Source organism: Luedemannella flava (genome assembly GCF_039528515.1).
In the GTDB taxonomy this organism is placed as follows: domain Bacteria; phylum Actinomycetota; class Actinomycetes; order Mycobacteriales; family Micromonosporaceae; genus Luedemannella; species Luedemannella flava.
Genome location: NZ_BAAALT010000039.1, coordinates 1 through 54862, shown reverse-complemented (window position 1 = coordinate 54862; position 54862 = coordinate 1). Strand labels below are relative to the sequence as shown.

60 protein-coding genes, 1 tRNA gene and 1 pseudogene (1 of these 62 cut by a window edge) are annotated in these 54862 nt (G+C 68.6%); 19 read left to right on the top strand and 43 right to left on the bottom strand.

Going from position 1 to position 54862, the window contains the following annotated elements; all coding sequences use genetic code 11:
- On the top strand, positions 1-880 hold the 3' portion of the coding sequence (locus ABD211_RS08365) for a GNAT family N-acetyltransferase (RefSeq protein ID WP_344128008.1). Its footprint begins 32 nt before the window's first position; the window shows 880 of its 912 coding nt (coding positions 33-912); its start codon lies beyond the left edge, outside the window; it ends in the stop codon at positions 878-880.
- Between the two features lie 66 nt (positions 881-946).
- Here the strand turns inward: ABD211_RS08365 and ABD211_RS08360 are convergent, their stop codons facing one another.
- Positions 947-2383, bottom strand: coding sequence for a xylulokinase (locus tag ABD211_RS08360; protein WP_344128005.1), 1437 nt, complete (start codon positions 2381-2383; stop codon positions 947-949).
- On the bottom strand, positions 2380-3567 hold the full coding sequence (gene xylA / locus ABD211_RS08355) for a xylose isomerase (protein ID WP_344128003.1): 1188 nt from the start codon (positions 3565-3567) through the stop codon (positions 2380-2382). The genes ABD211_RS08360 and xylA overlap by 4 nt, the downstream gene beginning before the upstream one ends.
- Positions 3568-3637: 70 nt before the next feature.
- Here xylA and ABD211_RS08350 point away from each other — a divergent pair, with 70 nt between their 5' ends.
- The gene (locus tag ABD211_RS08350; protein ID WP_344128001.1) at positions 3638-4864 is read left to right on the top strand and encodes an ROK family transcriptional regulator; all 1227 of its coding nucleotides are present in this window, start codon (positions 3638-3640) and stop codon (positions 4862-4864) included.
- Here ABD211_RS08350 and ABD211_RS08345 read toward each other — a convergent pair.
- On the bottom strand, positions 4861-5265 hold the full coding sequence (locus ABD211_RS08345; protein WP_344127999.1) for a hypothetical protein: 405 nt from the start codon (positions 5263-5265) through the stop codon (positions 4861-4863). The two genes, ABD211_RS08350 and ABD211_RS08345, sit on opposite strands and share 4 nt — an antisense overlap.
- A gap of 2 nt (positions 5266-5267) precedes the next feature.
- On the bottom strand, positions 5268-5621 hold the full coding sequence (locus tag ABD211_RS08340; protein WP_344127997.1) for a hypothetical protein: 354 nt from the start codon (positions 5619-5621) through the stop codon (positions 5268-5270).
- A 103-nt stretch (positions 5622-5724) separates the two neighbouring features.
- Between ABD211_RS08340 and ABD211_RS08335 the strand changes: the two genes are divergently transcribed.
- Positions 5725-6141: an Ig-like domain-containing protein gene (locus tag ABD211_RS08335; RefSeq protein WP_344127995.1), complete on the top strand. Its 417-nt coding sequence runs from the start codon at positions 5725-5727 to the stop codon at positions 6139-6141.
- On the opposite strand, the gene ABD211_RS08330 is transcribed toward ABD211_RS08335, so the two are convergent.
- The 7 genes from ABD211_RS08330 to ABD211_RS08300 are packed head-to-tail and all read right to left on the bottom strand — an operon-like array spanning position 6125 to position 13172.
- Complete coding sequence (locus tag ABD211_RS08330) at positions 6125-6634, bottom strand: hypothetical protein (protein ID WP_344127993.1); 510 nt, start codon at positions 6632-6634, stop codon at positions 6125-6127. The two genes, ABD211_RS08335 and ABD211_RS08330, sit on opposite strands and share 17 nt — an antisense overlap.
- Positions 6635-6647: 13 nt before the next feature.
- Entirely contained in the window at positions 6648-7856 is a 1209-nt protein-coding gene (locus ABD211_RS08325) for an ABC transporter permease (RefSeq protein WP_344127991.1), read from the bottom strand.
- Positions 7844-8569 (bottom strand): ABC transporter ATP-binding protein, encoded by a 726-nt coding sequence (locus ABD211_RS08320; protein ID WP_344128127.1) that lies wholly within the window; start codon positions 8567-8569, stop codon positions 7844-7846. Before ABD211_RS08320 ends, ABD211_RS08325 begins: the two co-directional genes overlap by 13 nt.
- A complete protein-coding gene (locus ABD211_RS08315; RefSeq protein ID WP_344127989.1) occupies positions 8569-9720 on the bottom strand; it encodes an efflux RND transporter periplasmic adaptor subunit in 1152 nt (383 codons plus the stop codon). Before ABD211_RS08315 ends, ABD211_RS08320 begins: the two co-directional genes overlap by 1 nt.
- A 41-nt stretch (positions 9721-9761) precedes the next feature.
- Positions 9762-11354, bottom strand: coding sequence for a sensor histidine kinase (locus ABD211_RS08310; protein ID WP_344127987.1), 1593 nt, complete (start codon positions 11352-11354; stop codon positions 9762-9764).
- Positions 11355-11356: 2 nt separating this feature from the next.
- Positions 11357-12118, bottom strand: coding sequence for a response regulator transcription factor (locus ABD211_RS08305; protein WP_344127985.1), 762 nt, complete (start codon positions 12116-12118; stop codon positions 11357-11359).
- Between the two features lie 52 nt (positions 12119-12170).
- Positions 12171-13172 (bottom strand): efflux RND transporter periplasmic adaptor subunit, encoded by a 1002-nt coding sequence (locus tag ABD211_RS08300; RefSeq protein ID WP_344127983.1) that lies wholly within the window; start codon positions 13170-13172, stop codon positions 12171-12173.
- Positions 13173-13460: 288 nt separating this feature from the next.
- Between ABD211_RS08300 and ABD211_RS08295 the strand changes: the two genes are divergently transcribed.
- The 3 genes from ABD211_RS08295 (at position 13461) to ABD211_RS08285 (ending at position 16290) form a co-directional block, all read left to right on the top strand.
- The gene (locus ABD211_RS08295) at positions 13461-14051 is read left to right on the top strand and encodes a hypothetical protein (RefSeq protein ID WP_344127981.1); all 591 of its coding nucleotides are present in this window, start codon (positions 13461-13463) and stop codon (positions 14049-14051) included.
- 103 nt (positions 14052-14154) lie between these two features.
- The gene (locus ABD211_RS08290; protein WP_344127978.1) at positions 14155-15411 is read left to right on the top strand and encodes a PKD domain containing protein; all 1257 of its coding nucleotides are present in this window, start codon (positions 14155-14157) and stop codon (positions 15409-15411) included.
- Between the two features lie 108 nt (positions 15412-15519).
- On the top strand, positions 15520-16290 hold the full coding sequence (locus ABD211_RS08285; RefSeq protein ID WP_344127975.1) for a VOC family protein: 771 nt from the start codon (positions 15520-15522) through the stop codon (positions 16288-16290).
- Positions 16291-16302: 12 nt separating this feature from the next.
- On the opposite strand, the gene ABD211_RS08280 is transcribed toward ABD211_RS08285, so the two are convergent.
- Genes ABD211_RS08280 through ABD211_RS08265 form a run of 4 tightly spaced genes read right to left on the bottom strand, consistent with a single transcriptional unit; the run spans position 16303 to position 18832 of the window.
- Positions 16303-16680 carry a hypothetical protein gene (locus ABD211_RS08280; RefSeq protein ID WP_344127972.1) on the bottom strand — a complete coding sequence of 126 codons (378 nt, stop codon included), beginning with the start codon at positions 16678-16680 and terminating at the stop codon, positions 16303-16305.
- 57 nt (positions 16681-16737) lie between these two features.
- Complete coding sequence (locus ABD211_RS08275; RefSeq protein WP_344127969.1) at positions 16738-17301, bottom strand: type 1 glutamine amidotransferase domain-containing protein; 564 nt, start codon at positions 17299-17301, stop codon at positions 16738-16740.
- Between the two features lie 3 nt (positions 17302-17304).
- Positions 17305-17538: a DUF6343 family protein gene (locus ABD211_RS08270; protein ID WP_344127966.1), complete on the bottom strand. Its 234-nt coding sequence runs from the start codon at positions 17536-17538 to the stop codon at positions 17305-17307.
- A gap of 31 nt (positions 17539-17569) precedes the next feature.
- The gene (locus ABD211_RS08265; protein ID WP_344127963.1) at positions 17570-18832 is read right to left on the bottom strand and encodes an ROK family transcriptional regulator; all 1263 of its coding nucleotides are present in this window, start codon (positions 18830-18832) and stop codon (positions 17570-17572) included.
- A 387-nt stretch (positions 18833-19219) separates the two neighbouring features.
- Here ABD211_RS08265 and ABD211_RS08260 point away from each other — a divergent pair, with 387 nt between their 5' ends.
- Positions 19220-19633, top strand: coding sequence for a family 1 glycosylhydrolase (locus ABD211_RS08260; protein WP_344128125.1), 414 nt, complete (start codon positions 19220-19222; stop codon positions 19631-19633).
- A 222-nt stretch (positions 19634-19855) separates the two neighbouring features.
- On the opposite strand, the gene ABD211_RS08255 is transcribed toward ABD211_RS08260, so the two are convergent.
- A complete protein-coding gene (locus ABD211_RS08255; protein WP_425560377.1) occupies positions 19856-20083 on the bottom strand; it encodes a family 1 glycosylhydrolase in 228 nt (75 codons plus the stop codon).
- Positions 20084-20332: 249 nt separating this feature from the next.
- Here ABD211_RS08255 and ABD211_RS08250 point away from each other — a divergent pair, with 249 nt between their 5' ends.
- Together ABD211_RS08250 and ABD211_RS08245 are read left to right on the top strand one after the other, a co-directional pair.
- On the top strand, positions 20333-21448 hold the full coding sequence (locus ABD211_RS08250) for a winged helix DNA-binding domain-containing protein (protein ID WP_344127961.1): 1116 nt from the start codon (positions 20333-20335) through the stop codon (positions 21446-21448).
- Between the two features lie 9 nt (positions 21449-21457).
- Positions 21458-22117, top strand: coding sequence for an MOSC domain-containing protein (locus tag ABD211_RS08245; RefSeq protein WP_344127959.1), 660 nt, complete (start codon positions 21458-21460; stop codon positions 22115-22117).
- Between the two features lie 15 nt (positions 22118-22132).
- On the opposite strand, the gene ABD211_RS08240 is transcribed toward ABD211_RS08245, so the two are convergent.
- Positions 22133-24238, bottom strand: a complete 2106-nt coding sequence (locus ABD211_RS08240) for a protein kinase domain-containing protein (RefSeq protein ID WP_344127956.1) — start codon at positions 24236-24238, stop codon at positions 22133-22135.
- Between the two features lie 105 nt (positions 24239-24343).
- Between ABD211_RS08240 and ABD211_RS08235 the strand changes: the two genes are divergently transcribed.
- A tRNA-Arg gene (locus ABD211_RS08235) sits at positions 24344-24419 on the top strand.
- A 631-nt stretch (positions 24420-25050) separates the two neighbouring features.
- On the opposite strand, the pseudogene ABD211_RS33860 reads toward ABD211_RS08235, so the two are convergent.
- The 12 genes and pseudogenes from ABD211_RS33860 to ABD211_RS08185 all read right to left on the bottom strand — a co-directional run.
- Positions 25051-26112 (bottom strand): annotated as a pseudogene (locus ABD211_RS33860) (recombinase family protein); the annotation flags it as partial.
- 17 nt (positions 26113-26129) lie between these two features.
- Positions 26130-26687 carry an ImmA/IrrE family metallo-endopeptidase gene (locus tag ABD211_RS08225; RefSeq protein ID WP_344127952.1) on the bottom strand — a complete coding sequence of 186 codons (558 nt, stop codon included), beginning with the start codon at positions 26685-26687 and terminating at the stop codon, positions 26130-26132.
- A complete protein-coding gene (locus ABD211_RS33855) occupies positions 26659-27054 on the bottom strand; it encodes a helix-turn-helix domain-containing protein (protein WP_425560376.1) in 396 nt (131 codons plus the stop codon). The genes ABD211_RS08225 and ABD211_RS33855 overlap by 29 nt, the downstream gene beginning before the upstream one ends.
- A gap of 192 nt (positions 27055-27246) precedes the next feature.
- A complete protein-coding gene (locus tag ABD211_RS08220) occupies positions 27247-27570 on the bottom strand; it encodes a hypothetical protein (RefSeq protein WP_344127950.1) in 324 nt (107 codons plus the stop codon).
- Positions 27571-27665: 95 nt separating this feature from the next.
- Positions 27666-28673, bottom strand: a complete 1008-nt coding sequence (locus ABD211_RS08215; protein ID WP_344127948.1) for a DNA-methyltransferase — start codon at positions 28671-28673, stop codon at positions 27666-27668.
- Positions 28670-29425: a replication-relaxation family protein gene (locus ABD211_RS08210; protein ID WP_344127946.1), complete on the bottom strand. Its 756-nt coding sequence runs from the start codon at positions 29423-29425 to the stop codon at positions 28670-28672. Before ABD211_RS08210 ends, ABD211_RS08215 begins: the two co-directional genes overlap by 4 nt.
- Before the next feature lie 160 nt (positions 29426-29585).
- Positions 29586-31853 carry a type IV secretory system conjugative DNA transfer family protein gene (locus ABD211_RS08205; protein WP_344127944.1) on the bottom strand — a complete coding sequence of 756 codons (2268 nt, stop codon included), beginning with the start codon at positions 31851-31853 and terminating at the stop codon, positions 29586-29588.
- A 330-nt stretch (positions 31854-32183) separates the two neighbouring features.
- Positions 32184-32900, bottom strand: coding sequence for a DUF2637 domain-containing protein (locus ABD211_RS33850; protein ID WP_425560375.1), 717 nt, complete (start codon positions 32898-32900; stop codon positions 32184-32186).
- A 120-nt stretch (positions 32901-33020) separates the two neighbouring features.
- On the bottom strand, positions 33021-33161 hold the full coding sequence (locus tag ABD211_RS08200; protein ID WP_344127942.1) for a hypothetical protein: 141 nt from the start codon (positions 33159-33161) through the stop codon (positions 33021-33023).
- Positions 33162-33238: 77 nt separating this feature from the next.
- On the bottom strand, positions 33239-33421 hold the full coding sequence (locus tag ABD211_RS08195; protein WP_344127940.1) for a hypothetical protein: 183 nt from the start codon (positions 33419-33421) through the stop codon (positions 33239-33241).
- A 130-nt stretch (positions 33422-33551) separates the two neighbouring features.
- Complete coding sequence (locus ABD211_RS08190) at positions 33552-33785, bottom strand: hypothetical protein (protein WP_344127939.1); 234 nt, start codon at positions 33783-33785, stop codon at positions 33552-33554.
- A 130-nt stretch (positions 33786-33915) separates the two neighbouring features.
- On the bottom strand, positions 33916-34050 hold the full coding sequence (locus ABD211_RS08185; RefSeq protein ID WP_344127937.1) for a hypothetical protein: 135 nt from the start codon (positions 34048-34050) through the stop codon (positions 33916-33918).
- Between the two features lie 1728 nt (positions 34051-35778).
- Here ABD211_RS08185 and ABD211_RS08180 point away from each other — a divergent pair.
- Genes ABD211_RS08180 through ABD211_RS08170 form a run of 3 tightly spaced genes read left to right on the top strand, consistent with a single transcriptional unit; the run spans position 35779 to position 38154 of the window.
- Positions 35779-36633 (top strand): helix-turn-helix domain-containing protein, encoded by an 855-nt coding sequence (locus ABD211_RS08180; protein ID WP_344127935.1) that lies wholly within the window; start codon positions 35779-35781, stop codon positions 36631-36633.
- Between the two features lie 49 nt (positions 36634-36682).
- A complete protein-coding gene (locus ABD211_RS08175) occupies positions 36683-36898 on the top strand; it encodes a DUF397 domain-containing protein (protein WP_344127933.1) in 216 nt (71 codons plus the stop codon).
- A gap of 2 nt (positions 36899-36900) precedes the next feature.
- Positions 36901-38154: an MFS transporter gene (locus ABD211_RS08170; protein WP_344127931.1), complete on the top strand. Its 1254-nt coding sequence runs from the start codon at positions 36901-36903 to the stop codon at positions 38152-38154.
- A 1036-nt stretch (positions 38155-39190) separates the two neighbouring features.
- Here the strand turns inward: ABD211_RS08170 and ABD211_RS08165 are convergent.
- The 4 genes from ABD211_RS08165 to ABD211_RS08150 all read right to left on the bottom strand — a co-directional run bounded on the left by ABD211_RS08165 (position 39191) and on the right by ABD211_RS08150 (position 44119).
- The gene (locus ABD211_RS08165; RefSeq protein WP_344127929.1) at positions 39191-41176 is read right to left on the bottom strand and encodes an AAA family ATPase; all 1986 of its coding nucleotides are present in this window, start codon (positions 41174-41176) and stop codon (positions 39191-39193) included.
- On the bottom strand, positions 41173-41781 hold the full coding sequence (locus ABD211_RS08160) for a hypothetical protein (RefSeq protein ID WP_344127927.1): 609 nt from the start codon (positions 41779-41781) through the stop codon (positions 41173-41175). Before ABD211_RS08160 ends, ABD211_RS08165 begins: the two co-directional genes overlap by 4 nt.
- Entirely contained in the window at positions 41778-43019 is a 1242-nt protein-coding gene (locus ABD211_RS08155; protein WP_344127925.1) for a DUF4297 domain-containing protein, read from the bottom strand. Before ABD211_RS08155 ends, ABD211_RS08160 begins: the two co-directional genes overlap by 4 nt.
- 212 nt (positions 43020-43231) lie before the next feature.
- Positions 43232-44119, bottom strand: a complete 888-nt coding sequence (locus ABD211_RS08150) for a hypothetical protein (RefSeq protein WP_344127922.1) — start codon at positions 44117-44119, stop codon at positions 43232-43234.
- A gap of 57 nt (positions 44120-44176) precedes the next feature.
- On the opposite strand from ABD211_RS08150, the gene ABD211_RS08145 reads away from it, so the two are divergent.
- Complete coding sequence (locus ABD211_RS08145; RefSeq protein WP_344127920.1) at positions 44177-44323, top strand: hypothetical protein; 147 nt, start codon at positions 44177-44179, stop codon at positions 44321-44323.
- A 225-nt stretch (positions 44324-44548) separates the two neighbouring features.
- On the opposite strand, the gene ABD211_RS08140 is transcribed toward ABD211_RS08145, so the two are convergent.
- Positions 44549-45163, bottom strand: coding sequence for a hypothetical protein (locus tag ABD211_RS08140; RefSeq protein ID WP_344127918.1), 615 nt, complete (start codon positions 45161-45163; stop codon positions 44549-44551).
- A 9-nt stretch (positions 45164-45172) separates the two neighbouring features.
- Positions 45173-45481, bottom strand: coding sequence for a site-specific integrase (locus ABD211_RS08135; protein ID WP_344127916.1), 309 nt, complete (start codon positions 45479-45481; stop codon positions 45173-45175).
- 487 nt (positions 45482-45968) lie between these two features.
- On the opposite strand from ABD211_RS08135, the gene ABD211_RS08130 reads away from it, so the two are divergent.
- Positions 45969-46325, top strand: coding sequence for an ArsR/SmtB family transcription factor (locus tag ABD211_RS08130; protein ID WP_344127914.1), 357 nt, complete (start codon positions 45969-45971; stop codon positions 46323-46325).
- A 26-nt stretch (positions 46326-46351) separates the two neighbouring features.
- On the top strand, positions 46352-48022 hold the full coding sequence (locus ABD211_RS08125; protein WP_425560374.1) for a SulP family inorganic anion transporter: 1671 nt from the start codon (positions 46352-46354) through the stop codon (positions 48020-48022).
- A gap of 182 nt (positions 48023-48204) precedes the next feature.
- Here ABD211_RS08125 and ABD211_RS08120 read toward each other — a convergent pair whose 3' ends face one another.
- Positions 48205-48777, bottom strand: a complete 573-nt coding sequence (locus ABD211_RS08120; RefSeq protein WP_344127910.1) for a dihydrofolate reductase family protein — start codon at positions 48775-48777, stop codon at positions 48205-48207.
- 73 nt (positions 48778-48850) lie between these two features.
- Between ABD211_RS08120 and ABD211_RS08115 the strand changes: the two genes are divergently transcribed.
- The 3 genes from ABD211_RS08115 (at position 48851) to ABD211_RS08105 (ending at position 50256) form a co-directional block, all read left to right on the top strand.
- Positions 48851-49699, top strand: a complete 849-nt coding sequence (locus ABD211_RS08115) for a helix-turn-helix domain-containing protein (protein WP_344127908.1) — start codon at positions 48851-48853, stop codon at positions 49697-49699.
- Complete coding sequence (locus ABD211_RS08110) at positions 49700-49924, top strand: DUF397 domain-containing protein (RefSeq protein ID WP_344127906.1); 225 nt, start codon at positions 49700-49702, stop codon at positions 49922-49924. It abuts the gene before it with no gap.
- 158 nt (positions 49925-50082) lie between these two features.
- Positions 50083-50256 (top strand): hypothetical protein, encoded by a 174-nt coding sequence (locus tag ABD211_RS08105; RefSeq protein ID WP_344127904.1) that lies wholly within the window; start codon positions 50083-50085, stop codon positions 50254-50256.
- Here ABD211_RS08105 and ABD211_RS08100 read toward each other — a convergent pair.
- The 7 genes from ABD211_RS08100 to ABD211_RS08070 all read right to left on the bottom strand — a co-directional run.
- Entirely contained in the window at positions 50249-50869 is a 621-nt protein-coding gene (locus ABD211_RS08100) for a vitamin K epoxide reductase family protein (protein WP_344127902.1), read from the bottom strand. The two genes, ABD211_RS08105 and ABD211_RS08100, sit on opposite strands and share 8 nt — an antisense overlap.
- Complete coding sequence (locus tag ABD211_RS08095) at positions 50869-51594, bottom strand: DsbA family protein (RefSeq protein ID WP_344127900.1); 726 nt, start codon at positions 51592-51594, stop codon at positions 50869-50871. The genes ABD211_RS08100 and ABD211_RS08095 overlap by 1 nt, the downstream gene beginning before the upstream one ends.
- A 153-nt stretch (positions 51595-51747) precedes the next feature.
- Complete coding sequence (locus ABD211_RS08090; protein ID WP_344127898.1) at positions 51748-52962, bottom strand: hypothetical protein; 1215 nt, start codon at positions 52960-52962, stop codon at positions 51748-51750.
- A 96-nt stretch (positions 52963-53058) separates the two neighbouring features.
- A complete protein-coding gene (locus ABD211_RS08085) occupies positions 53059-53658 on the bottom strand; it encodes a GTP-binding protein (protein WP_344127896.1) in 600 nt (199 codons plus the stop codon).
- A complete protein-coding gene (locus ABD211_RS08080) occupies positions 53642-54031 on the bottom strand; it encodes a DUF742 domain-containing protein (RefSeq protein ID WP_425560373.1) in 390 nt (129 codons plus the stop codon). Before ABD211_RS08080 ends, ABD211_RS08085 begins: the two co-directional genes overlap by 17 nt.
- Positions 54028-54453: a roadblock/LC7 domain-containing protein gene (locus tag ABD211_RS08075; protein ID WP_344127894.1), complete on the bottom strand. Its 426-nt coding sequence runs from the start codon at positions 54451-54453 to the stop codon at positions 54028-54030. The genes ABD211_RS08080 and ABD211_RS08075 overlap by 4 nt, the downstream gene beginning before the upstream one ends.
- The coding region (locus ABD211_RS08070; RefSeq protein ID WP_344127892.1) for a hypothetical protein at positions 54450-54862 on the bottom strand (413 nt) is incomplete at its 5' end. The genes ABD211_RS08070 and ABD211_RS08075, both read right to left, overlap by 4 nt.

Here is a 54862-nt window from a genome sequence, read left to right as displayed (position 1 = left end):
GGCAGGGGACGAGGTTGCCGCGAGGGCGGACGAGTTCGCGTCGCTGTACCGGCGCGTCTACGGCGAGCCGCCGTACAACGAGACCGAGGAACAGGCCGCCGAGTTCGAGCAGAATCTCATCGGGAACACCACCCGGTCCGGCTTCGCGCTCATCGTCGCCGAACCGGCCGGCCGCACCGACCACATCATCGGCTTCGCGTTCGGGTTCACGTTTCCCGTGGACCGGTGGTGGCGCCACGCCGGCGAGGAACCCGACCTGGTCAGCGGCGCGGAGAAGTTCGCTGTCATGGAGTTGGTGGTGCACCCGGACGAGCGGCGTCAGGGCATCGCGGGCACGCTGATGCGCGACCTCCTACGCGGGCGACCCGAACCCTTCGCGACCCTGTTCGCGAACCCCGCCGCGCCGGCACGCGACGTCTACCGGTCGTGGGGCTGGAAGCAGGTGGCCGTCGCGGACACCCCGCACATGGGGCCCATGGACGTACTCATCAAGCGGCTGACGCCGGCGCGGAGCTGGCGGCGGGCGGTATGGGAGTGCCTGGGGGGCCTCGGGCACGGGATCGTCGGTCAGTTGCTGGCCTTCTGGCTCTTCGCCTACGTGGGCCTGTTCACCGGACGCGCCGACGTGTCGGATCAGCTGGCGGCGGGGCTGATGGCGGCGATTCTCGTCGCGGCGGTGCCCACCGTCGCCGTACCGGTCGTGGCGTTGCGAATCCTGCGCCGGCGTCCCGTGCGCGCGGGCGGGCTCCTCGTCGGCTGGGTGCTGGGCACGGTTGTCATCGCGCAGCTGTTCGGGGTGGTGACCCCGCTGCTGAACGAACTGCCGGCAACGTGCCCGTGCGAACCGGCCATCGAGCAGCTCGGCTCCTGGGGTGGTTGAAAGCGTGAACCGGGCTGGCACCGCTGGGTGCCAGCCCGGTTCACCATCCCTGAGAGGAGAGGATGTCTACAGGCGGTTGAGCGTGAGGTCGCGCGCCTCGGCGTAGCGGGCGCGGACCGACGGGGTCGGATCGGCCTCGAAGCGCTCGGGCTCCAGGGACGACCACGTCGGGGCCTCGTCGCCGCCGAGCGCCACCCAGGCCGCCTGGCGGGCGGCGCCGTCGGCGACGTACTCGCCGGGCGGCGGGACGAGCACGGTGCAACCGAACACCGACGGGGCGATGCGGCGCACCGCCTCCGACCGGGCCCCGCCGCCGACCAGGATCACCCGGTTCACCACGGCACCCTGGGCGACCAGGGCGTCGAGGCAGTCGGCGAGCGCGCAGAGCATGCCCTCGACGGCCGCGCGGGCGACCAGGGCAGGCGTCATCGTCGACAGGGTCAGCCCGTGCAACGACCCGGTCGCGTCCGGCTTGTTCGGCGTGCGCTCGCCCTCCAGGTAGGGGACGAGCGTCAGGCCGTCGGCCCCGGCGGGGGCCGACAACGCGAGCGATGACAGCTCGTCGAGCGACACGTTCAGCAGGGTGGCCGCGCTGTTGAGCACCCGGGCCGCGTTGAGCGTGCAGACCAGGGGCAGGAAGCGACCCGTCGCGTCGGCGAAGCCGGCCACCGTGCCGGTCGCGTCGGCGGCCGGCACCTCGGCGACCGTGAAGACGGTGCCGGACGTGCCGATGGAGACGATCACGTCGCCCGGACGGGCGCCCACGCCGAGCGCGGCCGCCGCGTTGTCGCCCGTACCCACGCCCAGGGAGAAGCCCGACGGGGCGTGGGCGGCGGTCTCGGCGGGACCGAGCACGCGGGGTGTGCCCGCGTCCTTGCCGAGGGCGAGTTTGAGCAGGTCGGGACGGTAATCGCCAGTGCGGGGCGACCAGTAGCCCGTGCCGCTCGCGTCGCCCCGGTCGGTCGTCACCGCGAACGGGTCCGTCGAGCCGGAGAGCTTCCACGTGAGCCAGTCGTGCGGCAGGCAGACGACCTCGGTGCGCTCCGCCGATGCCGGCTCGTTCGCCGCCAACCAGCGCAGCTTGGTGACGGTGAACGAGGCGACCGGCACGCTGCCGACGGCGTCGGCCCAGGCGGCGGCCCCCACAGAGCCGCCGCCCAGGTCGGCGATCAGGTCGGCGGCGGCACCCGCCGACCGGGTGTCGTTCCAGAGGAGAGCGGGCCGCACCACGGAACCTGATCCGTCAAGACACACCATGCCGTGCTGTTGCGCGCCGACGCTGACGGCGGCCACATCGTCCAGGCCGCCGGCCGCGTCGATCGCGTCGTTCAGAGCCGACCACCAGAAGGCGGGGTCGACCTCCGTGCCGTCCGGGTGGGTGGCGCGGCCCTCACGGACCAGCGCCCCCGTCTCCGCGTCCCGGACGACGACCTTGCAGCTCTGGGTCGACGAGTCGACTCCCGCTACCAGCCGGCCGTAAGGCCGCCCAGCGTTGTCGTTCATCGCGCTCCCAACAAATGTTCGATGCCGAGCTGGTTGAGGCGGACGAAGTGGCTGCCCCGGGCGCCGGCGGCGTCGATGTCGAAGTCCTCGAACGACGACCGGTCGTTGAGCAGATCCTGGTAGGTCTCGCCCTCGGCCAGGGTCGACTCGCGCGTGCCGGCGACCCGGGCGGCGGCCAGGGCCTCGGCCACCTCGGGGTCGGCCCGGTACGCCGCCGCGCGCTCCTTGAGCAGCAGGTACGTGCGCATGTTGGCGGCCGCCGACGCCCACACGCCGTCGAAGTTCTCGGTGCGGGACGGCTTGTAGTCGAAGTGGCGCGGGCCGTCGTAGGCGCGGGCACCGTCGACGCCGCCGAACTCCAGCAGGTCGACCAGGAAGAACGCGTTGATCAGGTCGCCGTGACCAAAAACAAGATCCTGGTCGTACTTGATGCCGCGCTGGCCGTTGAGGTCGATGTGGAAGAGCTTGCCGTGCCACAGGGCCTGCGCGATGCCGTGCACGAAGTTTAGGCCGGCCATCTGCTCGTGGCCCACCTCGGGGTTGAGGCCGACCATCTCCGAGTGGTCCAGCGACTCGATGAACGCGAGCGCGTGGCCGACGGTCGGCAGCAGGATGTCGCCGCGGGGCTCGTTCGGCTTGGGCTCCAGGGCGAAGCGGATGCCGTAGCCGCGGTCGATGACGTACTGCGCCAGGGTGTCGACGCCCTCGCGGTAACGGTCCAGGGCGGCGCGGACGTCCTTCACCCCGTCGTACTCGGAGCCCTCGCGGCCGCCCCACATGACGTAGGTCTCGGCGCCCAACTCCGCGGCCAGGTCGATGTTGCGCATGACCTTGCGCAGCGCGTACCGCCGGATGTCGCGGTCGTTGTTGGTGAAGCCGCCGTCCTTGAAGACGGGCTGCTCGAACAGGTTCGTGGTGGCCATCGGGACGACCAGGCCGGTCTCGTCGAGCGCCTTGCGGAACCGGGCGATGTGGCCGTCGCGGGTGGCGTCGTCGGAGCCGAACGGGATGAGGTCGTCGTCGTGGAACGTCAGGCCGTACGCGCCGAGCTCGGCGAGCTTGTGCGCGATCTCCACCGGGTCGAGGGCGGCGCGGGTGGCGGCCCCGAACGGGTCGCGGGCCTGCCAGCCGACGGTCCAGAGGCCGAAGGTGAATTTGTCCGCCTTGGTGGGCTGCGTAGTCATTATGTCTGCCTCCGGGACGCCGTTTGTATAGTGGTTGAACTTATTAACGTCGGTGTGACATTGTCAAGGGGTGACAGTCCGGACCACGGCCGTGGATTCCCCCGTCCGCCAGCACAGCCTCCGCGAGCACAACCTCGCGCTCGTGCTGCGCCGTGTCGCGACCAACCCGCGCCCGCTCTCCCGCGCCGACGTCGCCGCCGCGACCGGCCTGACCAGGGCGACCGTCTCGACGCTCGTGGACGACCTCGTCGCCGGCGGCCTGCTCGCCGAACTCGAACCCGTGCCCCGCGCCGGCGTCGGCCGGCCGGCCACCGGCCTCGCGCTCAGCCCGCACGGGCCGTGCGGGCTCGGCTTGGAGATCAACGTCGACTACCTCGCGGCCTGCGTCACGGACCTGTCCGGCACGGTCCGCCACCAGATCGTCCGCCACGTGGATCAACGCGACCGGCCGGCCGGCGACGCGCTCGCGGCCGTCGCTGAGCTGGCAGCCGAGGCGGCCGACGTCGCCGCCGCCGAGGGCCTGCCGGTCGCCGGCGCCGCCCTCGCCGTCCCCGGACTGGTCCGCCAGAACCCGCACGGCGGCGGCCACGTGCACGTGGCGCCGAACCTCGGCTGGCGCGACGTGCCCGTCCCGGCCGCCCTCGGCGCGCTGACCCTGCGGGTCGAGAACGAGGCCAACCTCGCGGCGCTCGGCGAACTCCAGGCTGGCGAGCAGGACCCGGACGTGTCGCCGAGCTTCATCTACGTCTCCGGCGAGGTCGGCATCGGCGCCGGCATCGTGCTCGACGGCCAGCTCTACCGGGGCGCGCACGGCTGGAGCGGCGAGTTCGGCCACCTGACGATCGACGCGAACGGCCCGCGCTGCCACTGCGGCGCGCGCGGCTGCCTTGAGCAGTACGCCGGCCAGGACGCCATCCTGCGCGCCGCCGGCGTCGCGGGAGAGGACGCCGTCCCTGCCGGGCTCGAGCGCATCCAGCGCCTGGCCCAGGCCGCCGACCCGGCCATGCTGGCGGCGCTGGGCGCGGCCGGCGCGGCGCTCGGCATCGCCCTGGCCGGGGCCGTCAACCTGCTCGACGTCGACGCGGTGGTGCTCGGCGGCAGCTACGCGCCGCTGGCACCGTGGCTGCGCGCGGCCGTCGAGGAGGAGCTGACCACCCGCGTGATCACGGCCGGCTGGTCGCCGGCCGAGGTGCGCGCTTCGGCGCTGGGGCCGGAGGCGACGGTCGTCGGCGCGGCCGGATCCGTCGTCCGTGACGTCCTCGCCCATCCCGCCGCCTGGCTGGCGACCCTTTCTTAAGGCCGTCGCAACCAGATCAGTCCGAGTACGGGCAGGACGAGGGGGACGAAGCCGTAGCCCTGGCCGTAGACCGACCAGACCGTGGCGTCCGGGAAGGCCGCCCGGTCGAGGAGGCTGAGCGTGCCGATGGTCAGCACGCCGGCCAGCTCCACGGCGCAGCAGACCAGGGCCAGCCGGCGCCCGAACCGGTTGCCCAGCGCCAGCCCGACCGTCGCGACCAGGTAGATCACGGCGGCGAGGGCCGACAGCGCGTACGCCACCGGGGCCTCGTCGAACCTCGTGGCGATCTGCACGCCGGCCCGCGCCCCGGCCGCCAGCGCGAACAGGCCGTAGATGCCGATGAGCACCCGACCCGGGCCGGCGTTCGTGGTCGGCTGGCGCGTCTCCTGGCCGAGTACCACGGTCAGCCCCAGACCTGTTGGAGCCGCAGCATGAGGACGGCCACGACCGCCCCGGCGACCGACATGATCACGGCACCCCAGCGGGTCTGCTCCATGTACGCGAGCACGGTCGCGGCGGGCAGGAGCAGCACGACGGTCAGCAGGTAGCCGATGAACGTGGCCTGCTCGACGGCGCGCTCCCCGCCGATCATCCGGCTGGCGGCGATCACCGCCTGGACGAGGATCGCGACCTCGATCACGGCGGCGAGCGCCAGCTGGCCGCGGTTGATCCAGCGCTCCCGCAGCGCGGCGGTGAGCGCCCAGACGGCGAGGACGAGCGAACCGACGAGGATGCCGGTGGCCAGGGCGGGGGTCACGGCGAGAGCCTACCGGCGCGCCGCGACGCCGTCCGCCAAGGGTAATTCGTCCGGTTAGCTGCACTCCAGGACATTTCCCCTGGTCAAGCGGAGTATTGGCGCTATGCGCCACCGTTGGGCAACCACCACGATCGCGGCCGGATCGCCCGTGGCCGCCCTCGCCGTGCCGAACCCGGGCGAGGCCGACGGCCCACTCGTGATCCTCGGCGATTTACCCCGCACCGAGGGCACCGCCGTGGTCCGCGACGGCCGCGTCCTGTTCACGCCGGCCGCCGGGTTCGAGGGACCCGTCACGTTCAGCTACTTCGTGTGCGCAGCCGACCTCGAGCCGCAGGCGTGCTCCGCTGCGGACGTCAACGTCGCGGTCTACTACGAACCGGGTCGGCTGCTCCCGACGGTCAGCTCGGAGTCCCGGCAGACGCTCACCGGCCGGCCCGTCACCGGGAACCTCGTGTGCAGCGCCGACGAGATCGCCTGCGCCGAGGCCCCGGTACGCGTACAGGTCACTTCTGGGCGGTGACAGTGGTCGCGGTCACGGTGCCGTCGGCGCCGGTCTGGCCCTGGACGGTCACCGTGGCGCCCGTCCTGATGCTCTTGAGCGTGCTCGACTGGCTCACCGACACCTTGGTGGAGTCGCTGGTCTTCACGGTCACCGTCTCGCCCGAGGACGTGGTGATGTAGATCGTCGTACCGTCGACGAGCTTCACCGTGCCGGTCGTCGCGGCGCCGGCGCGGGTGCCGGTGCCGCCCTGAGCGGTGCCGCCACCGCCGAAGCCGCCGGCCGGGAAGTAGCCGCCCCGGCCGTTCGTCCCGGTGGGGAGCGCGCTGCCGGTCGTACCCCCGGAGTTCTTCTGGACGAGCGAGCCGGCGATGAAGCCGCCGATGACCAGGAGCAGTCCGGCCAGCACGAAGGTGATCTTGTTGATCCGTTGCTTGGGGGCCCTGGCCGCGAGCTCGCGCTCCAGATCGTCGTCCAGCGGATCGGTCAGCTCGGTGGTCGTGGGCTCGGACATCGGGTTCTGCTCCCTATTCATAGCGAAGTGCCTCGATCGGACGCAACGACGCGGCGCGCGACGCCGGGTAGCTGCCGAAGAACAGGCCGATGGCGACGGAGACGCCGAGGGCCAGGGCGATCGAGCTGGGCACGATCACGGGCTTGATGCCGACGATGGTGAACTGGCTGCCGATCAGCGCGGCGGCCACGCCGGCGAGGCCGCCGAACAGGCTCAGCACGGTCGCCTCCACGAGGAACTGGGTGAGCACCGTGCGCCTGGGCGCGCCGAGGGCCTTGCGGATGCCGATCTCGCGGGTCCGCTCGGTGACCGTGACCATCATGATGTTGGTGATGCCGATGCCGCCGACCAGCAGGCTGATGCCGGCCACCGCGCCGAGCAGAACCGTGAACGTCTCCGCCGTCGACGTGCGCGCCTCCAGCAGCTGAGCCTGGCTGCGGATGGTGTACGGCGCGGTCGCGCCGGCCGCGACGTGCAGCTTCTCGTTGAGGATCGTGGTGATCTGAGTCTGGGCCGTGGCCACCGTTTCCGCACTGGTCGCCTGCACCAGCAGCTGGCTCAATGATCCGTAGCCGGTCAGGGTCTCCTGCACGGCGCTGACCGGCGCGATGGCGATGTTGTTCGGGTCGTTGAAGCCGGTGCTGCCCTTCTCGGCGAGAACGCCGACCACCGTGAACAGCGTGCCCCCGACCGTGATCCGCTGGCCCACCGGGTCGAGGCCGGTGAACAGCGCGTCCGCCGCCAGGGATCCCAGCACCACGACCTTGCGCCCCTGCGCCACGTCGTCCTGGGTGAACATCGCGCCCTTGGCGACCGTGAAGTTCGACACCGCCGCGTAGGCCGGGTAGGTCCCGACGAACTGTTGGATGGACTGGTCGATCCCCGCGAACGTCGCGGTCTGGGAACTCGACACGACCGGCGACACCGACGCGATGTCGGGCGCGGCCGACTTGTCGTTCAGCGCGTCGACCAGGTCGAACGTGAACGCCGTGTGCCGGGTGCTCGACGACTCCTGGCGGACCCCGCCGCTGGAGATGGTGAGCGTGTTCGTGCCGAGCCCTTCGATCTGCTGCTGTACCGCGCGGGCCGAGCCGGTGCCGACCGCGACGAGCAGGATCACCGCCGCCACGCCGATGAGCATGCCGAGGACGGTCAGCCCGGAGCGCAGCTTGTTCGCGGTCACGCCCCGTACGGCGAACCTCAATGTCTCTAGGACGCCCATGCCGTCGCCTCCCGTTCCCGTTGGCGGACATCGGTGACGACGCGGCCGTCGACGAGGCGGATCAGGCGCCGGGCATGCTCCGCGACGTCCGGCTCGTGCGTGATGATGACGATCGTGCGGCCGGTCCGGTTGAGCTGGTCCAGGACGGCGAGGACGTCCATCGTGGACTGGCTGTCCAGGTTGCCGGTCGGCTCGTCGGCGAGGACGAGCGCCGGGGACGTGACGAGCGCCCGGGCCACCGCGACCCGCTGCTGCTGGCCGCCGGAGAGCTGGTTGGGCTCGTGGCCGGCCCGGTCGGCGAGGCCCACCATCGCCAGGGCCTCCTGCGCACGCCGGCGCCGCGCCGCTCCCTTCACGCCGGCGTACGCGAGTGGCAGCTCGACGTTGGCCAGCGCGGTGGTACGCGGGATCAGGTTGAACGACTGGAACACGAAACCGATCCGCCGGTTGCGCACCAGGGCGAGCTGACGGTCGGACAGTGTGCTGACGTCCACCCCGTCGAGCAGGTACCGGCCCGAGGTCGGCACGTCGAGGCAGCCGAGGATGTTCATGAGCGTGGACTTGCCGGACCCGGACGAGCCCATGATCGCCACGTAGTCGCCCCGGGCGACCGTGAGGCTCACCCCGCGCAACGCGTGGACGGCCGTGTCGCCCTCGCCGTACGTCTTGACGACGTCCCGCACATCGAGCACCGGGCGGGCGTGCCGGGCCATCACCGACCGCCTCCGCCGCCGGGACCGCCGCCGCCGAACCCGCCGGGTGGACCGCCGCCGAACCCGCCGCCACCGCGTTCCCCGGTGCCGCCCGATGTCGTCTGGCTGGCCACGACGACCTGCTCACCCACGGTGACGCCGGACCTGATCTCGGTGTAGGAGTCGCCCTCCACGCCCACCTCGACCGGCCGCAGTTCCGTCGCCCCGTTGCTGGAGACGGTGACGAGCCGCTGGCTGCCCACCGTACGGACGGAGCTGGCGGGCACCCGGACCACGTTCGCCGCCTCGGCGATGGCCACGGTCGCGGTGACGGTCTGGCCGATGCGCGCCCCGGCCGGCACCGAGTCCAGACCGATGATCACGGCGTACTCGTTGACGTTGTTGGCGGTGGTGGCCGTCGGCGCGACGGTCCTGATCTTCCCGGTGACCTGGGTGTCGGCCAGCGCGCTCCAGACCACGCGGACCGTCTGCCCGGGCTTGAGCTTCGTGGCGTCCGTCTCGGCGAAGCTCGCCGACACCTGCAGGTTCCGGACGTCGGCGATGGTCACGAACCCGCCCGACGACTCGGAACCGCCGCCCTGACCGCCCCCGCCGGAGGACCCGCCCGACGAGCCGCCCAGCGTGCCGTTGACCGCGGTCACCGTGCCGGCCATCGGGGCCTTGAGCACGGTGCCGGCCACCGTCCGTGCCGCCTCGTCGACCGTCGCCTGCGCCGCCGTCACGTCGGCGTTGGCGTTGGCGATCGTGGTGTCGTCGGGCGTCGTCGCGTTCTGCGCCCGGTACAGCGCCGCCTGGGCCGCGTCGAGGTTGTCCTCAGCGGTGGCGAGCGACGCCTTGGCCGCCGCCGCGTCGATCTTCGCGAGGACCTGGCCCTTCCTGACGACGTCGCCCACCTTCACCGAGATGGACGTGACCGTCCCGGAGGTGCCGAAGTTCGCCGTGGCGGTCGCGGAGCTGGCCACCGAGCCGGTCGCCGTCGCCGTCGCCGTCACACTGCCTTCCGTCGCCGTCACCAGGCGGGTCCCGCTGGTCGTCGCCGTCGGCGTCGCCGCGGGCGCCGCCACCGTCCGATAGGCCCAGAAGCCCCCGCCGAGGACCGCCAACGCCAGTACGGCGTTGGTGAGGATTACGGGTCGTTGCCACAAACGCATGGCGAGGATCCTGGCCGGCCCCGTTCAGAGCGAACCTGTGTTTACCTCGAAGGAAGCTGTGAATCCACGAACTGCGCGGCCAGGTCACCGTCGAGGGGCAGGTCCGGCTCGGCCGGCAGCAGGACGCGGAACCGCGCGCCCGCGCCCGGCGCGGTGCGAAGCTCCACACGGCCGTTGTGGGCCTTCACGATGGCGGCGACGATCGACAGGCCAAGGCCCGCGCCGCCATGCACGCGGGACCGGCTGTGCTCGGTCCGGTAGAGCCGCTCGAACACCCGGGTGGCGTCCTCGGTAGGCATGCCGGGGCCGGTGTCGTGCACCTCGATCACGGCGACGGGCGCGTCGTCGGGCAGCGGGTCGCCGACCGCGGCGGTCGGGGGATCGCCGGCCATCGCGGGCGTGAGCCGGCCCACGCCGACCTCGACGCGCGCGGTGTCCGGGGTGTGCTGCAACGCGTTGCTCACCAGGTTCGTCACGACCTGACGGATGCGCGCCTCGTCGCCGAGAACCGTCACCGGCTCGAGGACGCCCCCGACCCCGTCCAGGTAGACGAACCGGGTCGGCACCCGGACGTGCGCGTCGCGCACCGCGTCGGCGGCCACGCCGAGCAGGTCGACGGGGGCCCGGTCGAGCGGGCGTTCCTCGTCGAGGCGGGCGAGCAGCAGCAGGTCGTTGACGAGCAGGCGCATACGCCCCACCTCGCCCTCGATGCGGCCCATCGCCTCGTCCAGCTCGGGACCGGGGTGCACGCCGCCGCGCCGGTACAGCTCGGCGAAGCCCTGGATCGAGGTGAGGGGCGTGCGCAGTTCGTGCGAGGCGTCGGCGAGGAACTGGCGCAGCTTGCGCTCCGACTCGGTGCGCGCCTCGACCTCCTCCTCGATGCGGCCGAGCATGGTGTTGAGCGCGGTGCCCAACCGGCCCGACTCGGTGTGCGGGTCGGCGTCGTCGACGCGGCGCGACAGGTTCCCTGCCGCGATCTCGGCGGCGGCGTGCTCCATGCGGGTGAGCGGGCGCAGCCCGATCCGCACCACGGCCGCGGCCGCCGCGCCGATGAGCAGCAGCATGAAACCCGTCACGGCCGCGTAGATGAGGATCAGGGTGTCCTGGATCGTCTGGATCTCGTCCAACGACGCCACGCCCACCACGTAGCCGTCGACGTTCTGGAACTCGGCCACGGAGACCCGGTAGTCGCCCACGGTGAACGGCTGACCGCCCGCGTGCTCGACCAGCTCGTCGAAGTCGCCGAGATCGGGCGGGGCGGGCTGGTTGGGATCGCCCGGGATCGACCTGCCCTGGGCATCCCTGGTGAGCCGGTCGCCCTGATCGTCGTAGAAATACACGTTGTACTCGGCACCGAACGCGCCCGAGTACGGCCGCCGGTTCTGTTGCTGCTGCTCCTCCGGCGGCGGGCCGCCACCCCACCCGCCCGGCTTGCCGACCATTTCCGCCAGGCTGTGCACCCGCTCGTTGAGCTGGTGGTCCAGGCGTTCGAGGAGATAGTTGCGCAGCAGGACCACGCCGAAGGCGTTGGCCACGATGAGCGCGACGGCCGCGAGGGTGGCGACCGCGACGACCATGCGGGTACGCAGGGTCCAGGTGCGCCAGGACCGGAACCGGGGCCGTCGGTGTCTCATGGTCAGCCGTCGGTGCGCGGGAGCCGCAGCGCGTACCCCACCCCGCGGACGGTGTGGATCAGCGGCGGCTCGATCTTGTCGATCTTGCGACGCAGGTAGTACACGTACGACTCGACGATCCGGCCGTCGCCGCCGAAGTCGTAGCTCCACACCCGGTCGAGGATCTGCGCCTTGCTGACCACCCGGCCCGCGTTGGTCATCAGGTACCGCAGCAGGTTGAACTCGGTCGGGGACAGGTCGATGAGCTGCCCGCCCCGGCGCACCTCGTGCGCGTCCTCGTCAAGCTCCAGGTCGGCGTAGCGGAGCACGCCCGGGTCGTCCGCGTCGGCCTCCGGCTCGGTGCGGCTGCGCCGCAGGATCGCCCGGATCCGGAGCACGACCTCCTCCAGGCTGAACGGCTTGGTGACGTAGTCGTCGCCGCCGACGGTCAGCCCCGAGATGCGGTCCTCGACCGCGTCGCGCGCGGTCAGGAACAGCACCGGCACGCGGCGGCCCGAGGAGCGCAGCCGGTGCGCCACCTCGAAGCCGTCGAAGTCGGGCAACATCACATCGAGTACGACCAGGTCGGGCTCGAACTCCTCGGCCGCGATCAGCGCCTCGCGGCCCGCGTTCGCGACGCGCACGTCGAAGTCGGTCAGCCGCAGCGTCGCCGAGAGCAACGCGCAGATGTTGGGTTCGTCGTCGACGACCAGGATCTTCGCCACTCGTCCACCTGTCCCGAGCCCGTACGTCGGGCCTGCCTGTACCGCGCCTCGACCTGCCATGACCCCATGTCTAGCCCGGTGACCTCGGAGAATCCTGAAAGCCGGCGGCCGGTCAGCCGGGCAGCACGACCGTCTCGCCGGCCCGCAGGCCGGAGGTGATCTCCGTGTACTGGTCGCCGTGAAGACCCACCTCCACCGTACGGACGGTGGAGCCCCCGCCGGCAGTGACTGTCACCGTCCCGGAGGTGCCGTCGATGCCGGTCACGGCGCCGGACGGCACGTAGAGGACGCCGGTGGCGCTCGCGGTGGTGACGGTGACGTCGGCGCTCTGCCCGATGAGCAGATCGGACGGCACGTCCGTAAAGGTGATCCGGACGCCGTACGTGACCAGGCGGGACGAGACCGTGCCGACCGGGTCCACCTGGGACACCGTGCCCGGCACCGGGTCGCTCGCCCGGCCGGCGAGCGCGACGGTGGCCGCCTGGCCGACCTTGAGCCGCGCCACGGCGGCCTCGGAGAACGAGGCGGTCACGGCGAGGTCGCTCTTTCCGGCCAGCACGATGAACGCGCCGCCCGCGCTGACCTCGCTGCCGACCGCGCCCGAGATCGAGATGATCTTCCCGGCGATCGGCGCCCTGATCGTGGTTCCGGCCAGCGCGCGCTGCGCGTTGGCCAGCGTCAACTCGGCGTTGTTGAGCCGCTCCTGGGCCGCGAAGACCGCGTCGGCCGACGAGCCGCTGCCGCCCCCCTGCCGCGACCCGGACGAGTCCGACGTGCCGGTCCCGCCGCCCGGACTGGGGGCGCCGCTTCCGGACGTACCCCCGGCGGTTGGTGTTGCCGCGGCGGCGGCCGCGGCCTCGGCGGTCGCCAGGGCCTCCTCGGCGGCGTCGACGCTGTCCTGGGCGGAGTCGACGGCGTCCGTCGCGTCCCCGGCGTCGAGGCGCGCGAGCACCGCGCCCTTCGCGACCGTGTCGCCCGCGGCGACCTTGAGGGACCTGACGGTGCCACTGGCGCCGAAGCTGAGCGTGCGCGCGCCGACGGCGTTGACGTTGCCGGCGGCGGACACGGTGAGGGTCACGTCGCCGGTGCTGACGGTCGCGGTGCGCGGGGTCATCGCGGCGGCNGACGGCGGTGACGCCGGCCGCGGCGAGCGCGGCGACGGCCACGCCACCGATGATCAGCCGGGGCCGGGAGCGCATGGTGCTGGACATCATGGGTGGGCAGTGTGCTAGCCCGGCCTCCCTGTTCGCTGGGCCGAACCTCGGAGCGCGCTCAAAGCACAGGTCGGCACCTGAAGAGATTCCAAGCTCGCTACGAGGTTCGCCTGACCGGGCGTCGAGGCGGTCGCGGTGTGCTGTCAGCGGCCCGCGGGCCGCGCGGCGCACGACATGGAGGCAGGGCTTTGAGGTACGGATGGCGGACCGCCGGTTCGGTGCTGGCCGTGATCGGCGTGGCGACGCTGGTCACCGCTTGTGGCGGCGGCGACGGGACAACCACGAGCTCCGGTGACGGTCAGGGCGGTTTCGCTGCCTATCAGTCCTGCCTGGCGCAGCACGGCGTGACACTGCCCTCCCGGGGGCAGGGCCAGCCCCGGCCCTCCGGTGACCGCTCCCCCGGCGGTTCTCCGGAGGGCGGGGGTGCCCCGCCCAGCGGCGCCCCGCGCGGTGGGCCCGGCGGCTTCATGCCCGAGGGCGTCGACCGGGAGACCTGGCGGAAGGCCCGGGAGGCCTGCGCTTCCGTGCTGCCCAGTGACGGTCCGGGCGGCGGGCCGGGCGGCTTCGGCGGGGGCAGCAACTCGGCCCTCGCGGCGTACCGCAACTGCCTGTCCGAGCACGGCGTGACCATGTCGGCAGGACCGGGCCAGCTCAACACCGCGGACCCGAATGTGGCGGAGGCGGAGAAGGCGTGCGCCGCGTTGCGGCCGACCGCTCGCCCGAATGGCGGAAACGGCGGTGGTGGTGACGGCGTGGCGCCGACGCCTGCCGCCAGCTGAGCGCAAGCTGAAAAGCGAATAGGTAATTTCTGTCGCTTATCTCCCGAATCGCGCCGGGGCACTTGATCGTTGTGCCGGGTGCATCAACCTTTTGGGAGAACCTGTGCGTCGATATCTTGCCGTTCTTATCGCCCTGTCCGTCGCGTTCGTCTCCTGGACGACGCCGGGCTACGCCGACATGCAGCAACCCGCTGTCGTCAGCGCCGATCCAGTCGACTGGACACCCAACATCTTCAACGGACAGGTCAACGCGATCGCTGTCGTCGGCGACACCGTGGTCGTGGGCGGTGACTTCTCGCGCATCGCCGAGGCCGGCCAGCGCCGCGCCATCCGCCGGCCGTTCCTGTTCGCCTTCCACGCCACGACCGGCCGGTTCCGCGACTTCCGGCCCGACCTCGACGGTCCGGTCAACGCGCTGGTCCCCGGGCCGAACGACACCGTGATCGTGGGCGGCGCGTTCCGTTGGGTCAACGACCAGCGGCGCCGCGGCATCGTCAAGCTCAACCTCTTCAACGGCGAGATCAGCGACGGCTTTGAGGGCACCATCGACACCGGCGAGGTCCGGGCGATGGAGATCCACGGGAACGACCTCTACGTCGCGGGCAACTTCAGCTCGGCCGGCGGCGGGCGGCAGCCCGTCCTCACCCGGCTGGACGCCCGCACCGGCCTCGCCGACCGCGAGTTCCAGATCAGCATCACGGCACCGAACCACCCGCGCGTGAAGCTGGAGGACATCTCGCTCAGCCCCGACGGCCGCAAGCTGGTCATCATCGGCGAGATCACCCGGGTCAACGGCGAGCCGCGCTCCCAGCTGGCCGTCCTCAATGTCGGCAGCCGCCGGCCCACGGTCGACCCCTGGTACACGATGGCCTACGACAGCCTGTGCCACCGGGCGTTCGACACATACGTGCGCGCCGTCGACTTCTCGCCCAACGGCGCGTACTTCGTGGTCGTCACCACGGGCGCGATCTCCGGCCCGCGGCGCATGTGCGACACCGCCGCCCGGTTCGACCCGCAGGGCAGCGGCGAGCACGGGCCCACCTGGGTCAACCACACGGGCGGCGACACGCTCTCGGCCGTGTCGGTCACCGGTGCCGCCGTGTACGTCGGCGGACACCAGCGCTGGATGAGCAACCCGTACGGGCGCAACTTCGCGGCCCGGGGCGCCATCCCGCGGCTCGGCATCGCCGCGCTCGACCCGCGCGACGGCTCGGTGTTCGACTGGAACCCCACCCGCACCCGCGGCAAGGGCGTCGAGGCCATGGTCGCCACGTCGTACGGGCTGTTCGTCGGCTCGGACACCGACCGCCTCGGCTACGAGTACCACGGCAAGCTGGGCATGTTCCCGCTGCACCGCTAGCGCGTCAACCGGTCAAAGCGGTACGGAGGTGCCGCACCTGTGGTAGTCCATGTGTGGACGCACGGGTGCGGCACCTCCGCCGTTCCCGGACAGCGACGAGGAGGCGGCATGGCAGTGGGCGCGGGCGTACCGGGCTGGGTCGACCTCGGCTCGCCCGACCTGGACGCGACGAAGCGGTTCTACGGCGCACTGTTCGGCTGGGAGCCGCAGACGTCACCCGATCCGCAGTTCGGCGGATACACGATCTTCACGAAGGACGGCCGGTCGGTGGCCGGCGCCGGGTCGCTCATGACGCCCGACCAGCCCGTCGCCTGGACCACGTACATCATCGTGAGCAGCGCGGACGAGACGTCCGACAAGATCAGCGCCGCTGGCGGGCAGGTCATCGCCCCGCCGTTCGACATCGCCGAGCAGGGCCGGATGGCCATCGCCCTCGACGCCGCGGGCGCCGCGTTCGGCATCTGGCAGCCCGGCGAGATGAAGGGCGCCGAGCTGTTCAACGCGCCGGGGGCGCTGAGCTGGGAGGAGCTCTACACCCGCGACGTGGACTCGGCCAAGGCGTTCTACAGCTCCGTGTTCGGCTGGGCCACGGAGGACACGCTCGACGACGCCGGCACCATCACGTACACGCAGTGGATCACCGGCGGTCGCCCGGTCGGCGGCATGATGGCCATGGGCGACCTGTTCCCCGCCGACGTGCCACCGTACTGGGGCGTCTACTTCGGCGTGACGAACTGCGACGAGGCGGCCGCGCTGGTCACCAGGCTCGGCGGCACGGTGGTGCGCCCGCCGGTCGACATCCCCGAGGGCCGCTTCGCCAACGCCGTCGACCCGCACGGCGCGACGTTCAGCGTCTTCGAGCCGGCCGCGGCGGCCTAGCCGCACCCGGCCCTAACGCCGGGCCGTCAGCGGCACGAGGACCAACGCCGCGACACCGACCGCGCCCGCGCCGACGGCCCACCACCAGAAGAACCCGCTGAACGCCGACGCGATCACCAACCCGATGCCCAGCCCGGCGAGCAGGCCCAGCCCGAACAGCGCGCGGGGCGGCAGCGCCAACCGCGGCAGCCGCCACACGACGAGCACCTCCAGCCACGTCACCGCGACGGCGAGCAGCCCGGCGCCGATCCCGTCGAGGACCGACAACCCGTGACCGTCACTGACGGGGACGAGCACGGGCCCCTCGAACCGCGCCGGAACGGCGAGCAGGGCGAGTCCTACCAGGGTGAACGCACCGGCGACGAGCACCTGGCGCAGCGGGGCGGCCATGCACCCATGCAACCATCGAGACCGGAGGATGCGCCGGTCGGATGGCCGACGGAACCCTCAGCCAGGAAGGGCCGCGACCAGCTCGCGGCAGAAGGCCGGCAGGTCGTCGGGCTTGCGGCTGGTCACGAGCGTCGAGGCCGCGCCGGACCGGTGCACGCCGCCGGGCGTCGCGCGGTCGACCACGACCTCCTCGTCGACCCAGCTCGCTCCCGCGTTGCGGAAGTCGGTCTGCATGCTGGGCCACGAGGTGAGCTTGCGGCCGCCGGTAACGCCCGCCTCGATGAGCACCCAGCCGCCGTGGCAGATGGCGGCCACCGGCCGTCCCTCGTCGAAGAACTCCCGCACGAAGCGGACCGCCTCGGGCTCCGCGCGCAGCGCGTCGCCGTTGGCCACGCCGCCGGGCAGGACCAGCGCGTCGTGGTCGGCCGCGTGCGCGTCGCCGACCACGACATCGACCGGGTACCGGCCGGCGTAGTCCAGGTGCCGGAACGCCTGCACCTCGCCGGCGGCCGGCGCGACCAGGACCGGCGTGTGGCCGGACTCGGCCACGGCCCGCCACGGCGTGGTCAGCTCGACCTCCTCGATGCCCTCGCCCGCGACGAGGAACGCGACCGTGCCCATGACCTACCTCCGTCCGGCGCGAAGTCGCAGCGTGATCACAACGAGATCAACGATCGTCACGGCGGCGAGCGCCACCAGCACGATCCCGAATCCGGTGAACCCCTCGCCGAGGCACCAGATGGCGCCCAGCACGCACAGCACCAGGCCGAAGAGCGCCAGCACAAGACGCAGGTGCAGCGCGCTGTAGGGATGACCCACCGTCCCCCGGGCACCCCGGGGCTGCGGTCCGATCGGCATGCGCCTCACCTCCCGTACTCCGGGAGGTCCATTACCCCGGACGGCCGGGAGCCATGCGCGGAGCCTCACCACCGCGGGCCAGCAGGGCAGCGAGGGGCAGGGTGGCCGCGCCCAGCGCGACGGCGTCAGGTCCGAGGTGGCTCAGCTCGATGGAAACCTGGTGGTACGGCCGGTCGAGCGCCTGCCGGCGGGCGCCGAACCGGATCCGGGGCAGCCGCGCGGCGCCCATGGCCAGGCCGGCCCAGCCGCCCAGCACGACCCGCTCGGGGTTGAGGATGTTGACCAGGTTGCCGATGGCCGCGCCCAGCTCGTCCGCGACGGCGTCCAGCAGCCGAGCCTCGGGGCCCTCCGGCGCCGCGTCCGCGGCGGCGATGAGCCGGGCGAGCCCGGCGACCTCGTCGTCGTCGGCCGGCTCGCCGGTGGCCTCGGCCAGCCGGGCCAGCACGCCCTCGGCCCCCACGTACGCCTCGACGCAGCCGGTCGCGCCGCAGCGGCAGCCGCGCCCGCCGTACACCAGGGTGGTGTGGCCCCACTCGCCGGCGCTGCCGCTCATGCCCCGGTACGGCGAGCCCTCGGTGACGACCGTGGCGCCGACGCCGGAGCCGACGAGCGCGATGACCGCGTGCCGGACGCCCTTCGCGGCGCCGAACCACATCTCGGCCTGCGCCTGGGTGCGCGCACCGTTGCCGAGCAGCACGGGCGGCGTGACGCCGGCCTCGCTGAGCAGCTCGGCGAGGGCGACGGAGTGCCAGCCGATGGTCGGGGCGTGGACGAGGGCCGTGCCGGCCTCCTCGACGATGCCGGGCACGCCGATCCCGATGCCGATCACCAGGGCGGGATCGACGGGGCCGAGCCCGTCACTCTCGGTCTCCTCGACCGGCGGGCCGGCGAGGATGTCGGCGATGGCGCTGGCGACCTCCTTGACCACGGCCTTCGGCTCGGGGCGCACGGAGTCGAGCGGGCGCTCGATGGCGCGCAGCCGGGTGAGCGCCGCGTCGAACAGCTCGACCGTCACGCCCGTCTCGCCGACGTCGACGCCGATCAGGTACCCGTACTCCGGGTTGAGGCGCAGCAGGACGCGCGGCCGGCCGCCGGCCGATTCGACCTGGCCGGCCTCGGCCACGAGCCCGTCGGCGAGCAGATCGGCGGTGACGGTGCTGACCGTGGCGGTGGACAGGCCGGTGACCTGGCTCAGCTCGAGCCGGCTCAGCGGGCCGTCCTTGAACAGCGTGGTCAGCAGCACCGACCGGTTGCGCCGGCGGATGTCGCGGGTGGTGGTGTGCGTCGAGTCCATCGCGGCCTGAGCGTACCCGTTACGGACCGTTGCCGGCCTCCTCCGATGCGGTCGTCATGCCGTGACCGAGCCACCGCGACACGGTTTAGTCGACACTCGAAATAAGCCGTCGACCGGCCGAGGAGTGACATGTCGGGTGCCCACGGCCTCGGGCCGGCCTTCCGCTCGGGAGCGGCCAACGTCCGCATACCAGATCGAGGGGGCGGTCGCCGCCGACGGTCGGGCGCCGCCGCGCGCCGCGCGGACGGCCACACGAACCGCTGGTGGCTCGACCCGCTGCACGGCCGCGGCTACCCGGCCGATCGGCCTGAACTACTACTTCCGCCAGGTCGTGACCGCTGACCCGGCCGGGTCAGCCCCGCGCGCCGCGCAGGTCTCCTCGCCCGACTGGACGCTGACCGACATGGGCTGGGAGGTGTACGCCGACGGCCTGGAGCAGCTGCCCCTGCGCCTGACCGAGAAGTCGGCGCGCGCCGCGTCTACGTCACCGAGAACGGCTCCGCCTGGCCCGACACCGTCACCCCCGACGGCACGATCGAGGACAAGGACCGCATGGCCCACCTCGAGGAGCACCTGGCGGCCGTGACCCGGGCGGTCGCGGCCGGCGCCCCCGTCGCCGGCTACCTCGCCTGGTCGCTGCTGGACAACTTCGAGTCGGCGTACGGCTACGCGAAGCGCTTCGGCCTGGTCCACGTCGACTACGCCACCCAGCGCCGCACCATCAAGGCGAGCGGCCACCGCTACGCCGACCTCATCCGCGCCCACCGCGCCGCCCACCCCACCGCGACAAGTTCACCCTAGTCACTCATCGTGACGGTCCCGCCCGCGCGCCCACACCACCCCCTCCCCCCTTTGCTCTGCTTACCAATAGGAATCAGGCACGCTGAGTAATCTGTACAAAACGCCGCGCCACGCGAATGCGCAGGTCACTGCGGTGCTTCCTAAAGGTAAGCAGAGCAAAGGACGTGGGGTGGCCACTGCGACCCGGACACATTCACTACGCTCAGCAATTCCCGCCCGCCATCACTCTCCGCACACAGCTCGTTCGGCCGATCGAGAGAAGGGGCCGCTGGTCGACTGACCGGCGGCCCCGCCCCTTCCCGACGCAAGGTCAGGCGTTGGCCCGCCACGAGGCGATCGCGTCGCGCAGCCAGAGGGCGCTGCGCTTGGGGTACGGACCTGGGTGTCGTAGTCGACGCGGACGATGCCGAACCGCTTGTCGTACCCGTACGCCCCCTCGAAGTTGTCCATCAGCGACCAGGCCCCGTGCGGTCGAGATCCTCGCGGTGCAGGCGCACGAGCAGGTCGCGCAGGCCCTCGGGGCGGATCTCCCAGTCGTAACCGGTTTCGTGGACGAGTAACGCGGCTGGTCAGTAACGGGACGGTAACGACTGACGCTAAGTTTGAGACTTCATATAAGGGTCATGGAGACTCCCAGGTAACGCCGCCGTCACGGTCCGCGCCCGCGACATGTCAGCGTGCGCCGGTAGCTTGAGGGCCATGGAGTTGAGCCGGGCCGACGCCCTCGCGATGCGCATGATGAGCCTGCTGCTCGCCGACCGGCCCGCCGGCGACCCGACGCCCGCGCCCGACGACGTCGCCGGCGTGGTCACCTGGTTCGGCGCCATGCAGGCACAGGACGCGGCGAGCGCCGCGTGGTCGTTCGGCGCCCGGCTGCCCAAGCTCACCACCGCCGACCTGGACGCGGCGTTCGAGCGGCGCGAGGCGATCCGCACCTGGCCGATGCGCGGCACCGTGCACTACGTGCCGCCCCGCGACGCGCACTGGATGCTCGACCTCATGGGCGTCCGCGCGCTCGCCGGCGCCGCCAAGCGCCGCGAGTTCCTGGGGCTGAGCGACGAGGTCGCCAACCGCTCGGTCGAGGTGCTCGGCGCCGCGCTCACCGGCGGCAGGCGGCTGACCCGCGCCCAGTGCATCGAGGCGCTCATCGAGGCGGGCGTCGAGGTCACCGGCCAGCTCGGCTACCACCTGCTGTGGTACGCGAGCCAGCAGGGCGTGACGTGCTTCGCCCCGAACATCGGCAAGGAGCAGGCGTTCATGCTGCTCGACGAGTGGGTCCCCGACCCCGTGCGGCCCGACCGCGACGAGGCCCTCGCGCTCATCGCGACGCGCTACTTCCGCAGCCACGGCCCGACGACCCGGCAGGACCTCGTCGGCTGGACGGGCCTGACGGCCACGGACTGCAAGCGCGCCATCGCGGTCGCCGGTGCCGCACTCGCCCCGGTGCGGGTCGAAGGCATCGAGATGTACGCGGACAGCGCGCTCGTAGAGTGCTACTCCGCTGGCCCGCTGAAGGGCACCCGGGCCCTGCCCGGTTTCGACGAGTACATGCTGGGGTTCAAGGACCGGTCGATGATGCTCGACGACGAGCACAAGCAGGCGATCATCCCCGGCGGCAACGGAGTCTTCCAGCCCACCCTCGTGCGGTCCGGCCGCGTCGTCGGCACCTGGCGCCGCGCGGTCAAGCGCGCCCACGTGGACATTTCGGTCGCCCCGTTCGCCGCCCCCACCGCCGCCGACCGGGCCGCCGCGGAGGCGGCGTTCGCGCCGTACTCCCGGTTTATCGGCATGCCGGCGGAGGTGAGCTGGACCTAGGCTGGCCGCATGCCCTCACTGCTGTCCGTGAACGTGTCCGTGCCCCGCCCCGACCCCGGCGGCGACGTGGGCACCACCGGCATCGACCGGCGACCCGTCGACCACCCCGTGCACGTACGCGCGCCCGGCCCCAAGCTCGGCGGCCTGGGCAGCGGCCTCGTCGGCGACGAGATCTTCTCGCGCAGGCACCACGGCGGCGACGACCAGGCCGTCTACGCGTACGCCCGGGAGGACCTCGACTGGTGGGAGGCCGAGCTGGGCCACCCCCTGCCCAGCGGCGTGTTCGGCGAGAACGCCACGACGCGGGGGCTCGACGTCACCGGCGCGCTGATCGGCGAGCGATGGGCCATCGGCGACGAGGTGCTGCTGGAGATCGCCGACGTGCGCATCCCGTGCAGCACGTTCGCCCGCTGGATCGAGGAGGAGCACTGGGTCAAGCGGTTCACGGTGGCCGCCCGGCCAGGCGCCTACCTGCGCGTCATCACGCCCGGCGAGATCCGCGGCGGCGACCCGGTCACGGTCGTCTCGCGGCCCGACCACGACGTGACGGTCGGCGTGGTCTTCCGTGCCCTGACCCGCGAGCCCGAGCTGCTCCCCCGCCTCCTCGACGTGCCGCAACTGGCGCAGTCGACCCGCGACCACGCCGCCCGCCGCGTCCACGCCACGTAGCGACCCGCCCGGCGGTCAGCCCCGGGCGGCGTCGTAGCGCCAGACGGCCAGGCCCATGCCGCCGACCGCCAGCGCCACCAGGTAGTACACGATCTCCGAGCCGAACGACCCCGCCGACAGGCCGTAGATCACGAAGGCGCCGTGGGCGGCGAGGAACAGGTACCAGGCCTCGACCCACCGGTGCGCGAAGCAGACGAACGCCACCACCAGCGACGCGATGCCGGCCGGCAGGAACACGTTGCCCAGGTCCAGCAGCGGGGCGGCGAGCACGGTCAGGGCCACGACCGCCCCGCCCGGCCACGCCCAGTGGGCGATCGGCAGCCGCGTCACGGACGGACGGGCGCCCTTCCACCGCACCGCACCGTACAGGCACGCGCCGGCGAGCAGGGCGGAGACGGCGAACAGCACGAACCCCACAGCCCCCGAGGCGAGGACGAGGTCGCCGGGTCGGGTGGCGGTCACCGCCGTCCCCTTGTTGATCGGGACCTCGCGCGGGCTGATCGTGTTGCCGATCGCGAGCACCGGCCAGACGAGCACACTGACCGCCGTGGCCAGCCACGTCCCCCGCCGGCGGAACACCATCAGCCACGTGCCGAGGCCGCCGAGGGTGACCACGACGAGTGACAGGACGCTGGTAACGACGAGGCCGTAGCGCACGTTCGACGCGGTCAACGTCGTCCGGATGCCGGGCGCCGCGAGCAGCGCGACCAACACCGACAAGGGCACACCCACGGGTACGAGCGCCTTGCGCCACCACGGCTCCACCCGGTGCACGGTGCCCCGGGTCGGCGGGCCGGTCGGGTGGGCGCCACGCTGGGCGGGGACGTGCATCCCGCCGCGCTGGCCGGCGTCGGCCCGGGTGAGGACGCCGCCAGGGCCGGGTGCGGGACCCTGCGGGCGGGCCGGGACCACGGACGCCCGCGCCCGCACCGGCGGGCCGGCCTGCGCAGGTCCGGGTGGCGTGGGCCCGGGTGGCGTGGGCCCGGGTGGCGTGGGCCCGGGTGGCGTGGGCGGTGTCGGTCCGGGCGGCGTCGCGGCAGCGGGTTCCGCGGGCGCTGCGTTGTTCCTGTCGGCTGCGTTGTTCCGGTCCGCTCCGTTGTTCCGGTCCGCTCCGTTGTTGTTCGCGGCTCCGTCGTTCTTCGCGGCTCCGTCGTTCTTCGCGGCTGCGTTGTTTCCGGCGGCGATCCCGTTTGTGGCGGGCTCGTCGTTCGGGGTGGGCGGGACGGCCTTGTCCGCGGTGTTGACCAGGTCGTCGTCCCAGCTCCGAATGGTGGCGATGATGTCCGGCGGGTCGTACAGCGCCGTCTCCAGGGCGGCGATGAACTCCGCGCACGTGTCGAACCGCTCGGCCGGCGACTTCGCCAGGGCCCGCGCCAGCACGGTGTCCACCTCGCCCGGCAGGTCCGACCGGCGCACGCTGGCGCGCGGCGGCGGGTCCCCCGTGACGGCCCGCATGAGCGCCACCGGGCTCGACTCCGGGTAGGGCACCGATCCGACCAGCCAGTGATACGCGGTGCAGGCCAGCGAGTACTGATCCGATCGCGGCGTGCCCGACTTCCCGTCGAGCCGCTCCGGCGGCATGTACGCGTACGTGCCCATGATCTGACTCGTCATCGAAGGGTCACCGGTCGTCACGAGCTTCGCGATCCCGAAATCGACCAGGTACGCGTGCGGCTCGTCGGTGTCGGCGCGGGCCACCAGAATGTTGGCCGGCTTCACGTCCCGGTGCACCAGGTTCGCCCGGTGCGCCACGTCGAGCGCGTCCGCGACCTGCTTAAGTACGCGCATCATCCGGTCCAGGTCCGCGATGAGGTTCTCCCGGATGACGGCCGAGAGGCTCGGTCCGTCCACGTACTCCATGGCGACGTAGAACGAGCCGTCCTCGATCTCGCCCGCGTCGTGGACCGTCACCAGGTTCGGGTGACGCAGCCGAGCGGCGCTCGCGGCCTCCCGCTCGAACCGCAGCCGCGAGGACGGGTCGCCCCGGTAGTGCGGCAGCAGCTTGACGGCGTCCAGCCGGTGCAGCCGCACGTGCCGGCAGAGGTAAACCGCGCCCTGGCCACCGGCACCAAGGAAACGGACAACCTCATAGTTGCCGAGACGGTAGCCGGACGACAGCATTCGGCCACAATGACACACACGTGCCGGCCGGTGCAGACCCGGGCGGACAGTTGTCCCGCGCCCGACGACGGACGCCGCCACCGGGCAGGTAGGCTGGGGCCTCGCGCCCCCGTAGCTCAGGGGATAGAGCAGTGGTTTCCTAAACCATGTGTCGCAGGTTCGATTCCTGCCGGGGGCACCAGAATCATCCCTTTCAAACCTCGGCCGCCAAGATCGGCGCCGGGGTTTGTTGTGTTGCCGGAGCTTGAGCCGCTGTCGGCCAGATCCCCGGGTCGGACAAGGTCAGCTGCGTCATCCTCGCCAGCTGCGCTCTCACGCATCTGTGCCATGAAGGCAGGACTGGTCAGGGTTGCCCATGGCTCTCGCCACTCGGCTTCCGTGACTGCCACCGCCTCATCATCCGGCGTGATCAGCAGCTTCTCGAACAGGAACTGGTTGACCAGGCGGCGTACTCGCTCATCGCCACGGCGGTAGACGTCGTCGCACCGCGCCAGCAGGTCAAGCGCCGCGTCAAGCGTGGCATCGATGTGCTCGTACGTGACCTCGGCCGCCTCCATGACGCGGGCGGCCTGCCGTAGCTCGGTATTGATGCGGTCCTGCTCCTCACGTGCCAAGTCGTCTGGGACCGCTCCCGTGACGACGCCGCGTGCCAGCCGGCGGCGTTCGTCTTCCAACGCCGCGACGCGGTGCTTCGCCCAGGAGATTTCGGGCAGTGCCCGGCTGCGCAGCCGGGTGATCTCGGCTTCCAGGCCGAGCCGGACCACCTCCTGCTCGTCTTCGGTCAGCCGGACCGTGGCGTAGTACCGCTCCACGGCGGCCTCGACCTCGGCTGCAGACAGGAAGGGCAGCGCGCAGTTGGTGCGCCGTTGGTGCCGGCCCAAACAGAAGAAGTAGCCGTATAGGCCCTTGGCCTGCATGAAGCACATCCGGGCGCCGCACCCGCCGCAGAAGACGGTGGACCGCAGGTAGTGGCGATGGGTGCGCTGCTTCTCTCCGTTGGTGTGGCTGCGAAGCACATCCTGCACCCGCTCGAACAGCTCCTCGCTGATCAGGGGCTCGTGACGGCCGGGGTACTCCATGCCTTTGAAGATCACGCGGCCGAGGTAGTAGCGGTTGTTCAGCATGTTCGCGACGCGGGAGAGCTGCATAGGGCCGGCGAGCTTGCGGCCGTGGGGTAACGCCTTGAGGCCCTTGGCCGCCAGCTCGTCAGTGAGGGTTCGCATCGTCCACTCGCCGGTGGCGTAGGCCTCGAAGGCCCAGCGCACGAGCGGGGCGCGGTCCGGATCGACAACGACGGTTGCGGTCTCCCGCCCGTCGAGGCGCTGGCGGGTGTTGAGGTATCCGATCGGTGCGCGTCCGGGAGTGCCGCCGACTTTGGCCTTCTGGGTCATGCCCTTGAGGGCTTCGGTGGCCAGGTTCTTGCTGTAGAACTCAGCGATGCCCGCCATGATCGCGTGCAGCAGCTGGCCGGCCGGAGTGTCGTCGATGTTTTCCTTCACGCTGACGAGCTGCGTACCGGCCATCTTGAGCTCGAACATGAGGTTGGCGTCGTCCCGACGGTTGCGGGCAAAGCGATCGACCTTGTCGAGGATGACGTAGTCGATGCCGCCCCGCTCCTTGACGAACGTCAGCATCCGCTGGAACTCGCGCCGGTCGGCAGTCTTGGCCGACTCGCCCCGGTCGATGAACACCTCCACGACGTCCGCGCCGAGCGCCTCCGCCTTGCGGCGGCAGGCGTCCTCCTGCGCGGGTAGCGAGTAGCCATCCGGGTCGTCACCACGGTCGGCCTGCTTGGCGGTCGAGACGCGCAGGTAGATGACAGCGAGCTTCGCGAGCTGCGGTTCTGTGGATGTAGCTGATGTTCCTGTAGACATGATCGTTCGCTCCTCTCTTACGCTTCGGTCTCGTTCGTGGCCACTCGCTCCAGCAGCCCGATCTGCATGAGGCGTACGCGCATGGCAAGGAGCGACACGTCGAACCGAGCAGCCAACTCCCGGACATCACGCACACCTGCGTGCCATGCGGCTTCGAGCCACGCCCGGGGCATGAGCAGGCACCCGGCGAAGTACTCGCAGACCAGCTCCTGGCGCTCGTGGCGGCCGAGGGTGCAGTACGACGGGTACAGCACGCTGATGAACGGGTTGTCCAAGATGTGCTTGAACTCGTGGGCGAGTGTCATGCGCTGTCGGCCGCGTACGTCTTTGCGGTTAACTAAAATGAGCCAGCGACCGCTGACCCATTGAGCTGCGCCTGAGATGGTTCCCAGGCTGACGTATTCGACTTGCATCCGCTCTATCTGTGTAATGACCGACACCGGAACGGGCGGCTCGGCGATACCGGAAAATTTGAGCAGGGCGAGCGCCTGAAGTTCTGCAGTGCGCAGGCTCTCGACGAGGGTCAGGGGACGAATTGTTACATGGTCACGAAGTATGGTCATGATTCCGGCCATCCGGTTCTCCTTTCTGGTTGCTGTATCTGTGCGCTATGAAGTCGAAGTAGGCTGCCATTTGCGTAATGGCTTCCTCGGGCAGCTGGTACTTCGCGCGTAAGTAGGGAGCAAGACCAGGCAGGCCGTGAGCATCGCCGTAGCCGGCGGTGAGGTACAGGTCAGCGACCTCGACATCAAGGGCTCGGGCCAGCTGCCATAGCAGTCTTGGATCTGGACGTGTGTAGACGCCACGCTCCACTCGTGACAACCAAGTGGCGTCCACTCCAGCCCTTGCCGCCTGCTGCCGCACACTTAGTCCGTGACTTTGTCGCAGCTGTTTGACGTGGGCTCCGAGATTCGCAGCTTCCCGAGCATTCTGTTCATTCATCTCACCTCCATTTTCGTTGGTTTTCGTTTTATAATCAATTCTATTTCTATCGTCGATTACCGTCCACGGTATTCCCACGATTTTGGTAATGAATATCGGCCGTGGATCTAGCATTTTCGCCAGGCGAAGCGCCTCTTAGGGACTTGCCGGAGGAGCGGCCTCTTAAAATGACCGCTCCTCCAGCAATTGGTGTCACGCCTTGCGGTCACCGCGCCGGCGGCCCGTGTCCTCTACGGGTTCGGCCGCCGCAGGCTCGGGTGCGTTGCCGCCGAACAGCGTCTGGACGGCCGAACGCCGGGCCTGGGCCTCCCGCTCGATCTCCGCCAGCGCCACGCTTGCGCGCTCGGCGAAGCTCGGCTCCTGGCGCTTGCGGTCGATGAACGTCCGGATCGCTTCCAAGATGGCATCAGTCAATGTCATCCCGTCGATCTGTGCCACGAGCGATAGCTGGGCATGGAGATCGTCGACGAGACGCACGCCAAGCGTCTTCGTGCCGGATCTGGTCGCCTCGGTCATGGTGCTCACTCCTCGGTGCGGGTGCGGCCGGTCATCTCGTGGCGAGATGACGACAACGGCCGCACGACACCGGCGAGCGGTCACGACCCGGTTCCTCAAGGCCCTTGCGAGTCAGCGCGACCGATCCGGTCCTCAGCCAGGCGCACGTAGTCGGGGTTGAGTTCGATGCCGAGGTAGTCGCGGCCGTGGCGGCGAGCGACGATCGCCACGGTCCCGCTACCCGCGAAGGGGTCGAGTACGACGCCGGGCGCGGTTGGCGCACCGCATCCGCACGGCACCAGCGGCCCGAGGCCGGGTCGCTCGCCGTCCGAGTAATCACGGGTGCGGGTCGTCCGCCTGCGCCACGGCTCACCGCAGGCAGTGCAGACCGCTTCCGGGCAGGTGGCCAGCAACGGTCGGCGGACAAGTGCCTCAGGGAAGGTGGCGAAGTGGCCGCCGCGAAAAGCGCTCGGCGCGATGACCCAGGCGTCAGTTGGGTTCTTCCCGAGGATGTGGCCGGGCATGTCCACGCTGCGCGGACGGCGCAGGCCTTCTTGCGACCCGGCCAACGGCCCGGCCCAGCCGGGTGGCCTCGCGCTTCCCGGCCGCGCCCGTTTGCTTCGTGTGCTGCGGTGCGGCTCACGGACCGCGTCTAGGTCGAAGAAGTACCTACTACGGCTCCGGACCAGGAGGTACACAACCTCATAGGCGCACGTCAGTCGGTCCGTGACCGAGCTGGGCTGCGGGTTTGGCTTGATCCACACCACCTTGTTGCGGACAAGCCATCCGTCGGCGGCGAGTGCAAGCAGCACCCGCTCCGGGCCGAGCAACAGGCCTTTGGCCGGCACGCCGTACCGGTCGTGACGGGAGTACGAGTCACCAAGATTGAGCCAGGCGGCTCCGGTGGGCTTGATGACGCGGGCAAGCTCCGCAAACACGCGGCGCAAGTTGGCTACCCACCCGTCGATAGTCGGCTCAAGTCCCAGCTGACCATCGCGTCCGTAGTCGCGTAGGGCGTAGTAAGGAGGAGAGGTGATTACACAGTCGATGGAGCCGGGCGGCAGCTCGGCCAACTGCTCCAAGGCGTCGCCTTGCAGGATGGTGTTGCGCGGCAGCAGTGTCATGATCCGGCTCCTTGCGTGAGCCGGGTGATCGCCTCCTCGAACAGCACGACCGTGTGCAGCCGCCAGCTTTCAGCGGGCTGACGACCGAGGACCTCGACCAGGGCGGCACGACGACGTTCGTCCGGAACGAGCCACAGCGTGCGCGGGTGAACGCCGGTGTTGGCCTCTTCCGCGCCGCTCTGCCAGTACTGGCGGTACCGGTCCGCCTTCCGCGCGATGGCTGTCGTTGACTCTGTGCCAAGGTCCACCTCGATAAGCCAGTGGTCCTCGAACTCGCCGAACCAGAGCTTCCCGGCGGCGTCCGGCTTGAGCACCACGCGTGCCCCGCCCGGGCCCACGTAGCTGCGCCAGCACGCCGGCTCCGTGGTGAAGTCGCCCAGCGTCAGCTCGCCGAGGTGCTCGGCGCGCTTGATGCCGACGTACAGCTCTGTGACCGCGAGGCTGTGGGCGAGGAACGCCAGGCCGACGGGCCAGGGTCGCTGCGGGCGGCGCTCGTCGGGATGGAGGAGCTTCTGACCGGCGATGCCGAGTGCGTACACGTAGCCGGCCGAGCCCGACCGCACTCCTCCTATTACCCGCGGCAGCCGCGTGATGAGGTCCTGCCCTGTGAGGGTGGTCAGCCGGCCGCGGAACTGGCGACGGGTCACGGCCACGCAGTGGAGCTGTTCGAGCTGGACGGCGGTAGCTACGCGCACACGGGCAAGCGTGCGAAGGATCTCGCGGTCCTGATCGGTCAGGCGGTTTGCGAGCACCTGGAGTCGACGGACCGTGACGTACCCCCGCCTCACGAATTGGACTCCGGATGAGTAATAGGAGTCGTCTGCGAAATCGCGGCGGAGACCAAGCCTGACCTCGTGAAACGTGCCGCCGTTCGCCACGCGACCGGAAGAGCGACAAACCAAGGGCGCAGGCTCATCGCTTCACCTCCCGCCGCCCCAGCGAACCGGTCGGGCCGGGGCCATCGTGACGAGCCCGGATGGCAGCTTCGACTACGTCCCGGTCTTCGCCGTAGCGCTCGCGCGAGAGCCGGCGGGCCTTCTTGCCAAAGCCGGTTGGCTCGGGCGGCAGTACGGTCACGCCCGTGGCCGGTGGCGCGATGCGGGCGCCAGCCGACAGTTTGGCAACGACCTCGTATGCGCCGAGGCCTTGCAGATCGCTGGCCTCCAGGTGCGGCGCCGTCTCCTGCGACAGCTTCCGTGCGTCGTCCCGGCTCACCTGGAAGATGACCCGCGAGCGGGCGTTGGCAAGCACGGCCTTCTGCAGGCTGTCCGGCAGCTGGCCGAGGTGCTGGTGGGCGAGAGTGAGGGAGAGCCCGAGGCCACGAGCCTGCGCCAACATGTCCTCGACGCTCGTAGCCGTGTTCAGGTAGTCCTGGAACTCGTCAATGAAGCCGAACGTCACCGGTCGCTCGCTTGCTGGAATGGCGGTGCGGCGCATGACCGCCTGCCATACCCGGGCCACGACCAGGGAGCCCATAAGCGCCGCCGCCGACTCGCCGAGCAGCCCTTTGGCCAGCGGCACGAGCAGGATCTTGCGCTCGGCCAGCGCCCGGTCGAGATCCAGGATCGGCTCAGACTGGCCAACCACGTTGCGGAGCCGCCTACGCATGAGGACGGCGCGAAGTTTGTTCGATAAAGGGGCAATTATGTTGGTGCGCTCGGAGTCGGAGAGCCCTTCGTACCAGCTCCAGAACTGCTCGAGGACCGGGTCGTCAAGGCGGCCGACGAGTCCTCGCCTGAAGCCGGAGTTGGTCAAGAGCAGTGGGATCTCCGTCAACGTCATCCCCGGCACACCCGCCAAAGTGGCCAGAGCGGCTCTGAGCAGGTCATCTGTGCGGGCGCCCCAACCAGCACGGAAGATCGTAGCGAAGATGCTGGCAATCTGGTCCACCACCAGCTCCCGATCTACCTCGGCGCAGGCAAGGAGGTTCAGGCCCACCGGCCGCTCGTCCATGGGGTCGAGGACGATGACGTCGTCCAGCCGCTCCTCCGGCACCCGCTCCAGCACGTCGGCAACAAGATCACCTTTGGGTTCAATTACCACAACCCCATTTCCCGCCTTCATATCAGCCGTGATGAGCCCGGTGAGTAATGTGGATTTCCCTGAACCTGTTGGTCCGATGACGTGCAGGTGACGCAAGCTATCCGGCACCGAGATGGCCAGCGGGCGTTCACTGCCAGGGAAATTGGAGCGGGCCACGACCCGGCCGACTGACGGAACGTCGCTTGTCGGCGGCACTAGCCGGCAACCGCCGAGGTTAAGGCCGGGAAGTGTTACCTCGCCCATGGGCCAGCAGGAGACGGCCGCCAGTTCTTCCGCGTTGAGGACGCAGGGATACATCACGAGCGGCCTTCGGCGATCGGTCAGCCAACGGGCGACATGCCGGCTCGGGACCGCACGACGCCGGAGGCCCGCATTCGGCGCATTCGCCGCGTGGTATGCGGAAACGACGCGACCGACGAGCGCGCGGGCTCGCCCGGGGCTTGCCGCCACCGCCCCGATGCGCCCTGTGGCGACGAACAGCGGGCGGGCCTGCTTGCGCTGCAGTTCCTTGGTCAGTTCCGGGCTACGGCTGTAACCCCAGAGCCCGTCCCAAATCTGTTCGACGAACGACGAACCGGCCTGGCGCTCGGACGCGGCTGGGACCGACCTCATGGGTGACACCGGCCCGGCGGTCCATTGGATGACCATCCGCTCACTGGGACTGAGCGGCTGGACGCTTGCCAATACGGCGGCCGTCACCCGTTCCGGCTGGTCGACGTTCAGGACCCGCCGCTGATCCGACAGGCGAAGCTCAGTCGCGGCCGTCATGCGACCCGGTACGTGCCTCTCGTCCAGGACGACACTGACGTTGGGTAGCGCGGCCCGCAGGCTGGCCAGCACTACCGGCGCATCGGCCCGTGCCATGGCCAGGTGATGCGCGATGCCGCTTGTGCTCGCCGTCGTCTCAAATACCACCGCCCGCACCGCCACCGGCCGCCGCCACGATGCGGCGGAAAGACCGGACAGTCCGGCGACGAACGCGGCCACGTCCGCCGGACTCGCGCCGCGCGAGAAGCGCAAGGCGTAGGTGACCAGCTGCCCGCGCCACCTGCGTTCAGCCTGACGGCGCATCGCCAGTACGCCTGCGATGAGGCCGAGGCCGGCAAGGTAGATCCCGGTCCACTCAAGCACGCTCATCTACCTCCGGCCCGGACGCACTCGGCCTGGCCTGCGACCGCTCTCGCTCGATCTGTTCACGCGCCAACGTCATGAGAGCCAGCACGATGAGGCGCACATCCGGCTGCTCCTTCCTGACACCAACCACTCGAATCCTTCGACCCACGTTCCGACCCTCCTTCTTCACGCTGTAGACATCCGGCGACATACCTGCAGCTCTGCACAGCTGTCGTATGGCCCTAAGGTCGTTGTATGTGGACAGGCGTCCACGATCTTGAGGCTCCCCGCCGAAATCTCGGCTTGAAGCGGCGCGAAATCTTGTGGTTTCCGCCAGGCGCGAACTCAGCAAGCTCATCCGGCGGCGCGCTCCGACCGCAGCACCTTCACGAGCTCCGTCGCCCGTGGCCCGCCAATCCGCAAGGCTTGCCGGAGGGCATCGCGGGAGATGGGTCGGCCGTCGTGAGCCGCGCGGTACACGGCTTCGGCGTCACGGGCGGCGGCAAGAATCTCGACCTCAGATCGCGTGGACCGGGGCGGCCTCGATCGAGCCCGTGGTCTCGGCGCGCTCGGCACTGAGCCGGCTGCGGCTGCGAACTGTGACGACGCGCGTGGCTGACTTGAGCCGCTCGAGGGCGGAGTACGGACCCCGTCCCGCTCGTCGACCTTCATCCGCGCGGTGGCCAGATGCCCGACAAGGAAGAGGACCACGGGCGGGACCGCCCCGACTGCGAGCACCACTGGCCACCGGACCGGCACGAGCCCGGCCGCGACCAAGTGCCAGACAGCGTTACCGGCCAGGCTCAGCGCGACCGCCGCGACGCTCGCCGCTCGGGCGAAGCCCTCCGCCCGCTGGGACCGAGTCCGGCCCGACAACCACACGCGCACGGCCGCGAGCGCGAAGGAATCGACGGCCAGCGGCAGGAGCGGGGCTTGCCAGAGCGGCCAGCCGGCGGCGACGGCTAGCGATCGAAGGCCGTCGAAGCTCGAAGTGGCGGCCGAGATCGCGGAGACCGCGAGGCCCAGGCCGACCCAACCATCCTTGCTCGGTCGTTCGTCCGGACTAACCAAGGCGATCCGGCTCCTGGGGCGTGTCAGCCGGGATCGTGCGGTACTGCTTGGGCAAGGTTCCTGTCAGCCTCCTTCTTGAAGTTGGTTGACCGGGGCGCACACCGCGCCCCGGTCGCTCTGCTACTCGTTCGACGAGTCGGCGTGAGGTGGTACCTCGGCCGCCTCCTTCTCGTACTGTTCGCGCTTCAGCCGACGGGCCAGCTCTCGTAGCTCACGCGCGCGGTTCTCGCGCTCGTACGCCTCGCGGCGCTTGCCGACCATGACAATTCGGGTTCGTCGGGACAGCCACATCGACCTCCTTGATAGGTTGGTTATAGATCTTCTTTTCCGCCACGCCGTCACCCGCGCATGCGGCCGAACAGCAGGCTGAACACGGCGCCGAGCACGGCCAGGGCGACGAGGCCAGGGACGAGCGGCCGGAGAAGCTCCCCGGCCACCCGCGTCCCGATGGCCACCGCGAGGAGCAGCACGACCGCGCCGAAGACGCGGCCTTGCCAGCTCCCGCCGGGGCCGGTGCTCATCTGCGGTTCCGATCGTGGGGTCTGCCCATGGCGCTGCGGGCATCACGGACCCACTGGAAGAGCCGCCCAGTAACGAACGCTCCGATCGCGATGGCGAATCCGATGAAGACCAGCCACGCTGGGCTAACGTTCATCGCACGGCCCGATCCTGACGCAGCGCCTCGATCCGCAGAGCGGTCCTGGCCTGCCAGAATGCCTCGTTCAGGCGCTTGGCCTGGTGAAAGGCGTCCCACTCGGCTTGCAGCTTGGCTTCGCGTTCCTCCAAGTCCCGCAACTCCGCCTCATCTACTTCGAGGCGCACGGCGAAGCCGATGAGTCCTGCCAGCAGTAGCGCGGCAACCGCTGCGATTACGAAGGCGATCACGACCGCGCTACCTCGCCAGCGGCGTAGATCGCGTACGCGTCCACGATGGCCTGGTAGCGCGCAGCGCCATGCGGAGCGAGCCGAGAGAAGCTGGCTTCGTCCGCGCTGAGCATGGCGACATTGGTAAGGGCTACCCGCGTGACGTGCGCCGCAGCATCCACCCGTGCAGCCTGGACCAGGCCACGGCCATGCTCCTGTTGAACTGCTCGGACGACGTCTCGGGGTACGCGTCCTTGATCGCCTCGTAATGCCACAAGGGCGTCACCGAGGCGGGGTACGACGTCTGACATACCGGTCTCCTCTCACGAGTTGTAGGGCCGCTAGTCGCTTCTTAGCTCCGTGATTAAAGATCGTTTCTAGATGGCTAGCGGTTCTATACGCGGGATGCTCCAATTGAGCTTCACAACAGCTTTTGCATAAGCCGCAGGCCTTGTTGATCACATTGCGTCTGGAAGGCGGCCCTATTGAAGGATTCTGTCCGGGCTGCTCGCGGAACAGGAGAGCACGAAGGGATCATCTGGCAATCGAAAGCGAAAGGGTGTCCAGCTTGAGTTCGTCTAGCATCACTTCAGTGTCATCAGCCCAGGACGGGTTCAGCGAAGGGTCAAACACGACCCAAACACAGTTCGTCGAAGAACTGACCAAAGAGCTTGGAGAGCTGCGAAACGAGCAAGGAGCAACTCTGCCGCGGATTGCCGAACAACCGACGTTGATGTCGCTCGGGCATGTTTGGCGGACTGCTGGTCATTCTGATTCAGCGGACGATGCAGCTGCCTCGCGGGATCTCCTGCATACCGCCATCAACGATTTGCATGAACGAGATAGATGCCTTCTCCTGGCGCAGTTTGCTCTAACTTATTTTCAAGACAGTCGAGAAAAGCGCGAAGTTGCCTATCTTGAAGATTTGCAGGCAAAAACGAGACATGCGAAAGGCTCACTAAGTAGCTTTGATCGATGGTCAAAGAAGGCGATCGCTCAAGTGGCGCAACGGGTGCTCGATCATGCAACGGCTTCGAACGAACGCGGACTCGACCTACGCGGCAGCCGGAATCGGGGCTCCGCAGATCCATTCATCCTTGAGTTGGTAAGTAACAGGTACAGAATTAACTCGGAAAGGATCATTACGGATCTAGCAGTAGAACGACGGATTAGGTGCCTTGTCCCGGGCGATCACTTGTTTCTGACACACTACGTGTACTACTCCGACCAACGCGAAGGAACAATGAAGCTGCAGCCAGAGTGGGGTTGCGAGGTGGCGAGTGAATCTTGGTTAAACGGAAGATATCTATGCGTTCTCCGCCTAACCAAGTCGCTCGTTCGTGGTGAACAGTTTACGTTCACCTACAGGGTAGGGGTTGAGTCGTCTACGGAATGTCGCCCGTGGGTTAGCTCAACACCAGACTATGATCTGGGCAAACTTACGGTGGCGATCGAATTTTCAGCGTCGGCTCGTCCATCTGCGTGGTGGTCCTATGGAGATCTTACTCACTTTCATACTCAGATCGAGTCCAGTAGACGTCAAGACGCTCGGACACACGATGGTTCTCGATACGTTCATGCGGAATGGCATGGATTGCGCAAAGGGCTTTCGTACGGCATTGACTGGACTTGGTAATTGGCTCTTTGCCGTTGACTGTCGCTTCAGAAACGGCGTAACCTAGAGGCAATACACAACTTAAAGGAGAAATGTCGTGGGCGGAAGTTAAATAGGACCTACGGAACAAGGACGACTCGTCCTTGTTCTGTAGTAGGCACGCCCATGTGTCCGAACGGTGGCCCCCGACGCGGTGCTTTCAGGTGTTCGGTTACTCGTCGCCCCCTATATGGGCGAATGTGGCTATAGCATTGAAACTCGGGGAAGTGGAAGTTCTTGGCATATATGGCTGATCGTTCGCTATACGTGCGGATGCGCGCATAACTTCACAGCCGCGCCGCATTGCTAGATTGCATAGCTTGGCATAGCCTCGCTCCAGGTGCGTGGAGATGAGGTTCGGTGGACCAACGGGCCAAAGGGCTGCGGCGTCGGTTGGGCAGCGTGCTGCGTGTCATCCGCAGCCGTGCCGGCCTGTCGGGGCCGCAACTTGCTCGTCTCATCAACGTCAACCAGTCCACGGTTAGCCGGGTCGAGACGGCGGAGCGCTGGCCGTCGCTCGCCGACATCGGGGCCTGGCTCGACGCGTGTCAGGCGAGCACTGAAGACCGCGCCCGCGTCATGGCCCTGGCGGAAGCCATCGAGCACGGCGTTACGGCAATCCGCGACCTGCACCGAGGCAGCCTGGAGATCCGCCAGCGCGAGCTCATCGACATCGACGGCAACGCCCGGCAGCTCAGGCAGTTCCATCCGACGCTCATCACCGGGCCGTTCCACTCGGCCGAGTACGCCCGGGCCTGCATCGAGGCAGCCAACTTCGGCCGACTGACGGATGTAGAGGCCGCGGTCACGGCCCGGCTCCAGCGCGGTGAACGCCTCCGTACGGCTGGCGCGACGCCGTATCACGTCGTCCTGACCGAGGCCGCGCTTCGCTGGGTGTCGTCGGCTGGCCCGGCGGCGACCACGGAGAGCCTCGCCAACCTGCTGGCCGGTACGGCCGTGGGCACCATGACGGTCCAGGTCATCCCGAGCGGCACGCCCATGGCGGCCTTGCCGCAGTGCGGCTTCTTCATGGTGGACTGGAACGACGAGGACGAGCCGCCCATGGTCCTGGTCGAGACGCCCGCCGCCGAGCTGACATTCGTAGGCGCGGACGAGTGCGCCGACTTCGAAGCCTCTTGGTCCCGCATGGTCGCCGCCGCCCTCCCGCCCGACAAGTCGCGTGACCTCATCTCCTCCCTCATAACGACGCCCTAGCCTCGGACCACGGCGGTCCGGGGCTTGTTACTTCGTGGAAGGAGCACCTATGCAGTACCCCCGGTTCAACCCGCCGCCCGTTGAGTTGTTCACCGAATGGCGTGACAACACAGGTGAAGGCAGCTGCGTCCAGATCGCCCACGGCCCGGAAGGCTGGGTCGGAGTCCGCGACTCCAAGGATCAGGGGACGGGACCGGTCCTCCGGTTCACGCCCCAGGAGTGGACCGCCTTCAAGGACGGCTTGGCCAGCGGCAAGCTCAGCTAGCCGTGACAACCACCAACGCCGAACCAGCCCGGGCGGCGATGCCGGCCGGGCTGGTTCGGCTCTGGACTGCGGTCGGTGTCTCGTCTCTGGGCGATGGCGCTTTTCTCGCCGCTGTTCCTCTGGCCGCTGCCACCATTACGCGGGACCCGACCGCGGTGGCCGCCGTGACCGCTGCGATGTATCTGCCGTGGGTGTTGGTCCAGCCGTTCGCTGGCGCGCTCCTGGATCGCTGGCGGTTCCGCACCGTCATGCTTACGGCTGACTTCCTGCGCGCGGCCGGGGTTGGGACGCTCGCGGTCCTCGTGGCGACCGGCCAGGCCACCATCCCGCTGCTGGCAATGGCGGCGTTCGGCATGGTGCTCGGCCAGGTCTTCCATGACGGTGCGGTCCACGCCGTGGTGCCCGAGCTGGTTGGCCGCGACGGCCCAGTGCTCGACCGAGCTAACGGCCGCATCTACAGCGCGGAGAACGCGGGCAAGCAACTCATCGGGCCGCCGCTCGGGTCGCTCGGGTACGCCGTTACGCCCTGGCTGCCATTCGCGGCGGACGCGGTGTCGTTCCTCATTTCTGGTGCCGCGCTCTCCCGCATACCGGCCGAGCTGCGTACGCCCAGCACTGGCGAGCGGCCGGCCATCCTCCGGGCCGTCTGGTCCGGCATCCGGTGGCTCGCGCTGCACGCGCAGCTGCGACTGTCGGCGGTCATCGCGTCGGCCGGCAACTTGGCGTACAACGCGGCCTGGGCGACGTTCGTTCTCCTCGCCACTGACGAACACGGCCTGGACGTCGCGGCGGCCGGCTTCGGCCTGCTCATCTCCGCCTATGCGGTTGGCGGCGTTCTCGGTAGCCCGGTCACGGGGTGGTTCAACCGGCGGCTCGGGCCGTCTCGGACGATTCTGTTGCTCGCCCTGGCCCATGGCCTCGCCTGGCCGCTCATTGCCCTGACGGCGAACGCCTGGCTGGCCGCGCCGCTCTTGGCCGTGATTGGTGCCGCTCAGACCATGACCACGGTGACGAACGTGGGCCTGCGCCAGTCTCTTGCCCCGGCAGAGTTGCTCAGCCGGGTCAACGCCGCGTTCCGCACACTGGTGAACTCGGCCTCGCCGGTCGGCGCGCTCATCGGCGGCGTGGTGGCGACGGCGTACGGCCTCAGGGCACCGCTCTTTGTCGCCGGAGCTGCTCTGCTGGCGGTAGCGCTCCTGGCCGGTCCGGCGCTTTGGACCCGGACAACGAGCAGCACCGATTCAATGTCGCATTAGGACAGCCAATCCTCGCTACACAACAGGATGTCACCCTTGCCCGGTGGCATGGATTGGCATACCATTCGGTCCAAGTTCCTATGCCAATCTATGCCAGACCGGATTGCCCGGCTGGTTGTCAGCGCCGACCAGGGCTCGTCGTCATGTCCTGTCGGCGATGGCTTGTGGCCGCCCTTGAGTCAGGCAGGTCGGGTGGTCGCTCGTGACCCGTTACCCGGGCCTTGTGCTCGACGGCTCTGACCTCGGAGAACGACGTGGGCTGGACCTCCATTGCCACGACGGTGGCTGCACTGACGCTCGGCTTCATAGCCGGGCTCGTCACGTTCAAGCGATCTAACCGTTGGTGCCAGGCTTGCGGGCACTTCCTCCGCTGCGAACACTGCCGGCGCTCCACCGTGACCGTCGGCGAACCTCGTGTCTAGCGGCCCGTTCGCGTTTGATCCCGTCCCGCTGACGCCGGATCTGGCGACCTATTACCGCAACATGCTGCAGGTTCACACGGGCGAACCCGGCGCGGACCGCTGCCCCGTCTGCCGAGTGCCGAGGTGTCAGGACGCTCAATTCGCCTGGGTGCAGCTCGTCTGCGCCGGGGACTTGTATGAACCCGTCGTCGACCCGGCCGATGCTGCGTCACTCAGGTTCGTGTTCCAAGTGGATGACCAGGCCGACGATACGTACCCATCCCAGGAACTGCCCAGGCCTCGTCGCGTGCTCCAGGACAACGACCGCGACCTGGCCTCATGAATCCGATCTTCAGCCCGTTCGCCGACCTGCAGCGGTTCGGCCCAGCGTCCCTTGGCGACGTCATACATGTACGGCCTGAGGACTACCGCACCGGCCGCGGTCCACTGCTACTGCGCGTGACGTACGTTGGCGAGACGCAAGTCGAGCGTGACGGCGTCTGGCGGCATCTATACGGCGTGCAGCTGCGCGTGGACGAGACGGCGGTCAAGGCGCGGTGGGTGTTGGTAAGGGTCACGACGCTGCACACGACGGCTGTTCCGAGCCAACGACTGCCCGACTCACACGATCAACCCTAGGCGCCCTGGGCCGCAGCTCCGTCCGCCGCCTTAGGAATACGGATCAACCGATCATCCTGCGTCAAAGTGAGCACCACCAGGTCTGCGAACTCAAGCAGGATATGACGGGCAAGTTCGTTGTCGACGGCAATCACCTGTAGCGCGTCCCGGTACCGCTCTTCCTGGGTGACCCGTCTGAGAAGTCTGTAGACGTCGCGAACCCGGTCGAGATCGAAACCTTCATGGCCACTGTTGGCCGACAATCCATCAAGTATCAGTAGACCTGGCATTGGTAAGTTGCGGTCTATCGCCACGGTGTGATGAGCAAGGGCGTGTGCGATGTTGACTAGCGTCTTGAGGCCCTGGCTAGACAATTCATCGAAGGTGCGCCCGGAAACCTCGGGCAGGTAGGTCTTTCGGTTGATTTTTACGGTGAGCTCTTGACCGAGGTTAGGAATATGTAGCTCCTCAAGATATTCGAGCATCCGTCGTTCAAGGGCGACAACGTTCTCGTCAGCATCAAGCTGCGATAGTTCGCGGCTATTGATTCGGGTTGTGAGTTCTTCCCGCTTTGCTTCGAGAGTCTCGCGGCCATCGAGGTGTTCTTGATGGCGCCGGAGTAAACCGGCATACTCGTGGAGCCGTTTGATCTCGACCTCAAGACGCGCCTGCTGGGCGGCAAGGTACTCAATCTGCGTTGCACGTTCGGAGACGAATGCCTCAGTTCGCTGGTCAAGGTCGGCAGCCAGCTCATCCACAAGCTGGTCGAGGCGTGCAGCGTCTCGACGGAGCTGCTCTGCAGCCGCGCTTCGGCTGTTGCTCACTTCGTCAGTTTCGCGGATCTGGCTTGAAATGCGGTCTTGCTCAGCCAGTAACTGTGCCTGCGACGCTGCCGGTCGAGGCTCCTGCAAACACAGGTAGCACAGATGCGGATCGGTCCGCCCCGGGTTGATGTCGTTACCACAACGGGGACAGACGATGAAGTCGAAGTCCACTAGCCACTCATCTGCGACAATGGCGCGAGTGAGCCGAGCCGACTGGCTAGAAAGCTGACGGCGGAGGTCAGATAGATCTGCGATCTGCGCCTCCAACCGAACGAGTTGGTCGGCGATATCTGCGCGACGCGTTCGGGTGGCCAACAACGTCTGACGAAGTTCCCGCACACCGGGCACTTCTCCGGCAGTACCACCCAGTTGACGTCTTTGCGCCATGACGCTTTCGAGTTCCGTGGAGTACTCGGCTAGCTGAAGCTCCAGGGCTTCTGGGTTGGCGAAAGGAGTCTCCGCAAGGAACTTCGCACGAACCGCTGCGTCGTGGTCTAGAGATGCCAGTTGCAACTCTACGCTTCGTAGCCCGGCGTTGAGCAGCGCCAGTTCTGGCTCGTAGTAGCCGTATGCAAGCTCAAAGATCCAGCGTCGCTTGATATTGCGATACGTTCTTAAGTGGCCAAAGACCTGAGTATCAAGCTCATCACCAGTAATAACGCAGTAGCCGAGCCAGTCAGTCATCGTCACCGGCGTCAGCGTTCCGGTCGGCTCCCCGCGCGCCTGCGGCACGTTAACCACTGGCATCTGGAGTTGGTCGAGGAGAAATGTGCTGTATGTGCGGTCCGACCTGGCGACGGGTAGACGGATCGAAAAGACTTCGCGGCCTGGATCAGAGTCCTCTTCGCTGATCTCCACGAGGGCGTCGCTGGTAGTGGTCCGAGGGCGATAAATCTGCCAAGCTCGAGTGCCCAGGATCACCCGGCCGCGAATAGCCGTGACGTAGTCCACTTCTGGTGGCAGTCCATCCGGCATGGTGCCGAGCATCGCTCTGATTAGGCGGACCAACGTGGTCTTGCCAGTAGTAATATCGCCAAGGATGATGTTGAGGCCAGGACGGAAGTCGACCTTGCGTCCACCGCCAACTAGATCGACTTTGAGTAGTTCTAGCCGGTGTGGGTGAGCCACTGGCAGAGTGGCATCTTGGTGCTCTGACGGGGGGAGGGTCGGCTGGCTCACTTTAGGTCCTCGTGCCAGGTGGCGTCGGCGATTTCAGGTAGCTCGTAGAGGTAGTTCTTCAGGGTGGTTCCTGATTTGTCGAGATAGCGGCGTAGAAGCTTCAGGCGATCGTGGATGTGATGGAAGCTTTCGTCAGCAAGAAGTTCTGAGGCGAGCTGGGCGCCGATTGCAGAGGTGCGATATCCGAAGCCCGTTCCTGGCAGCGGCGTAACCTCCACTAGGCCCCGGCCAATGAGTGAGCCAAGCACCGCGTAGTAGGACGGATCCCACGGGCCGTAGCGGTAACGCATCATCCGAGCATCCAGCGGGGCATCCCCTGGATCAATGTTGTCGACCTGCTGCGACGTCGCCCCGTGGGCGAGCAGTACTCGACGAAGGTGCCGCGGATAACGCAATAGGAAGTCCAGCTTGGCTAGCTTCACTCGGCCCTGGAGGTAACGAACCTGGTCCTTACCGGTACGGCTGAAGGCATCAATGAGGAGAAGGAGCCGCGCTTCGGCCTCACGCGACGGGCGAAACCGCTCAACGGCCGCGGGTCGACGCGCGCCAGCAGGTACGCCCGCCTCGGCCTCGGGGTTCGAGGGGATGTCGTCATTGCTCGTCATGAGCTCCGCCATGTAAACCGGCACAGGTCTGTCAGATGACCCAGATAGCCAAAGATCAGACGCTCATCGCGGTCGAAAAGCGGGTGGCGATCACAATGCGCCAGGTCAGCCGGTCTAGACAATAGATCAGCGGCGATAGATTCGGCTGGACGGCTCGCAGCGGCCGGATTACTTACTGACGTAAGCCGAACCTTGGTGGCAGTAGCTTCGGCCATGCTCAGGACCCGACCCGCCAGCCGTTCCAAGTCCGCTTCGGCGGTGTCGCGACCGGCCAACAGCAACTGTCGCTCAACCTCCATGTCGGCGCGCATCTCTTGGACTTGCTCGATGAGCTGCCTGTTGGCACCTGCTGCCAGCATCTTCAGCTCCATTAACGATGCAGTGGAGCCGGCCGACATGCGGGCTAACAGTTGCTCCCGGGACTCACCAGGCAGTGGAGGCGTCAAGCCAATCAGCATGCTGCGACTAAGTATTTGATCCCGGATGGCAGCGATCGCCGTTCCGCCTGGCTCATCTGGGCCTGGGAGGTCTTGGTCTACATACGACCAGGCAGCGGCGAGATGCGCTTGAATCGTAGCCGGTTGGCCAGACCCTCCGGTCTGTGCGGCCGTCGCTACCTGCAACAACCTTTCGTAAAGGTATTCGACCTCCGGGTGGGAAAGCGCCGGCCACAGGGCGCTAAGCTCCCACATCGCCTTAGCGTCGACATGCGGCCGAGTCGGCTGATCCGGCCGGATCACGAGGCGACGAAGGAAGTCGTCGGCCCATGAACGGGTAAGCCCACTCGCTACGAGTTTCGAGCGCACATCCTTCGCCGCCGAGGTGGGATCCTTGACGAAATCGACTGTGTCAGTCTTATCGGCGATGGGACCTTCGACCCACAACTCGAACGCGCTAATCTCGTGCAGGTTCGCCTTCCGAGCAGCCTGGTAACACCGCACTACAGCATCCAGACCGCGAGCGCACATCGCTGCAACACTCCATGACCCTCGGTCACGGGTCTTCAACTGCACAAAACGAATTTTTTCCGCATAAACCAGCGCAAGGTCGTCACCCTGTTCGCACACCACGAATAGCGGACCATCATGCCCCGATAGGCACGTCAGCCACTGCCGGACCACCTGCTTGGCTTGCCAGACGTACCGAGCGAACGTATCTAGCCCTGTCGGGTCGCTCTCGAGGTCGGCGACCTTCGCCAGCAGTTGAAATGCGGGTTCGTCTTGCACCGTATCGGTCAACGATTCGAACCCCCGTCCAGCACGCGGCACCAACATGCAAGCCTAGATAACACCCCGTGTTCGACATGCGACGAGCAGTTCGCTGATCGTAGCGGCCCCGATCAGCTCGAGGCGACCCCAACGTGTCGATTTCGCCCCCTGGCCGATCTCATGTCGGCCGAAGGGGCACAGGATCGCTTCCATGCAGGTGATCTGACAGCTGCCGGCTCCGATCAGCCGAATAGATCGGCACCCAATCCCTTGAGCGCAGCTGGCCACTCATCGAGCCAGCGCTGCATCGCCTCGGCTACAGCGTCCATGCCGTCGGTCGCAACACCTGAGACGATCTCGGCGTCAGCTAGCGGATCAGCGGGGTAGTCGCCGCCGATGCCGATGCTCGCCGTGTCGACAGCAACGGTCCACAGGGTGCTCTGCGGAACGCCTCGCCCAGCCGGCAAGCTCTGCGGTCGCCACCGGTGGTAGTCCATGCCGCGACGGTCTTCCAGTGCTTGAAATCGAGAATCGTCACGCAGGTCGCGGAGGCACTTCACGAGATCGGCGACCGATTGTTGGCCGCTTGCGCTAACGCCAGCTTCAAGTGCCGTCACGAGTCGTGCATTGAACGTCGGCCATGCCGCTCTGTCGCTTGAGAACGCAGGATTCCTCTTGATCTGCTTCGACTTATCGGCAGCCACTACCGCGTCGCCCGGGATCTTGGAGAGGAGGAGGGTCCGCAACGTCGCGTTTGCCATCCCATGAGCAGCACCAAGACTGAAGTGCGCCCTGATGTCGGCGAGCGCACGCATCGTCATATCCCGTCCTGACGCCGACGAGCCGCGCCACCTCTCTGAATCCTGCTCGCTGGTCCACGCCAAGCCCAGTTGCTCACCGGCCGCAGCCACACAGCCGACCAGTTCGTGTGCCAGGTTCTTGCCGACACCGAACATGCTAGTTGCCTTGACCTCAACGAACGAGGCGAGTACGCCGCGCTTCTGCCATTCCAGCGCCGTATCGAGGACTGCCTCCCTGGTGTGACTCTGCTGCCAAGCAGGGTCATCCGGTGGCACAGCGAAGGTCTTGACGGCCATTGCAGCAGTTCGACTGTCCTCGTTGCTACTCATGCATGGACCTTACGCCGCTGATGAGGGTGGCCAATTGTGCCGCAACCATGCTGAATAGTGCCGCTGGTCAACAAAGTGGCGCGGCGGCGAAACCAGAGCGCCGCAACCACAGCGACACGCTCCCGTATTCTTGATCTTGGCTGGCCGGCCTTTGCCAACGGCATCCATGATCCGTTTGAGCATCTGGGCGAATTGTCCGTTTGAAAACTGCTCCGCCAAGCGCACCCTCAGAGCCAGGCGAAATGGCTGCTGACCAGCGAAGATAACTCGTCGTCGATCGTCACCGTATGCAACCGTGTGCCGCCCGCTGCCGCCGTTTGTCGCCGTCCACGGACTATTTACGGACTGATCTTGGAACTGTCCGCCGATGTCATGCCCCTTGCGCAGCCCAAGATCCGGACTGAACGATGCGACCGTCACCCCTGCGTCTCATCGCTCGTGGCCACGCCAGCCGAGCAAGTCGAGCAGGGTCGCCACCACGGGCGGCCGGTTCGTGGCGCCGATTTCTCCCAGCGCCCTGTCCAGGACCTCTCCGGCCTCGGCGGGCAGTTCCTGCGGTTCCAGCATCGGCAGCATGAGGATGAGGCGCTGTGCCCAGGTCAGCCGGTCGTCCGGCAGGTTCGCCAGGACGATCAGGTCCGCCCAGGTCAACGTGGAGCAGCCGGCGTCCCGGTACGGATCAAAGACCTTCGTTGGATGGCCCGGGCGTTCCTCCACAAAATTGAGTGCCCCATCCCCCTCGAGATTGCGGAACACGATCCGCAGCCACGCGTCCTCATCGAGTCGCACTGATACGGCCGGCCACCGGTCCTGGTCGAGTAAGAACGCCCACATCGCGTCGCGTTCGGCCGTACTGACCTCGAAGGCAGCCTCCGACTCCGGATCCGCGTTAATTGGCCCGCTCAGGTAGCACGACCAGAAGGCCGGGTGACCCATCACACCGTCCGCGGCGTACACCGTCGCCTCGCACTCGGTCAGGTAGTCGGGTGGGGCCGTGGTCAGATACCCGGGGATGGTGAACGCCGGACCGATGATCAATGACATGGCCGGCATTCAACACCATCCACCGAGGGCATCCTCGATACGGCGGTTGACCGTCGCCTCCTGGCCGTCGATACAACTGGCGTAGACCTTCAGCAGGACATCCACGGAGTGCCCGGCACGTTCGGCGACCCCGGTTGCCGGAACACCGGCGTTGAGCCACAACGACATGGCCGCGTGCCGTAAGTCATACGGGCGGCCCGCCACCGGTGATGCGACCTGACGCGGTGTCAGGCCGATCTGCCGGGCCGCCTCCCACACCCGCGAGTACGTCGAGGCGGCCGCGACATTGCCGCCGCTCACTCTGGAAGATCCGGCCATCGGGGCGACGCCACAGCGGGCTCTGTGCTCGCGCAGGACCGCCACGAACTCCGGCGGGATGGGCACCGGGCGGNAGTCGCCGCCGTCCCCTTCTCGATTGGGCTGACTATCGGCAAGGTTTCAGGTGGTTGATGACCCCACCCCCAGCGATGCCAGTGCTCCGCCACGGTCTCGGCCGGAGCCACGCGAACGTGCGTTCCGTCCGCCGACATGACGTCCGCCTCCCGTCCCGTACACCAGCGTGTCGTCAGGGCTCGCACGTCAGTTGGCTCGACATTGACGGACGCAAGACCCACCGCACCTCTGCCGCCTGACGTTGGTCCGACTTAACTACCGGCGAGCGGATGACCAACGCCAGCGACGGCATCGCGAGTGGCGACACGACGTCCCCGATGATGCAGGTCACACTCAGGAGCCGACTAGTGACTTTGCAATTGAAGAGATGTTCAATTGCTGGATTGTTTATGGTCTGTGGATCGGAGTCGTCGTGTCGGTTCCGCTGTATCAGCGCAAGGCGGAGTTCTTCCGCACGCTGGGGCATCCGGTGCGGATCCGAGTGTTGGAACTGCTCGGGGATGGGCCGAAGGCGGTCCGCGATCTGCTGGCTGATGTCGAGGTGGAGGCGTCGAGTCTGTCGCAGCAGCTAGCGGTGCTGCGTCGGGCCGGGATCGTGACGACCTACCGGGAGGGGGCGGCGGTCATGTACGCGCTGGCCGGCCCGGATGTCGCCGATGTGATGCGGGCGGCCCGCCGGTTCCTGACCGAGATGATCGCGTCGCAGGCGCACCTGCTGGAAGCCCTGCGCGATGCCGACGACGAGGACGCCGTGGCGGCGGGCCGATGACCGTTGTGGCGGGGACCGGTCGACGGGTGGCCGCGCTGCTGCCCACGCTTGCCGACTGGACTGCGGTTCGTCGTCAGCCGCGACGCGATGTGCTTGCGGGGTTGACGGTGGCGATCGTGGCACTGCCACTCGCGCTGGGGTTCGGCGTCTCATCGGGGCTGGGGGCGGCTGCGGGCCTGGCGACGGCGATCGTCGCGGGAGCCCTCGCCGCGATCTTGGGCGGATCCAACCTGCAGGTGTCGGGCCCGACGGGGGCGATGACAGTGGTGCTTGTGCCCATCGTCGGCCAGTTCGGCGCCGCTGGGGTGCTGACCGTGGGGCTGATCGCCGGGGTTGTGCTGATCGGCCTGGCCGTGGCGCGGGCCGGCCGGTTCGTGCAGTATGTTCCCGCTCCGGTGGTGGAGGGATTCACTATCGGCATCGCCATGGTCATCTTCCTGCAGCAGGTTCCCGCCGCACTCGGCGTGGCCGCGGTGCATGGGGACAAGGTAGCCGTGGTTGCCTGGCACGCCATGATCGACTTTGTCGCTACCCCGCACTGGCCTTCGCTCGCACTCGCCGCGGGGGTGGCGGTGGTGATGCTGGCCGGCGTGCGTTGGAAGCCCGGCGTTCCGTTCTCCTTACTCGCGGTGGCCGCCGCTACGGCGCTGGCCGTTGTCGCCGGGCTCAACGTGGCCCAGATCGGAACCTTGCCGAAGACACTGGCCGCGCCGAGCCTGGCCTTCCTGCATCCGAGCGCGATCCCGTTACTCCTCCCCTCCGCATTGGCAGTTGCCGCCCTGGCCGCGCTGGAGAGCCTGCTCTCTGCGACCGTCGCGGATGCGATGACGGTCGGCCAGCGTCACGACCCGGACCGGGAACTGTTCGGTCAAGGCGTGGCAAACCTGGTCACGCCGCTGTTCGGCGGAGTTCCGGCAACTGCGGCGATCGCCCGCACCGCGGTCAATGTGCGCACCGGTGCGGGCTCCCGGTTGGCCGCGCTGACCCACGCGGTCGTACTTGCGGCCGTAATGCTGGCCGCCGCCCCACTGGTCGCCCACGTACCCCTGGCAGCCCTCGCCGGAGTCCTACTGGCGACCGCGATTCGTATGGTCGAGGTGTCCTCCCTGCTGGCACTGGCCCGATCGACCCGCTCCGACGCCGTCGTCATGGGGTTCACCGCACTCGCGACCCTGGCGTTCGACCTGGTGACCGCCGTCGGTATCGGCGTGGTGCTGGCTGCGTTCCTGGCCGTAAGCAAGATCGCTCGAGCGGCCACGCTCGAACAGGTGCCACTGGACCTGTCCGACCATCACGCGGAGGAAGCCGCGTTGCTACGCGAACACATCGTGGCCTACCGGTTCGACGGGCCGCTGTTCTTCGCCGCCGCGCACCGTTTCCTCCTCGAGCTTTCGGAGGTCTCCGACGTCCGAGTCATAATCTTGCGAATGTCACGCATCTCTACCGTAGACGGCAGCGGAGCTGTCGTGCTGCGCGACGCGATCGAACGTCTGGAGCGTCGAGGCATCACTGTCTACCTTTCCGGCGTACGAACCGGACACACCAAGGCGCTGGAAGCGATCGGCGTCCTAGACAGGCTCCGCCAGTGCAACCGCGTGTTCGAACACACCGATGAGGCGATCACGGCTGCCCGCGCCCTGCTGCACAATCACAGGGTGCTGCCACAACGCCCTAACCTCGCCACCGAACCCATCTGAGTACTGCAGGAGGACACGGCAAGCAGACGAAAGGCCGCCGTAGGTTCGCACGGCCATCACGCCACCGTCGGGACACGACCGACGAGCGGCCGCACGGAGCTGGGTAACCAACCCGCCGGGTCGCGATCGCCGCCTTCCGGGCCGGGCTGGTCGACCAGACCAGACCAGCCCGGCGCCCCGCGTCATCGGACGACGTCGAAGACGTTCTTCTGGATGCCGTTGGCGTACACCTCGTGGTCGACCAGCTTCAGGCTCTTGCCGGCCTGGTCGCCGTGGCTGAACAGCGGCTTGCCCGCGCCCAGCAGGATCGGGAACACGAGCAGGTGGTAGCGGTCGATGAGCCCGGCCTCGTCGAGCGCCCGGTTGAGGGTTGCGCTGCCGTGCACGAGCAGGGGGCCGCCGTCGGTCTCCTTGAGGGCCGCGACGTCGTCGAGCGAGCGGAGGATCGAGTTCGGACCCCAGTTGGTGACGAGGTCGTCGTCGGTGAGCGTCGTCGAGACGACGTACTTGGGGATGTCCTTGTACTCGGTGAACTCCTCCATGTCCGGCCACACCGGAGCGAAGAGCTGGTAGCTGGTCCGGCCGAGCAGTAGGGCGCCGGCCTCGTGCATCTCGCGCCCCTTGAGCTCGTACGCCTCGGGCAGGAAGTCCACGGACTTGAACGTCCACGCGGTGTTGTGGAGCCCCTCGTCACCGCCGGTGGGATCGAGCATGCCGTCGACCGATACGAAGGCGGTGGAGATGAGCGTGCGCATGACCGTGCTCCTTATGAGTTTGATTGGTGCTACATCGACCTGATGAAAACACAATGGGCACTAAGCTGCCGGCATGCCTGTCGGCCATTCACCGCTCTTCCGGCGGCGCCGCCTCGGTGAGGAGCTGCGCGACCTGCGGGAGGCCAAGGGCCTCAAGCTCCAGGCGCTCGCGGCCGAGCTCGGGTGGAGCCACACGAAGCTCAGCCGCCTGGAGAACGCCAAGGTCCGCCCGGACGTCGCCGACGTCATGGACCTGCTGGAGGCGCTGGGCGTCGAGCCGGCGCAGGAGCAGCGCCTGATCACGCTCGCCCGGCAGGCCAACCAGCGCGGCTGGTGGAAGGCGTACGCCGAGATGCCGCAACGGCAGGCCGGGTACGCCGAGCTGGAGGCGGGCGCACGCGAGATCTGGCAGTACAGCCTGGCTTTCGTGCCGGGTCTGCTGCAGACGGAGGCCTACGCCCGGGTCCGGTTCGCCGACCGCGAGGCGACGGCCCAGTTCGACACCAACGACGCGGTCGCCGGACGGCAGGCGCGGCAACGCATCCTCTCCGCCGACGAGGCCGTCAACTTCACCGTCGTACTCGATGAGGCTCTGCTGCGGCGGGTGACGGCCCCCGCCGACGTGTGGCGGGGCCAGCTTGAGCATCTGGTCGCGGCGGCCGGTTGGCCCAACGTCACGGTGCGGGTGTTGCCGTTCGGCGCCGAGCTGCCGCATCACGCGGCGGCGCTCACCGGGTTTTCGCTCTACAGGTTTCGGGACCCCAACGACCCTGACGTCGTATGTGTGGAAACGGAGACGTCGGAACTGCAACTTGGGGACGAAGAGGACGTCGCCCGTTATAGGGTCATGCGGGATCGCCTGCTGACTGCCGCCCTCGGACCCGAGGACTCGATCGCCCTGATCCAGGAGAGGATGACATAGATGAATGCCGATCCGTCCGGCTCGTCCGCCCTCTTCATCGACTGGCGCAAGAGCACGAGAAGCGGCAACCAGGGCGACTGCGTCGAGGTGGCGTCCGCCGCAGGTCACGCCCTTGTCGGGGTCCGCGACTCGAAGCGTCCCGACGCCGGCGAGCTGATCTTCTCCACCGGCAGTTGGGGCGCTTTCATCGCCGCGGTGAAGGCCGGCGAGTTCGACCGCGGCTGACGCTGTCCGCCGCCGGGTCGGCGCATGTCGAACACACGCGTTTCCGTTGTGCTCTTGCCGGCACACTGCCAAACTCGCACATGTGCGCGGTGAACTGGTCGGCTTGAGCGCCACCGTCGGGGAACGGCTTGTCTAGCGGGCCGTTCAGTTTCGTCCCCGTGCCGCTGACACCCGAACTCGCGGACCACTACCGCCGCATGCTCCGCGTCCACGCCGACGACCCCGTGACCGGCACCTGTCCGGTCTGCCGGCGGAGCCGCTGCGAGGACTTCCACTTCGCCCGTACGCAACTGGTCTGTGCCGGCGAGCGGTTGGACCTCGACCTCAGCTGACCAGGCGGTCGCCGTACCTGGTCACCACCGCGAGGATCAACGCCAGCAGCCAGATCGTCACGACGATGACGTCGAGGTCGGCGGCGATCCAGCGCGCCAACGGTGCCTGGACCCGTCGGGGCAGGTAGAGGTTGTCGTCGCGGATGTTGACGTGGGTCAGCGTCGCGAACACCAGCGTGGTGGAGACCGTAATCAGCAGGCACCACGGGCACAACGCGCCGATGTTGAAGAACGACTGGTAGAACAGCCAGTACGCGAAGATGACGCCGAGGGTGTAGACGACCTGCGCGGCGCACATGAACCAGCGCGGGAACCGCGTCCCGCCGAGGCTCGCCACCGCGATGGTGATCACGACCGGCTCGGCCATCAGGCCGAGGAACGCGTTCGGGAAGCCGAACAGCTGCGCCTGCCAGGACAGCGCCACCGTGCCGCAGTTGATGACCGTGTTGATGTTGCAGGAGAGGGCCAGCCGGGGGTTCTCGGCCAGCCGGACGGCGTCGATGGACAGCACCAGGGACGCGATCAGGCTCAGGCACGCCGAGAAGAGCATGGTTCCGAAGATCCACGCGTTGGCGTGGCGCAACCGGCGCAGCGCGCCCAGCGGGGCGGACATTACTTCGCGGCCTGGTTGATCGCCTCGGTGAGCGGGCCGGCCTTGTAGAGGTCGCCCGTGAACTGCACGCCGTCGATCTTCACCGTCGGCGTGCCCTGCAGGCCGCCCGCGAACGCCTTCTTCGTGCTGTCCGCGACCCACGGCACAAAGGTCCGGTCGCCGAAGGCGTCGGTGACCTCGGCCGGCACGCCGGCGTCGCGGGCCAGCGACGCGATCGCGTCGTCGGTCAGCCCTTCGCCGCCCTCGGCGGGCTGGTGGGCGAACAGGCTGTTGTTGAAGGCGATGAACTTGTCCGCGGCCCGGTCGCTCACCGTCGCGGCCGCGTTCGCGGCCCTGGTGGAGTACTGCGTCCCCGACGACGCCTCGTCGAGGAACGCCAGGGGGTACGTCTCCAGCCGGACCGTTCCGGCGCCGACGAGGCGGGCGATCTCCTCGCCGTTGGCCCGCTCGAACTGACCGCAGTACGGGCACATGTAGTCCAGGTACACCTCGAGGCGCACCGGGGCGTCGGCCTTGCCCGACACCAGCGCCCCGCCGGTCGTCGCGCCCGTGGGCACCACCATCGGCCCGGACGTCGAGATCGGCTCCGGCTTCTCCTTGTTCGCCGACACGACGAGCGTGGCCACGATGGCGACCAGGAGCCCCACGATCACCACGCCGCCGACGATGAGCGGCCACCGGGCCGGACTCCTCGCTCCGGCGATGGCAGCCTTGCCCTTTCGCATCTCGGCGGATTCCGCAGGTTTCTTGCCCACCCGGTTTACCCACTTCCCGGCCGGCGACGCCATTGATCGACTACAACACCAGCCTAACCCGGCGAATCGGACCAAATGGCAGACTTGCCCGAGCACCTGACCTCGGGGCGATCTTCCGGGTGTTCAGCCGAGGCGGCTGGCCGCGGTCGCGCGTACCTCAGGGGTCTCCATGGGGTCGTCGCGGAGGTGGACCAAGCGTTCGCGGGTGCCGTCATCGAAGCGTACGTGGGCGGCCGCTAGCTGCCTGACCCTGGACTCACAGTCCCACAGGCCCTCGACGTGCAGCTTTGTCGCTAAATCGGGGTCAAGTGCGGTGATCGCGCGCAGGAACGCGACGCGTTCGTAGGTATGGGGCCAGAACCACGCGCGCCACAGCCGGGGCACCGCCGCCAGAGCGGCCGGGCCGCCGATCCGGGCAATCCCATCGGCGAAGTTCTGGAATCCGCACAGCGTGCCGTCGCGACCTCGCAGCCAGTCCCAGCCGGCGAGCAGCGTCTCCAGATCCGAGTCATCGCCGTGCTCGGCAAGGACGCGGTACGCCGTCCAGATCAGCGGATGATCCGGTGACGCGGCCCAGGCGCGTAGGTGAGGAACGGCGAGCGCACCGAGCCGCTCGACGGCCAAGCCGAGCGACCCGCCCAGTTCCCTCATCGGCAGAGCGTCCACGACCGCCAGCAGACCGGGCTGCGGGCCGCGCCGGTTCAGTTCGAACAACGCCGCCCGCCGACGATCGGCATCACCATCGGCCATCAGGGCGAACACGTCCTCGATCGGCCGCTCCCGGAAGGGGCGCTCCGGACGTGGAAGTGGCCTGAACGCCGCAGCCCGGGCCGCAATGGTCTCGTCCACAACCGCCCAGTCGACCCAGGGCCGACCCCGCCAGAGCGGCCCATCGTCGTCGGGAGTAAGCCGGGAGTGCGCCACGGGCAACAGGTCGTCCCACAGGTCGCGGGGCCAGTCACGGGCGATCGTGTGCAACACGTCCAGCCAGTGCGGGCCCTCGCGGACATACCGGCGCAGGCCGTCGATCGCGTGCTCGTCCCCCGCCCGGCCCAGCACCTCCAACACGTCCAGCGTGTTCTCGAACCCGTTGTCAGGATCGTCGTCGGTGACGTCGTTCAGCAGGTCGACCAGCGGCGGCACCGGCATCGAGAGGTCACGGACCAGCCGGGCGAGATAGACGGCACGCTCGTCGACCATCCGGTCCCAGCGCCAATCGCGCCGGACACACGCGAGTACGGCGTCAGGCGCGGCCGGATCGCGCAGCGCGCGGTCGGCGCCGCGGCCAAGCCCGTGCTGCAACGCGCCCGTGAGTGTGTGCGGCTTGTCGTAGTACAAGACGCCCGTGTCCGCGACGATCCTCCAGGCCGGAAGGTGGTTGTAGCCACCCTAAGCCGGCTGCAGGACGGTCGCGACCGGGTTTCCACGGGAAGGTCAGTAGGCGGGTGCCGGGGTGCGGGTGCCGGCCAGGCGGAAGATGAGGACCTGCTCGATGAGGGTCAGCAGGATGTGCTTCACGGAATCGCGTACCCGGGCATCGAATTCGAGGATCGGCACCTGCACACCGATCCGCAGCGCCTCGCGGATCTCCTCCGTGTCGAAGCGCGCCGCGCCGTCGAACCGGTTGATGGCCAGCAGGAACGGGATGCCGTGGTCCTCCAGGTAGTCGAGGGCGGCGAAGCTGTCCATGACGCGGCGGGTGTCGACCATGACGACCGCGCCGAGCGCACCGACCACGAGGTCGTCCCAGAGGAAGGCGAAGCGGTCCTGGCCGGGGGTGCCGAACAGGTACAGGACCAGGCTGTCGTCGAGGCGGATGCGGCCGAAGTCGAGCGCGACCGTGGTCGTCGACTTGGCGGCCACCGCGCTGGTGTCGTCGATGCCGACCGACACCTCGGTCAGCTCGGCCTCGGTGGCCAGCGGCTCGATATCGGAGATGGCGCCGACGAACGTCGTCTTGCCCACCCCGAACCCGCCGCTCACGATGATCTTCACGGCTTTCACCGAGGGCGCCTGGTCAGAGCGCTCGTACACGGTCCCTGATCCTTTCGAGCATGGCGATGGAGATCTCGTCGGGCTGCTCCCAGTTGGCGAGCCCGCTGGTGAGCAGGTCGGCGACGAGCACCTTGGCGACCCCGAGCGGCACGCCGACGGCGACGGCGACCTCCGCGATCGAGCGCGGGAACTGGCACAGCTTCAGGATGGCGTGCAGCTCGAACCGGACCGGCGCGGACAGCGCCGCCGGCCGGGCGGAGATCATCGTCTCCACCCGGAGCCCGTCCTGCAGCGGGCGGGTGCGCCCGCCGGTCACGAGGAACGGCCGGATCAACGCGTCGTCGTCGCCGTCCTCCTCGTCGAGGTACCCCGCGTCGGAGGGCGGCGCGGGCCGCCGGACCGGGCCGTTCACTGCGGTAGGTACTGTCGCGACGCGGTGATGAGCGCCGGCGTCAGCAGCGGCCCGGCCTTGTCCACGAGTACGCCCATCTCGTAGCCGACCAGGCCGACGTCGCAGTGCTCGTCCGCGAGCACGCCCAGGCTGCTGCCGTTGGCGATGGCGGACACGAGCAGGAAGCCCCGGCGCATCTCCAGCATGATCAGTTTAAGGCCCTGGAAGTCGTACCGGCGCGACGCGCTGCGGCCCACGCTGGTCAGGCTCGACACGATGGCCGCGAGCTGGTCGGCGCCGGCCCGGTCGAGGCCCGTCGAGGTCGCGATCAGCAGCCCGTCGGAGGAGACCGCGACGGCGTCGCGGACCCCGTCCGCGTTGCGGACGAAGTTGCTCAGGAGCCAGTTGAACTCCTGCAGGTCGTTGCCCACGTCGATGGTCACGTCAGGTTCCTCCACGGGTACTCGGACGTCGTAACGCGGTCCGCCTCGTCGCGGTGCGCGGTGCCCCGGTCCATGCCGCTGCGGAAGGCGGTCAGCATGCTGCGGATGCCGTCGGGGCTGCGGCCGTCGGTAGCCGAGACCTCGGGTTCCGGCTGCGTCGACCGGACCGGTGCTGTGGCCCGGGGCGGCCGCTTCATCAGGCCGTTGCGGGTCATGTCGGTGGTGCCCAGGGTGGGCAGGGAGCCGGTGGCCGGCAGCATGCCGGCGCCCGGGCCGGGCTCCTGCGCCGGCGGTCCGCCGGCCACGGGCAGGCCGGGGTAGTTGATCGCGACGTTGCCGAACTCCACGTGCGGCACCCGCGCCGGCACGAACGCCATGCCCGTGGCGGCGCTGCCGGCCACCGGCAGCG

Coding starts and splice junctions, on each gene's coding strand:
- ABD211_RS08360 (WP_344128005.1), bottom strand. CDS start 2,383: ATGAACGACAACGCTGGGCGGCCTTACGGCCGGCTGGTAGCGGGAGTC.
- xylA (WP_344128003.1), bottom strand. CDS start 3,567: ATGACTACGCAGCCCACCAAGGCGGACAAATTCACCTTCGGCCTCTGG.
- ABD211_RS08335 (WP_344127995.1), top strand. CDS start 5,725: ATGCGCCACCGTTGGGCAACCACCACGATCGCGGCCGGATCGCCCGTG.
- ABD211_RS08330 (WP_344127993.1), bottom strand. CDS start 6,634: ATGTCCGAGCCCACGACCACCGAGCTGACCGATCCGCTGGACGACGAT.
- ABD211_RS08325 (WP_344127991.1), bottom strand. CDS start 7,856: ATGGGCGTCCTAGAGACATTGAGGTTCGCCGTACGGGGCGTGACCGCG.
- ABD211_RS08320 (WP_344128127.1), bottom strand. CDS start 8,569: ATGGCCCGGCACGCCCGCCCGGTGCTCGATGTGCGGGACGTCGTCAAG.
- ABD211_RS08315 (WP_344127989.1), bottom strand. CDS start 9,720: ATGCGTTTGTGGCAACGACCCGTAATCCTCACCAACGCCGTACTGGCG.
- ABD211_RS08310 (WP_344127987.1), bottom strand. CDS start 11,354: ATGAGACACCGACGGCCCCGGTTCCGGTCCTGGCGCACCTGGACCCTG.
- ABD211_RS08305 (WP_344127985.1), bottom strand. CDS start 12,118: ATGGCAGGTCGAGGCGCGGTACAGGCAGGCCCGACGTACGGGCTCGGG.
- ABD211_RS08300 (WP_344127983.1), bottom strand. CDS start 13,172: ATGACCCCGCGCACCGCGACCGTCAGCACCGGCGACGTGACCCTCACC.
- ABD211_RS08285 (WP_344127975.1), top strand. CDS start 15,520: ATGGCAGTGGGCGCGGGCGTACCGGGCTGGGTCGACCTCGGCTCGCCC.
- ABD211_RS08280 (WP_344127972.1), bottom strand. CDS start 16,680: ATGGCCGCCCCGCTGCGCCAGGTGCTCGTCGCCGGTGCGTTCACCCTG.
- ABD211_RS08275 (WP_344127969.1), bottom strand. CDS start 17,301: ATGGGCACGGTCGCGTTCCTCGTCGCGGGCGAGGGCATCGAGGAGGTC.
- ABD211_RS08270 (WP_344127966.1), bottom strand. CDS start 17,538: ATGCCGATCGGACCGCAGCCCCGGGGTGCCCGGGGGACGGTGGGTCAT.
- ABD211_RS08265 (WP_344127963.1), bottom strand. CDS start 18,832: ATGGACTCGACGCACACCACCACCCGCGACATCCGCCGGCGCAACCGG.
- ABD211_RS08255 (WP_425560377.1), bottom strand. CDS start 20,083: ATGGACAACTTCGAGGGGGCGTACGGGTACGACAAGCGGTTCGGCATC.
- ABD211_RS08250 (WP_344127961.1), top strand. CDS start 20,333: ATGGAGTTGAGCCGGGCCGACGCCCTCGCGATGCGCATGATGAGCCTG.
- ABD211_RS08245 (WP_344127959.1), top strand. CDS start 21,458: ATGCCCTCACTGCTGTCCGTGAACGTGTCCGTGCCCCGCCCCGACCCC.
- ABD211_RS08240 (WP_344127956.1), bottom strand. CDS start 24,238: ATGCTGTCGTCCGGCTACCGTCTCGGCAACTATGAGGTTGTCCGTTTC.
- ABD211_RS08225 (WP_344127952.1), bottom strand. CDS start 26,687: ATGGCCGGAATCATGACCATACTTCGTGACCATGTAACAATTCGTCCC.
- ABD211_RS33855 (WP_425560376.1), bottom strand. CDS start 27,054: ATGAATGAACAGAATGCTCGGGAAGCTGCGAATCTCGGAGCCCACGTC.
- ABD211_RS08220 (WP_344127950.1), bottom strand. CDS start 27,570: ATGACCGAGGCGACCAGATCCGGCACGAAGACGCTTGGCGTGCGTCTC.
- ABD211_RS08215 (WP_344127948.1), bottom strand. CDS start 28,673: ATGACACTGCTGCCGCGCAACACCATCCTGCAAGGCGACGCCTTGGAG.
- ABD211_RS08205 (WP_344127944.1), bottom strand. CDS start 31,853: ATGAGCGTGCTTGAGTGGACCGGGATCTACCTTGCCGGCCTCGGCCTC.
- ABD211_RS08200 (WP_344127942.1), bottom strand. CDS start 33,161: ATGGTCGGCAAGCGCCGCGAGGCGTACGAGCGCGAGAACCGCGCGCGT.
- ABD211_RS08195 (WP_344127940.1), bottom strand. CDS start 33,421: ATGAGCACCGGCCCCGGCGGGAGCTGGCAAGGCCGCGTCTTCGGCGCG.
- ABD211_RS08175 (WP_344127933.1), top strand. CDS start 36,683: ATGCAGTACCCCCGGTTCAACCCGCCGCCCGTTGAGTTGTTCACCGAA.
- ABD211_RS08160 (WP_344127927.1), bottom strand. CDS start 41,781: ATGACGAGCAATGACGACATCCCCTCGAACCCCGAGGCCGAGGCGGGC.
- ABD211_RS08150 (WP_344127922.1), bottom strand. CDS start 44,119: ATGAGTAGCAACGAGGACAGTCGAACTGCTGCAATGGCCGTCAAGACC.
- ABD211_RS08140 (WP_344127918.1), bottom strand. CDS start 45,163: ATGTCATTGATCATCGGTCCGGCGTTCACCATCCCCGGGTATCTGACC.
- ABD211_RS08135 (WP_344127916.1), bottom strand. CDS start 45,481: ATGGCCGGATCTTCCAGAGTGAGCGGCGGCAATGTCGCGGCCGCCTCG.
- ABD211_RS08120 (WP_344127910.1), bottom strand. CDS start 48,777: ATGCGCACGCTCATCTCCACCGCCTTCGTATCGGTCGACGGCATGCTC.
- ABD211_RS08115 (WP_344127908.1), top strand. CDS start 48,851: ATGCCTGTCGGCCATTCACCGCTCTTCCGGCGGCGCCGCCTCGGTGAG.
- ABD211_RS08110 (WP_344127906.1), top strand. CDS start 49,700: ATGAATGCCGATCCGTCCGGCTCGTCCGCCCTCTTCATCGACTGGCGC.
- ABD211_RS08100 (WP_344127902.1), bottom strand. CDS start 50,869: ATGTCCGCCCCGCTGGGCGCGCTGCGCCGGTTGCGCCACGCCAACGCG.
- ABD211_RS08095 (WP_344127900.1), bottom strand. CDS start 51,594: ATGCGAAAGGGCAAGGCTGCCATCGCCGGAGCGAGGAGTCCGGCCCGG.